The following is a 57,671-nucleotide window of genomic DNA, read 5'->3' on the forward strand; positions in this document are numbered from 1 at the left end:
CATGGCATCGGGTCCAGACCGTGGAGAGGGAAGACCGCGTTGCGGGTGGCCATGATGGCGCGGTCAATGGGATCCGCCGGGTCGAAACCCTGAGAAATATCGCGATATTCCGGGTTTCGGCCGTCGGTCATCGTGAGCGGCGGGACCTCGCCGGTCCGCCGCCGGACGTACGCCCGCCAGTCCTCCGGCGTCCGGGTCTCCGGCGGCACCGGCACCCCGGCGGCCTCCGCGATCAGGTGCGTCCAGGCCCTGGGCACCACCTGGACCAGCTCGTAGCCGCCGCCCCCTGTCGCCACCCACCGCCCGCCCGCGGTCTCGTGCGCCAGCTTGTGCAGCTCCTGGTACGCCGTGCGCTGCCCGTCCAGGCTCAGCATCAGATTGGCCAGCGGATCCAGCGCGTGACTGTCGCAGCCGTGCTGGCTCACCAGGATCTCCGCGTCGAACTCGCGCAGCAGCGGCGGCACGACCGCGTGGAAGGCCCGCAGCCAGCCCTGGTCGCCGCAGCCCGCGGGGAGCGCCACGTTCACCGAGGTCCCGTCCGCGCCGGTCTCGTCGGGGAAGCCGGTGCCGGGAAAGAGGGTGCGCGGCGACTCGTGCAGGCTGATCGTGAGCACCCGGGGGTCGTGATAGAACGCGGCCTGCACTCCGTCGCCGTGGTGCACGTCCACGTCCACGTACGCGACCCTGGACGCGCCCTCGGCCAGCAGCCAGGCGATGGCGACGGCCGGGTCGTTGTACACGCAGAAGCCGCTGGCGCGCGCGGCCATGGCGTGGTGCAGCCCGCCCGCCACGTTGATCGCGTGCTCGGCCTCCCCCGACCAGACCGCTCTGGCGGCCGTCAGGGTGGCCCCCGTGATGAGCGCGGACGCTTCGTGCACACCCGCGAAAGCCGGATTGTCCGGCGTGCCCAGCCCGGCGGACAGGTCGGCCCGGCCGGACTCGGAGACCCGCCTGACCGTCTCGATGTAGTGCCGCTCGTGCACCAGGGCGAGTTCGTCGTCGGTGGCGGGCAGGCAGCCGACCAGCTCCACCGCGTCCAGCACGCCGAGCTCGCGGGCCAGCGCCATGGTGAGCTCCACCCGGACCGGCGCGAGCGGATGGCTGGGCCCGAAATCGTAGGACGTCAGCGCGTCGTCCCAAACCACCCGCACGGCGTCGCTCATGCCCACGAAATTACCGTACGGCTGACGCATCGGATTATTCGGCCCGCAGCGCCACCACCGGATCCAGCTTGCCCGCCCGCCGCGCCGGCGCCACCCCGAAGAACACCCCGACCCCGACCGAGACGCCGAACGCCAGCGCGATCGACCACCAGGTGATCGCGGCCGGCACCGGCGACACGGCCGCGATCAGCAGCGCGCCGCCCACCCCCAGCAGGATGCCGATCAGGCCGCCGATCGTGGTGAGCAGCACGGCCTCGATCAGGAACTGGCCGAGGATGTCGCGCTGCCGCGCCCCGAGCGCCATCCGCAGGCCGATCTCCTTGGTCCGCTCGCGCACGCTGACCAGCATGATGTTGGACACGCCGACTCCGCCGACCAGCAGCGAGATGCCGGCGATGGCGGCCAGCACGCCGGTCAGCATGCCGAGCACGGTGCCGATGGTGCCGAGCAGCTGGGTCTGGGTGACGGCCGAGAACTTCTCGCCGGGGTAGCGCTGGATCAGCGCGGCCACCACCCGCTGCTGGAGCGGCTCGATCTCGTCGGGCCCGGACGCGCCGATCGCGATGCCGTTGATCCTGGCCACCCCGATCAGCCGCTGCGCGGTGGTGACCGGGACGTGCACCTCCTGGTCGCGGGCCACCCCGAAGGTGGCGCCGACCTTCTCGTAGACGCCGATGACCCGGAATCTGACCCCGGAGATGGTGGCCTGGCGGCCGACCGGGTCCACGTCGCCGAAGAGCTTGGCGGCCACCTCGGAGCCGAGGATGACGACCCGGCGGCGGGTGTCCACGTCGGTCTCGCTCAGGTACCTGCCGCGGCGCAGCGGCCGGTCGAAGATGTTGGGCAGGAACTGGTCGGTGCCGACCACGGTGACGAACGCCTCGTCCCGGCCGACCCTGATGGTCTCGCCGGACTGCACGGACACGGTCACCCGGGACTCGTCGCCGACCACCCGCCGCACGTACGCGACGTCGGTGAGGTCCAGGCGGCTCTGGGTGGGGGCGGCCTGGAAGTTCAGCTGGCCGGGCACCACCAGGATGATGTTGCTGCCCAGCCCGGCGATCTCCTGTTCCACGGCGTTCTTCGCGCCGGTGCCGATGGCGACCAGGATGACCACGGCGGAGACGCCGATGATCACCCCGAACATGGTCAGCGCGCTGCGCAGCCGGTTGACCCGGAGCGCCTCCAGCGCCATCCGGAGCGCTTCTGCGGTTCTCATGACGATCCCGTGTCGAGCTCGATCAGGCCGTCCCTGACGTGGATCTGGCGGCGGGCCCGGCCGGCCACCTCGGGTTCGTGGGTGACCAGGATGACGGCGACGCCGCTGTCGGCGTTGAGGCGGGTCAGCAGGTTCATCACCTCGACGCCGTTGCGTGAGTCCAGGTTGCCGGTCGGCTCGTCGGCGAGCACCACCTGCGGGTCGCCGACCAGGGCACGGGCGATGGCCACCCGCTGCTGCTCGCCCCCGGACATCTGGGCCGGGCGGTGGGTGAGCCGGTGTGCCAGGCCGACCGCCTCCAGGGCGGCGCGAGCCCTGGTCCTGCGTTCGGCCCTGGGCACCCCCCGGTAGACCAGCGGGAGGGCCACGTTGTCCAGGGCGGAGGTCCTGGCCAGCAGGTGGAAGGACTGGAAGACGAAGCCGATGGTCTGGTTGCGTAACTCGGCCAGCTGGGTGTCGGTCAGCGTGGCGACGTCGACGCCGCCCACCTTCAGCACACCGGAGGTGGGGCGGTCCAGGCAGCCGAGCAGGTGCATGAGGGTGGATTTTCCGGAGCCTGAGGGTCCGATGATGGCGGCGAACTCGCCGGGGCCGACGGTCAGGTCGACGCCTCTGAGCGCGTCCACAGAGACGCCTTCCAGCTGGTAGGAGCGGGTCAGGGCGACCGCTTCGAAGGCGGGGGCGGTCACCCGATCTCCTGGCCTTCGCGTACGGTGTCGGCGCCCTTGACCACGATCCGGTCGCCGACCTGGAGGCCGGTGAGGATCTCCACCATGGTGTCGCCCTGGGCGCCCAGTTTGACGGGTCTGCGTTCTGCCCTGTCCTGCCGTACCAGCCAGACCACGCTCTCCCGGCCGCTGGAGACGATCGCCGAGGCGGGCACGGCGATCACGTCGGAGGATTCGCGGACGGTCAGGCGGATGACGGCGCTCATGCCGGGTTTGGGGGCGGGGGCCTCGCCGCCGTCGTCGTAGAGGCCGTCGCCGAGGGAGAGGCGGACCGGGTAGCTGACGCCGCCGGTGGCGCCCTCCTTGGGGGTGACGCCGACGCCGGTGACCTCGGCCGCGTAGGAGGCGCCAGGGACGGCGTCGAACTCGACCGTGGCGGTGGTGCCGTCCTTGACCAGGAGCACGTCGGTCTCGTCCACGTCGGCGGCCAGGCTGAGCTCGGAGACGTCGGTGATCGTCATGATCGCGTCACCGGCGGCGATCGGGACGCCGACGGCGATGATCCCGGCCGAGCGGCCGGTGCTCCCGCCGGAAGGAAGGGCCAGGCCGGCGGGCAGCAGCGCGCTCAGGTCCGGCTGCGCACCGCCGGAACCGGCGCCGCCGAGGGTCACCACGCCGCTGAAGGGGGCCTTGATGGTGAGCGCGTCCACGGTTGATTTGGCGGATTTGACTGCCGCTTTGGTCTGGGTTCTGGAGGCGGCCTGGAGGGAGCTCATCGACGCTGTCAGGCCGCCGAGTCCCGCGCCGAGCTGGCCGGTGACCTGGGAGAGTGTGCGGTTGAGCGAGGTGCTGAGGCCGGTCACCAGCTCGCCGAGCGCGTCGTGCTGGGCTTCTGCGGCGTCCAAGGCGCTGAGCAGCTGGGCCCGGATCGCGGGGTCCTCGATCTTCTTGGCGGAGCTGCGGGCCTTGGCGAGGTTGCGCCGTACCTTGGCGTCGAGCTTGCCGGAGAGCTTCAGCTGCGGCAGCTGCACGGACGGGGCCGGGCCGCCCGAGGAGGCGCTCTTGGCGGCCTGTGCGTCGGCCTCGCGGGCCTGGTCCAGCTGGTCGCGGGCCTGCTTGGAGGTGATCTTGGCCAGCAGCTGGCCCTTCTTCACCGTGTCGCCGTCGCTCACGTAGAGCTTGCCGACCGTCCCGGCGGCCGGCGAGGTCAGGGTCGCGGTGGCCCGCGCGCCGACGGTTCCCGGCGCCTCCACCACTTCGCTGACCGACGCCCGGGTCACCTGGGCGAGCTGGACCGGTGGAGGCTCGTCGCCGGTGCAACCGGTGAGGACGAAGGTCAGGATGAGCAGCGGGGGGATACCGCGACGAATCGTCACTCGACCCATCGTAATGTCCCGCTTACTCGGTCTTTGGGACAGCTCTCAGATTGCGTACGGCCGGGGTCGCGAGCAGCGCGACGATGCCCAGCAAGCCCGTCACGAACCCGAACAGCAGCACGTTGTCGGCCCCCAGCCGCGCCCCCACCACCGGCGCCAGCGCCTGCCCGATCGGAATGCTCAGCACGGACCCCGCCACCTCGTACGCGGTGACCCGGTTGAGCACCTCCCCCGGCACCTGCGTCTGCACACTGGTCGCCCACATCACCGACCAGAACGCCCACGCGGCCCCCGCCAGCACCATCGCCGTCATGATGTACGGCAACGGCAGCCGCAACGCGATGACCAGCGGCATCCCCATGAACGCGATCATCGCGAGCGCCCCGGAGAACAGCGGCCTGGCCGGCCGATACCGCATCGCGACCAACCCTCCGACGATGCTGCCGACCCCCTCGGCGGTCACCCCCGCCACATAAGCGCCCTCACCGAGGCTCCCGGTCACCAACTCCGCGCCCAACGGCCAACTCGGCCCGAACAGGGTGATCCCGTACACCGACCAGACCAGGATCACCGACCACATCCAGGTCCTGGACCGGAACTCGCGCCAGCCCTCCCGCAGGTCCTGGACGAGCTTGCTGCCGGTGACCGCGACGAGCCGCACCCGCAGGGCCAGCAGGCAGAGCGCGCTGACCGCGAACGTGCCCGCGTTCACGGCGTACACCACGCCCGCGCCGCCGACCAGCACCATCGCGCCGGCCAGGCCGGGGCCGAGCAGGCGGGCGATCGCGTCGGCGACCCGCAGGACCGCGTTGGCCCGCTGCGGGTCCTCGGCGATCTGCGGGATCATGCTGTTCACGCCCGGCTGGAACAGCGCCGCGCCGACTCCGCTGAGCGCGGACATGACGATCAGCAGCCAGAGCGCGGGACGTCCGGCGAAGAACGCGAACGCGACGACGAGATGGGTGACGACCCGCAGCAGGTCCGCCCCGATCATCATTTTCCGGGCGGTGAACCAGTCCGCGAACACCCCACCGAACAGGACAAGACCGCCGAAAGAGGCCATCCACGCGGCCAGCACGACCCCCACGCCGACCGCGCCGTACAACCGCAGGACGCCCAGCGTCACCGCGATCGGAACCATCGCGTCGCCCATGAGCGCGACCGAACGACCTACGAAATATAGGGAAAAATCCCGTGACCACAGCGCACGACGCGCGACAACGACCGCCACCGACCCCGCCCCGAAATACTGGAAAGTTTCCTAATGATTATCTACATCAGGGCAGGTTGGCCAACTGATTACCCGGAGGCGAGCTGCCGGCTGCGGTCCCTGGCGGCCTCGATGGCGTCCAGGAACGCGGCCCGGACCTTGTGCCGTTCCAGCATCGCGATGGCCGAAATCGTGGTCCCGCCCGGGGAGGTCACGGCCTCCCGCAGGATCACCGGGTGCTCGCCGGAATCCCGCAGCATGATCGCCGCGCCCACGATCGACTGGGTCACCATGTCGAGCGCGGCGGCCCTGGGCATGCCCAGCAGGATGCCCGCGTCCACCATCGCCTCGACCAGATAGAAGAAGTACGCGGGGCCGCTGCCGGACAGCGCGGTCGCCGCGTCCTGCTGGGACTCCGGGATCCGCAGCACCTTGCCCACCGGGCGCAGCAGCGCCTCGGTGCTGCGCAGGTGCTCCTCGCCCGCGTGCGCGCCCGCCGAGATCACGCTCATCGCCTCGTCCACCAGGACCGGCGTGTTGGACATCACCCGGACCACCGGGACGGCCGCGCCCAAGCGGGCCTCCACGAACGCGGTCGTGATGCCGGCCGCCACCGAGATGACCAGCCGGTCCGCGGGGACGTAGGGGGCGATCTCGGCCAGCAGGGCGGCCATGTCCTGGGGTTTGACGGCCAGGATCAGGGTTTCGGCGGTCTTGGCGGCCTCGGCGTTGTCGACCACGCGCACGCCGTACCGGTCGCGCAGTGCGTCGGCGCGGTCCTGGCGGCGGGCGGTGGCCATGATCTCACCGGGCCGCCGCCCGGCGCGGACCAGGCCGGAGAGCAGGGCCTCGCCCATCTTCCCTGTTCCGAGAATCGCGATCATGCCGTACACCTCTGCTGTAGGGAACGGCGGCAGCTTATCTACTACGGGGTCCTGCGGCGCAGCGTGGCCGCGCCGAGGCCGAGCGCGAGCAGGATCGAACCGGCGACCACGGCGACGTCGCGCCAGAAGTCACCGTTCAGGTCGGCGCCCATCACGGCCAGCTTCATCGCCTCGATCGCGTACGACATGGGCAGCACGTTGGAGACCCATTCCAGCACGGTGGCCATCTGGTCGCGCGGGACCAGGATGCCGCCGAGCAGGATCTGCGGGATCATCACCACCGGCATGAACTGCACGGCCTGGAACTCGGTCCTGGCGAACGCGCTGCACAGCAGCCCCAGCGCGGTGCCCAGCAGGGCGTTGAGCAGCGACACCAGGACCAGCGGCCAGAGCGACCCGGCCAGCCGCATGTCCAGCCAGGTGAGCGAGACCGTGAGCGCCAGCGCCACCTGAAGGCAGGCCATCACACCGAAGGCCAGGCCGTACCCCAGCAGCAGGTCGAGCTGGGCCAGCGGGGAGGCCATCAGCCGTTCGAGGGTGCCCGAGGTGCGCTCCCTGAGCGTGCCGATCGAGGTGACCAGGAACATCACCAGGAACGGGAACACGCACAGCAGCACCGGCGCCCAGGCGGCGAAGGAGCGCTGGTCGTCCATCACGTAGTAGAGCAGCACGATGACCAGCGTCGGCACCAGCACCATCAACGCCACCGTCCGGCGGTCGTTGCGGAGCTGGCTCATGATCCGCCGCGCGGTGGCCAGGGTGATCGTCGCGTTCACGCCGCCAGCCTCTCCTCGATCAGGCGCAGGAACGCCTCTTCCAGATCCATGGTCCCGGTACGGCTGCGCAGCGCCTCGGGGCTGTCGTCAGCCAGGATGTCGCCGTCGCGCAGGATGAGCAGCCGCTGGCAGCGGGCCGCCTCGTCCATGACGTGGCTGGAGACGACCAGGGTGACCCCCCGGTCGGCCAGGCCGGAGAACAGCGTCCACAGCTCCTTGCGGAGCACCGGGTCGAGGCCGACGGTCGGCTCGTCCAGCAGCAGCAGTTCCGGGCTGCCCAGCAGGGAGACCGCCAGGCTGGCCCGGCTGAGCTGGCCGCCGGACAGGGTGCCGCCGAGCTGGCGGCGGTGCTCGGTCAGGCCGACCTCTTCCAGCACCCGGTCGACGTCCGATCTGGGGGCGCCGAGCACGGCGGCGAAGTAGCGCAGGTTCTCCTGCACGGACAGGTCCCGGTAGATGGCCGGGTTCTGGGTGGAGTAGCCGATCGTGCGGCGCAGGTCCGGACTGCCGGCGGGTTCGCCGAGGACGGTGACCTGGCCGCCGGCCACGATCTGGACGCCGACGATGGCGCGGATCAGCGTGGTCTTGCCGCAGCCGGAGGGCCCGAGCAGGCCGGTGATCTGGCCGCGCGGGACCTGGAAGGAGACCCCGTGCAGCACCTCGCGGGCGCCGCGGGTCACCCGCAGATCCCGTACCGAGATCGCGGGGTCATTCGAACTCATCATGTGTTGAATTTAACAATCGGGTCATACCAGAGTCAATGGATTGCTGAACCCGGGCCGGAACTGTGCCGTCATAGGGACATGAGACGGATCTGGCTGATCGCGCTCCTGCTGGCGGCCGCGGTCGCGTGTGGAGAGGGGAACTCTGTGACCACTGGCGTACCCGCCAATCCGGAAGAACCGGTCAGCGTGCCGGCGAGTTCGGGCGTGCCGAACCCCGGGCCCTCGATGGCCGTGGCGGTCGGGAACACGCTGAGCCCGCGCAAGATCCCGTGGACCGGGACGGAACCGGTGGCCGACGGGTTGAAGATCAACTGGGTGTCGGGGGTGGAGCCCTGCAACTCGCTGGACCGGGTGGACGTCAAGTACTCGGACACGGAGGTGACCGTGACGCTCTGGGAGGGCACCACCGACAAGGACGCGATCTGCATCGAGATCGCCATCGAGAAGGCGACGATCGTCAAGCTCACCGAGCCGGTCGGGGACCGCAAGATCGTGGACGGTGCGAAATGAGCGTGCGCCGGGTGGTGGTGGCCCTGGTCGCGGCGGTCGCGCTGGGGGTGGGCGGGCTGACGGTGCCGGCCGCCGCCGATCCGATCGTTAAGCCGCAGCGGGGCACGTTCGAGCCGCACAAGGTGCGGTGGACGTCGGCGAAGCCGTACAAGAAGGGGAAGTACCTCAAGGTGACCTGGTGGTCCGGGCCGCAGGAGTGCTGGGCGCTGGACCACGTCAAGGTGAAGGAGACCGGGAAGAAGGTCACCGTCACCCTGTACGAGGGGTCCGTGCACGAGAACGGGCCGTGCATCATGATCGCGATCAAGAAGACCACGCTGGTCAAGCTGAAGTCCCCGCTGGGGAAGCGCAAGGTGGTGGACGGCGCCAAGAGCTGATTCGCGCGCTGGGACGGCCCGCGTCGGTGTCGGCGCGGGCCGTCGGCATGTGTGGGTTTGGGGAACTTTTCGCACGGCCCGAGGGTTGAGCGCATTAGACTCAAGCTGTTTGACACTCCGTCGTTTGACAAGGGCGGGCGACCCATTCCAATATTGAGTCTGTCTGACTCAACTTTGACTACAAGGACGTACTCATGGCACGTGCGGTAGGTATCGACCTGGGGACGACCAACTCCGTCGTCTCGATTCTTGAGGGCGGTGAGCCCACCGTCATCGCCAACGCCCAAGGCTCGCGGACCACGCCGTCCGTGGTGGCGTTCGCCAAGAACGGTGAGGTGCTGGTCGGCGAGGTCGCCAAGCGCCAGGCCGTGACCAACGTCGACCGCACCATCCGGTCGGTCAAGCGCGAGATCGGCACCGACTGGTCCGTCGAGATCGACGGCAAGAAGTTCACCCCGCAGCAGATCAGCGCCTTCGTGCTGCAGAAGCTGAAGCAGGACGCGGAGGCCTACCTGGGCGAGAAGATCACCGACGCGGTGATCACCGTCCCGGCCTACTTCAACGACGCCCAGCGCCAGGCCACCAAGGAGGCCGGCACCATCGCGGGCCTCAACGTGCTCCGCATCATCAACGAGCCCACCTCGGCCGCGCTGGCCTACGGGCTCGACAAGGACCAGGACCAGACCATCCTCGTCTTCGACCTCGGCGGCGGCACCTTCGACGTGTCCCTGCTCGACGTCGGCTCCGAGGACGGGCACGGCTTCGTCGAGGTCAAGGCCACCAGCGGTGACAACCACCTGGGCGGCGACGACTGGGACCAGCGGGTCGTGGACGAGCTGGTGACCCGGTTCAAGAACGCGCACGGCGTGGACCTGTCCAAGGACAAGATGGCCACCCAGCGTCTCCGCGAGGCGGCCGAGAAGGCCAAGATCGAGCTGTCCAGCCAGACCGAGACCTCGATCAACCTGCCGTACATCACCGCGTCCGCCGAGGGTCCGCTGCACCTTGAGGAGAAGCTGACCCGCGCCGAGTTCCAGCGCATCACCGCCGACCTGCTCGAGCGCTGCAAGGGCCCGTTCCACCAGGTCATCAAGGACGCCAACATCAAGGTCGCCGACATCGCCCACGTGGTGCTGGTCGGCGGTTCGACCCGGATGCCGGCCGTCAGCGACCTGGTCAAGGAGCTGACCGGCGGCAAGGAGCCCAACAAGGGCGTCAACCCGGACGAGGTCGTCGCGATCGGCGCCGCGCTCCAGGCCGGCGTGCTCAAGGGCGAGGTCAAGGACGTCCTGCTGCTCGACGTGACCCCGCTGTCGCTGGGCATCGAGACCAAGGGCGGCATCTTCACCAAGATCATCGAGCGGAACACCACGATCCCGACCAAGCGCTCGGAGGTGTTCACCACCGCCGAGGACAACCAGCCGTCGGTGCAGATCCAGGTGTACCAGGGCGAGCGTGAGATCGCGGCGTACAACAAGAAGCTGGCCACCTTCGAGCTGACCGGCATCGCGCCGGCGCCGCGGGGCATCCCGCAGATCGAGGTCACCTTCGACATCGACGCGAACGGCATCGTCAACGTCGGCGCCAAGGACCTGGGCACCGGCAAGGAGCAGACGATGACCATCACCGGCGGCTCCGCGCTGGCCAAGGACGACATCGACCGCATGATGCGCGAGGCGGAGTCCTACGCCGAGGACGACAAGAACCGCCGGGAGGAGGCCGAGGTCCGCAACAACGCCGACTCGCTGGCCTACCAGACCGACAAGTTCCTGCGCGAGAACGACGACAAGGTCCCGGCCGACATCAAGACCGAGGTCAACGACGCGCTGGCGGAGCTGAAGAAGGCCCTGGAGGGCACCGACACGCCCGCCATCCGGGCCTCCGCCGAGAAGCTGGCCACGGTCAGCCAGAAGATGGGCACGGCCATCTACGCCCAGTCCCAGGCCGCGGGCGCCGAGGGCGCCAACCCCGGTGCCAACCCGGGCGCGGGCACGGGCGAGGGCCAGCAGGCCAAGGCCGACGACGACGTGGTCGACGCCGAGATCGTCGACGACGAGCCGAAGCGGGAGGGCGGCGACAAGTGACAGCGCGTGAGAACGGTTCCGAGCAGGAGCCGGTGATCCGCGACAACCGCAAGATCGACCCGGAGACCCTGGAGGCGCGGGAGACCCCGCCCGAGGAGTCCTCGCCTGCCGACACCTCCGCGTTCGGCGGGGTGGCTGCGGAGATGCTCGCGGAACGCACCGCCGACCTGCAGCGGCTGCAGGCCGAATACGCCAACTACCGCAAGCGCGTCGAGCGGGACCGGACCCTGGTCAAGGAGCACGCGGTCGCCGCGGCGCTGACCGAGCTGCTGCCGGTGCTCGACGACATCGGCCGGGCCCGCGACCACGGCGAGCTCACCGGCGGTTTCGCCAAGGTGAGCGAGTCGCTGGAGGCGGCGGTCGGCAAGCTCGGCCTGACCACCTTCGGGGTGAAGGGCGACCCGTTCGACCCGACCGTGCACGAGGCGCTGATCCACAGCTACTCGTCCGAGGTGACCGAGCCGACCTGCGTCGAGATCCTCCAGCCCGGATACCGGATCGGCGAGCGGATCCTGCGCCCCGCGCGGGTGGCCGTGGCCGAGCCGGAGGACGGCGGGGAGGCCCCGGCGCCCGCGCCGGAAGAAGAGGTCGGCAACGGCGGAGACGTGCTCGCCGACGAGCCGGAAAAAGACTGACAATTCCCCGGGAGCCCCCTCCCGCGCGCCGGGAGGGGACCCCGATCACATATGCGGCAGCACAACCGGAGGAAGCGGTAGATGAGCACCAAGGACTACCTGGAGAAGGACTACTACGCCGTCCTTGGTGTGCCCAAGACCGCGACCCCCGACGACATCAAGAAGGCCTACCGGAAGCTCGCCCGGCAGTACCACCCGGACGCGAACAAGGGCAACACCGAGACCGAGGAGAAGTTCAAGGAGGTCTCCGAGGCCTACGACGTGCTGTCCGACATCAAGCGCCGCAAGGAGTATGACGAGGCGCGCACCCTGTTCGGCTCCGGCCTGGGCGGCTACTCCCGCACCCCGGGGGGCGCCCGGGGCGGCTTCGACTTCGGCGACCTGTTCGGGGGCAGCGGCCAGCAGGGCACCGGCGAGCGCATCGGCGACCTGTTCGGCGGCATCTTCAACCGGGGCGGCAGCCAGCGCCCCAGCTCGGCCGGCCGGGCCAGGCGCGGCCAGGACATCGAGTCCGAGGTGACGCTGTCGTTCGCCGAGGCGGTGGACGGCGCGACCGTCTCGCTCCGGCTGACCAGTTCCTCGGCCTGCGCGGCCTGCGCGGGCACCGGGGCGAAGGCGGGCACCACGCCGCGAGTCTGCCCGACCTGTGAGGGCACCGGGGCGGCCAGCCGCAACCTGGGCAACTTCGCCTTCTCCGAGCCGTGCCGCGACTGCCGCGGCCGCGGCCTGCTGGTGGACGACCCGTGCCCGGTCTGCGAGGGCAGCGGGCGGGGCAAGAGCACCAGGAACATCCAGGCCCGCGTCCCCGCCGGGGTGGGCGACGGCCAGCGCATCAAACTCAAGGGCAAGGGCGCCCCCGGCGAGAACGGCGGCCCGGCCGGCGACCTCTACGTCCTGGTGCACGTGCAGCCGCACCCGGTGTTCGGCCGCAGCGGCGAGAACCTCACCGTGTCCGTCCCGGTGACGTTCCCTGAGGCCGCGCTGGGCGCCGAGATCAAGGTGCCGACCCTGCGCGGCATGCCGGTCACCCTCCGCATCCCCGAGGGCACCCCCAACGGGCGCACCTTCCGGGTCCGCGGCCGGGGCGCGGCCCGCAAGGACGGCACCAAGGGCGACCTGCTCGTCTCGGTCCAGGTGACCGTCCCGGAACACCTGGACGACAAGGCCAGAGCCGCGCTGGAGCAGTTCCGGGACGCGACCGAAGGTGTGGACCTACGCGAGGAACTGATCAAGCAGGCCAGAAGCGAGTTGTAGCCGATGGACGCCAATTTCTTCGACCTGTCCGATGAAACACCCGTCTACGTGATCTCCGTCGCGGCCCAGCTGTCCGGCCTGCACCCGCAGACCCTCCGGCAGTACGACCGCCTCGGCCTGGTCAGCCCCGGCCGCACCGCCGGCCGCGGCCGGCTCTACTCGACCCGCGACATCATCCTGCTCCGCGAGGTCCAGCGCCTCTCCCAGGAGGAGGGCATCAACCTCGCGGGGATCAAGCGCATCCTCGAACTCGAAACCGAGAACCTGCGCCAACGCGACGAACTATCCCGCCTGCGCGGCGAACTCACCATGATCAGAGCCTTGATCCGCTACCAACTTCCCCCCGCTTAGCCCTATTTCATTTGTCATTTGTAGGAACTGCCCGGCCGCGCCGGTGTCTGGACTGAGGAACGCAGGTCGCGGAGCGGCCGGAGTGACGAGGGAAGACACCGGCCGCCAAGCGGCCGGGCCGCCGAGCGAAGCGAGGCCGTGTAATGGATTACAAGCTCACGCAGAAGAGTCAGGAAGCGCTGGCGGGGGCCATGCGTCGGGCGGCGGCGGAGGGCAATCCCGAAATATCGCCTGCCCATTTGCTGACCACGTTGCTCGCCCAGACGGGGGGCACGGCCGTTCCGCTGCTTGAGGCCGTCGGGACGGACTGGAAGGTGCTGCGCACCCAGGCCGAGCATCTGCTGGCCGGGCTGCCCAAGGCGCAGGGTGCGACGGTGAGCGCGCCGGCGACCTCCCGTCAGCTGCTGACCGTGCTCAACACGGCCGCCCAGCGGGCCAAGCAGCTGCAGGACGACTACGTCTCGACCGAGCACCTGCTGGTCGGCCTGGCCACCGACGGCGGTCAGATCGCCGACCTGATGAAGGCCCAGGGCGCGACCCCGAACGCGCTGCTGGACGCGTTCGAGAAGGTGCGCGGCCACGCCCGGGTGACCAGCGAGACCCCCGAGGACACCTACCAGGCGCTGGCCAAGTACGGCGTGGACCTGACCGAGCGGGCCAGGAACGGCAAGCTCGACCCGGTGATCGGCCGGGACGCCGAGATCCGCCGGGTGGTGCAGGTGCTCAGCCGCCGGACCAAGAACAACCCGGTGCTGATCGGCGAGCCGGGCGTCGGCAAGACCGCCGTGGTGGAGGGCCTGGCCCAGCGCATGGTCGCCGGCGACGTGCCGGAGAGCCTGCGCAACAAGCGGCTGGTCTCGCTCGACCTGAGCGCGATGGTGGCGGGCGCGAAGTACCGGGGCGAGTTCGAGGAGCGGCTGAAGGCCGTACTCCACGAGATCAAGGAGAGCGACGGGCAGATCGTCACGTTCATCGACGAGCTGCACACCATGGTCGGCGCGGGCGCGGCCGAGGGCGCGATGGACGCCGGCCAGATGCTCAAGCCGATGCTGGCCCGCGGCGAGCTGCGGATGATCGGCGCGACCACCCTGGACGAGTATCGCGAGCGGATCGAGAAGGATCCGGCGCTGGAGCGCCGCTTCCAGCAGGTGTATGTGGGCGAGCCGAGCGCGGAGGACACCATCGCCATCCTGCGCGGGTTGAAGGGCCGCTACGAGGCCCACCACCAGGTGCAGATCTCCGACGGCGCGCTGGTCGCCGCCGCCACCCTCTCCGACCGTTACATCACCGCGCGGTTCCTGCCGGACAAGGCCATCGACCTGGTGGACGAGGCGGCCAGCCGGCTCCGGATGGAGATCGACTCCCGCCCGGTCGAGATCGACCAGCTGCAGCGCGTGGTGGACCGGATGAAGATGGAGGAGCTGGCGCTCGCCAAGGAGACCGACGAGGCCAGCCTGCAGCGGCTGGAGAAGCTGCGCGAGGAGCTGGCCAACCGCCAGGAGGACCTGAACGGCCTGGTCGGCCGGTGGGAGCAGGAGAAGGCCGGGCTGAACCGGGTCGGCGAGCTGAAGAAACAGCTCGACGACACCCGCAGCGCGGCCGAGCGGGCCCAGCGCGACGGCAAGTTCGAAGAGGCCGCCAGGTTCATGTACGGCGAGGTGCCCCGCCTGGAGAAGGAGCTGGCCGAGGCCACCCAGGCGGCCCAGCGCGAGCAGACCATGGTCAAGGAGGAGGTCGGCCCCGACGACATCGCCGAGGTCATCTCCGCCTGGACCGGCATTCCGGCCGGGCGGCTGCTGGAGGGCGAGACCGCCAAGCTGCTCAGGATGGAGGACGAACTGGGCAAACGTCTGATCGGGCAGCGGGCGGCCGTGCAGGCCGTCTCTGACGCGGTCCGGCGGGCCCGCGCGGGCGTCTCCGACCCGGACCGGCCGACCGGCTCGTTCCTGTTCCTGGGCCCGACCGGCGTCGGCAAGACCGAGCTGGCCAAGGCGCTGGCCGACTTCCTGTTCGACGACGAGCGGGCGATGACCCGGATCGACATGAGCGAGTACAGCGAGAAGCACAGCGTGGCCCGGCTGGTCGGCGCCCCGCCCGGATATGTCGGGTATGAGGAGGGTGGCCAGCTGACCGAGGCGGTCCGGCGGCGGCCGTACACGGTGGTGCTGCTGGACGAGGTGGAGAAGGCGCACCCGGAGGTCTTCGACATCCTGCTCCAGGTCCTCGACGACGGGCGGCTGACCGACGGGCAGGGCCGCACGGTCGACTTCCGGAACACGATCCTGATCCTGACCTCCAACATCGGGTCGCAGTTCCTGGTGGATCCGCAGCTGGAGAACGGGGCCAAGCGGGAGGCCGTGATGGCGGCGGTGCGGACCGCGTTCAAGCCGGAGTTCCTGAACCGGCTGGACGACGTGATCCTGTTCGACGCGCTCGGCTCCGAGGAGCTGTCCCAGATCGTGGACCTGCAGGTGGAGCACCTGGCCCGGCGGCTGTCGGCCCGGCGGCTGACGCTCACGGTGACCCGGGCCGCGCGGGACTGGCTCTCGCTGACCGGCTACGACCCGATGTACGGCGCGCGTCCGCTGCGGCGGCTGGTGCAGTCGGCGATCGGCGACCAGCTGGCCAAGGAGCTGCTGGCGGGCGAGATCCGGGACGGCGAGGAGGTCGTCGTCGACCTGGACGGCGGCACCGACAAGCTGATCGTGCGACCCGCCGAAGCCGCGTAAGGTCTTCGCCACGCTTGGGGCAAGCCCGCCCCGCCCCTTGGGGCCGCTGCTACGTTCGGCGCTTGTCGGACTACCGTCAGCAAACAGGGGGACATGCGTGTCAGGCATCAGTGAACGCCCAATCGCACGGTGCTGCGCCGTGCTGGCCGCGGTCACGTTCGGGGTGACGACCGGGTTCGGCTGGTTCGGCGCGACCGCCGGCCAGGCCCAGGCGGCGGACGGCTGCGCGCGGGCCGTGGTGACCGGCCTCGCCAACAAGGTCGCCAACCAGGTCACGGCGGCGACGGGCACGGTCGCCGGACGGAACGCCAGGTCCGCCGTCGGCACGGCCCTGGTGGCCGTGGGGCGGACCGGCGTGCTCACGGTGCTGCCGTGCGGCCGGGATCCGCAGCGGGCCTACCAGCTGGCCGCCATCGCGGGGCTGCCTGGGCTGTCGACGGCGTCGGGAGCGCTCGGCGTGGCCGACGCGGCGGGGCTCGCGGCCGGTTCCGGGCTGCCGGCGCTGCCGGGGGTGGACGGCCTGCCGGACACGGAGGACATGGCAGCAGTGCCCTCGGTGCCCGGCCTGGCGGACGCGAGCGCGCTGGGCAGTCTGCCGGATCTGCCGGGAGTGCCGCTGTTTCCGGGGACGCCGAAGTCACCCATGCCCAATCTGGTGATCGCCAAGGGGATGCCGGGTGAGCTGAGCGGTCTCGCCGCCGGGATCCCGGCCACCTCGGGACTGCCCGAGGCCCCGACGACGCCAGACGCGCCCGGCGTCGCGGACACCGCCGGGGAGAGCCCGTCGTTGACCTCGGTGCTGCCCAAGACGCCAGCCCTGGAAAAAGCGCCGGAAGCGGTCACCGAGATCGCCGAGAGTCTGCTGAGCGACACTCTGGTGCCGTGACGGAAAGCGTGCCGTGACGGAAAGCCAGTTCCGTGACGGAAAGCCAGGAGAGGGGTGCCCGAGCGGCTTCCCTCTCTTCGCGTTTCTAGCGCGACAGGTCCAGCAGCGCGTCGAGGTCGTCCTCCGGGAGGCCGAGGTCGATGCGGATGCGGTAGCGGGTCCGCAGCAGGGCCTCGCGGAGCAGTCCGGGCGGGCAGGCGTCGACGCCGTCGGTGGCCCAGATGTGGGCGCCGTTCAGGTCACCGTACGCGGCGAGGGTCTCGGCGATGGTGAGGGCCGTGGCGGGGGTCCAGCCGGCCTGGCCGATCGTGGCGATCATGTCGCGCGCCTCGTCGGGGCGTTCGAGTTCGAACAGCGTGTCGGCGATGCCCGCGCGCGGGTCCACCGGCACCTCGCCGCCGTCGTCGGCCGCCTGCTGGAATCGGTCGAGCGCGGCCGCCGGTTGGCCCGACTGCCGCCACTCCTCCGCCGCCAGGACGAGGATCGCCGCCCTCGACACCTCGCCGGTCTCGTACGCCTGGGCGAGCACGTCCAGCTGACGGGCGAGGGCACCGTGGTCGTCGAGAAGAAGGGCCTGTTCGAGCAGTCGATCAAGCTGCTCCCGCGTCACATGTGCCACAGGGATGAGGCTATCGAGAGCGGGCGGTCTTTGCCCGGACAACGGCAGGCATTCGTCTGACCACGATTCGCACATGATCTCCTACAGAGCGTGTGTCGGTGCCGGTCCCGGGCATATTGCTGTGAGGTTCGTCAGGGGAAGGGGCTGCGGTGTCCGGATCCAAGCAGACGACCTTCACGCTCGTGTGCGCGGCCGTGCTGTCGGCGGCGCTCCCGGGAATGGCGGGATACGCGTCCGCCCGGATGGAGGCATATGACCAGACGAAGCGGGAGCTGGCCCGATTGCGGGCACAGCTCGACGAGACGACTGACCAGACCGTGCCGGCGCCCAGAACTCCCGCCAATCCCCACGATCCCGCGGTAGCGGGTTATCTCAGGAGCGTTCCCGAAGCTGGCGGGAGAGGTAGCTGCGGATCAGCTCTTTGGCCTGGGCGATGATCTCGGGCGCGCCGCCGGGGTCCCGGCGGAACGCCAGTTTGAGCACCGCGTCCCCGGCTTCCACGGCGACCAGGACGGCCAGGTCGAGGCGGGCGCTGTCGGCCATGCCGTACTCGTCGAGGAGCATGGCGCGGAGGCGGCCGGCGATCACCGTGTTGTTGTCGGAGACCGAGTCGAGCAGGTTGAGGTCGACCGCGTCGCCGAAGTGCAGGGAGCGGAAGCCGGGCACGGTCCGGTGCATGTCGACGTATTCGTCGATGATGGTGTCGACCGCGCCCCACCAGCCGTCCAGGTCCTCCGACATGAACCGGCGGCCGACCCTGGACACGAAGAGTTCGACGTTACGCCGGGTGAGCGCCTGGCTGATGGCCCGTTTGTCGGGGAAGAACTGGTAGACGGAGCCGATCGCGACCCCGGCGCGCTCGGCGATGCGGGTGGTCGACAACGCTTCGTAGCCGACTTCGTCCAGGAGTGCGGCGCACGCGTCGAGCATGCGCTCGACCCGGCGGGCGCTGCGGCGCTGCGTGGGCTGCCGGCGTAAGGAGGAGGTTTCCGCATCGTCGGAGTCGTCAAGAGGCTGGCTGGACACGTTCCTATTTTGCCCGTTCTTCAGAGCAAGGGTCAGGTCTTACCGGCTAGTTGGCCATTTTGGGCGCTGTCCACGAAATCAGCGATCAATCCGGCGATCTCGGCGGGGTGGCTGCGCTGCGCCCAGTGCCCGGCGGCCAGCCGACGGTAGCGGAGCTCCGGTACCCATCCGTCGGCGGCCCGGACCAGCTTCGGCGACACGAACCTGTCGCGGGTGGTCTCGATCAGCTGGACCGGGATGGTGACAACGGGGTTCGCCCTGGGTGCCCGAAGTCGGGGGAACATGTTGGCCCGGTAGAGGTTGACCCCGTTCATCCCGTCGCGGACCAGACTGGCGGCGGGATGGCCGGGGCGTCCGGCCAGTCCCTCGGTGACGCGCAGGAACCGGGCCAGGGCGCGTGGCCCGAACGTCCGCCAGGCCAGTTCCGGCAGGTACGGCAGCTGGAACGCGCCGATGTACCACGATCGCAGCGCCTGCCCTAGCGCGCCGGGGCCGCGCATGAAGCGGGCCGCGTGGTCGAGCCCGGGGCCGCCGAAGCTGGTGAAGGAGGCCAGCCGGTCCGGGAACCGGAGGGCGGCCTCCCAGCCCTGGAGCGACCCCCAGTCGTGCCCGACCAGGTGCACCCTCGGCTTGCCGATCTCGTCCAGTACCGCGGTCAGGTCGGCCATCAGGTGGTCGAAGGCGTAGTGCCGGGTCCCGCGGGGGGCGGTGGAGTGGCCCGCGCCGCGGATGTCGTACCGGACGAGGTGGAAGCGGCTGGTCAGGAGGGGGACGATCTCGTCCCAGACGCGGTGGGTGTCGGGGTAGCCGTGCAGCAGGAGCAGGGTCGGGCGGCTCCGGTCGCCCTGCTCGACGAGCGCGAGCCGGACGCCGCCGGATTCGATCCATCGCATGCGGCCATCTAAAGCCCTGGGAAGCTCCCGTTGCGGAACAGATCCACAAAAAGCTGGTGGTCCTGGCGGGCCCGCGCGCCGTAGGTGTGCGCGAAATCCACCAGCATCGCGACAAATCCATCGTGATCGCCGTCCACCGCGGTCGCGATGGCCTCCTCGGTGGAGAAGTCGACCAGGTCGTGGCTGGACTCGTCGTCGGCGACCGAGTGCATCCGGGCCACCGCCCGCCCGAGGTCCCGCACCACCGAGGACAGGTCGCCCGGCTCGTTGACGTCGCTCCAGTCCAGATCCGCCGAGTACGGCGACACTTCGGCGACCATCTGCCCGACCCCGTTGAGCACCGTGTAGCCCAGCCACGGATCGGCGTAGGCCTGCAGGGCCCGCTGCGACTCCGCCGTGCGATGCCCCTGATGCCGGAAATATCCGTGCACCTTCTCGTCGGTGATATACCGCGCCACCGCCGGCACCTGCGCCTGCTTCATGTACAGGATCACGTCGTTCTCCAGCGCCTGCGTGTGCCCTTCGAGCAGCAGGTTGTAGGACGGCAGCCCGGCCGACCCGATCCCGATGCCCTTCCGCAGCGCCACATCCTTGATCACGTGCTCGACCGGGCTGAGCGGCGCGGGCAGCGTGCCCAGGTACTCGTGGAACGCCTCGATCACCGTCGCCCGGGTGATCGCGTCCACCGGCAACCGGCTCTCGGTGATCGTGAACCGCCGCTCGAAGCTGTCGATCGTGGTCTCCAGGTCGAGCATCGACACCCGGGTGTTCAGCCGCGCGGTCTGCAGCACCCGGTGCAGCACGCCGGTGGTCGTGTCCAGGGTCAGCGACCCGATCGCGTCGTCGCCGCCGTGCGCGATCCCGAGCAGCTCGCCCAGGTAGGAGTGCGCGAAATCCCCCACCAACCGGCTGATCACATCATCGGAGAGCGCCTTCGCGTACCCGATCAGCGCGACGCTCGCCGCGAACCGCTTCAGATCCCAGGTGTACGGCCCGACATACGCCTCGTCGAAGTCGTTGACGTTGAACACCAGCACCCCGGAGGCGTTCATGTAGGTGCCGAAGTTCTCCGCGTGCAGGTCGCCGTGGATCCAGACGCGGCGGGTGACGTCGTCCAGATAGGAGTCGTCGGCCAGTTCGCCGGACAGATCCGCGTAGAACAGGCACGCGCTACCCCGGTAGAACGCGAACGGCGTCGCCGCCATCTTCCGGAACTTGCGCCGGAACGCCGCCGGTTCCCGGCCGATCGAGTCCCCGAATTCGGCGAGGAGGACATCGAGAATGTACTGCGACCGCTGCGTCATGAGTGGACGGTAGTACCGGACCCGCGTCCGCCACCATGGCGGGCCGCTGAAATTCCGGTGACTCCAACTAGGCGGGTTTTGCCGTCAGGCCGGTGCAGCCGCGCAGCGCCCGCCAGTTGGCCGTCGCCTGCCGCCCCGCGGACCCGGTGACCTGCACCGGAATCCCGCCATTGATCCGCGCCGGAGTCCACTGGTCCTTCAGCACCCGGCGGCCGTTGATGGTCAGCGTGAGCACCCCAGTCTGCCCGGTGTCCGGCCCCCAGTTGTAGAACACGAAGTTGCCGAGCCCGTAACTCACGTAGCTCTTGCCGAGATATCCGGCGCCGAGCAGGATGTGCGCGTGCCCGCCCACGACCACGTCGGCGCCCGCCTCGACCAGCTTCGGGGCCAGTGACCGCTGCGCCTCGTTGGGGCATTTCTGCAGCTCAGTGCCCCAGTGCAGGTGCACGATCACAGTGTCGGAGTTCTTCCTGGCCTGCCGGACCGCCTGCAGCAGCCGCCCTTCCTCCTTGGCCGAGGCGAGCCCGCCCTTGCTGCTGGTGGCCGTCCAGGCCGAGATGAACTCGGCGTCCAGCACCTGGGTGGCCCCGATGATCGCGACCCGGTTCCCGTTCACCGTGGTCCGCCACGGCCGGTACGCCTCCGCCGCGTTCTTCCCGATCCCGACGATCGGATACTTGGTGCGCTTGATCGCGGCCAGCGTGTCCTGCAGCCCACTGTCCATGTAGTCCATGCCGTGGTTGTTCGCCATCGACGCGACGTCCACCCCGGCCGCCTTGAGCGCCGTGAACGCGGTGGCCGGCGCCCGGAACGTGTACTGCTTGCCGGGCGCGGGCGTGCCGCCCGTGGTCACCGCCGTCTCCAGATTGACCATGGCCAGGTCGGCCCGGCTGAGCACCTTGGCGATCGACCCGAGCGCGGTCCGCGGATTGGCGTCCAGCCGGGTCCGCAGCACTCCCTCGAAGTGCACGTCCCCGCCGAACGCGATCGTGTACGGCTCCCGCTCCGGTTTCGGCGACGCCGTGGCCGTGGGCTCGGACTCCCCCGACGACTCGGAAACCGGCTCCCCCTCGGCCGCGCTGCAGCCCAGGGCAAGGACCGCGAGCACGATCACGGTCACCAAATTGCTCTTCACGCCCCTGAGCATGCCATCTCGGACCCCTGTCCGGGCAGCACCACAGCGGAACCTCCCAGCACATCACCATAAGACTGGAATTATTCCTTTACTTGAGTGATTCAGATATATCTCCTAATTTGGGGCAGGTGGGAGAGACGGGACCGCTCAACGAGGAGCAAATCGGAGGACCCCACCATGACTGACCGGCCGATCACCACAACGGACGCGGGCATAGCCGCGCCCAGTGACGAATTCTCGCTGTCAGTGGGCGTCAACGGCCCGCTGCTGATGCAGGACCACTATCTGATCCAGAAACTTGCCGCCTTCGACCGCGAGCGCGTCCCCGAGCGGGTCGTGCACGCCAAGGGCGGCGGCGCCCACGGCTTCCTGAGGATCACCGAGGATGTCAGCCAGTTCACCAAGGCGGGGCTGTTCCAGCCGGGCATGGAGACCCCGATGTTCATCCGGTTCTCCACGGTGGCCGGTGAGCTGGGCAGCCCCGACACCCAGCGGGATCCGCGCGGCTTCGCGATGAAGTTCTACACCGACGAGGGCAACTACGACCTGGTCGGCAACAACACCCCGATCTTCTTCATCCGCGACCCGCAGAAGTTCTCCGACTTCATCCACAGCCAGAAGCGGCGCGCCGACAACCACCTGCGCGACAACAACATGCAGTGGGACTTCTGGACCCTGTCCCCAGAATCCGCCCACCAGGTCACCTTCCTGATGACCGACCGCGGCACCCCGCGCAGTTGGCGGCACATGCACGGCTTCGGCTCGCACACCTTCCTCTGGTACAACGCGGCCGGTGAGCGGTTCTGGGTGAAGTACCACTTCCGTACCAATCAGGGTGTGGCGAACTTCACCGACGCCGAGGCGGCCGCGGCCGTCGGGCAGGACCGCGACCTGCACATCCGCGATCTGTATAACGCGATCAAGTCAGGCGACCACCCGTCCTGGCGGGTGAACGTGCAGATCATGCCGTTCGACGCCGCCGCCGACTACCGGTTCAACCCGTTCGACGTGACCAAGGTGTGGCCGCACGCGGACTACCCCGAGATCACGATCGGCGAGTTCACCCTGAACCGGAACCCGGACAACTACTTCGCCGAGGTGGAGCAGGCCAGCTTCGAGCCGTCCAACTTCGTGCCGGGCATCGGGCCTTCGCCGGACAAGATGCTCCAGGGCCGCCTGTTCTCCTACCCCGACACGCATCGCTACCGGATCGGGCCGAACTACCTGCAACTCCCGATCAACGCGCCGAAGTCGCCCGTCAACAGCTACAACAAGGACGGCGCGATGCGGTACGCCAACTCCACCGACCCGGTCTACGCGCCCAACTCCATGGGCGGCCCGGTCGCCGACCCCGCGCTGTTCGAGGGCGAGAACTACTACGTGACCGGCGAGATCATGCGCGCCGCCAACGCCATCCACGCCGAGGACGACGACTTCACGCAGCCGCGCGCACTGTGGGAGAACGTGCTCTCCGACACCGACCGCGCCCACCTGGTCACCAACATCGTCGGCCACGCGTCGGCACCCGAGGTCACCGGCGACATGAAGAAGCGGGTCGTCGAGTACTGGACCAACGTCCACAAGGACCTGGGCGACAGCGTCGCGCAGGGGCTCGGCGTGCAGTGATTCTGTAGTCAGATACACATCGGGTTAAGACACGCGAAAGGCCTGCGTCCCCTCCGGAGAGCGCGGGCCTTTCACGCGTAAGGGCCCTCACAGGCCCTTAGAAATCGAACTCCCCATCCTTGATCCCGGCGGCGAGAACCCGCCAATCTTCGACCGTCACGATCAGAACCGCCCCGCTCAGATCGTTGCTGTCTCTGATGCCCACGTGGGTACCGCCCACCTGGGCGATCTCAACGCAGTTCCCGTTGGTGCTATGGCGGCTCTTGCGCCAGTCAGCCTCAGACACATCGATCGTCGGCACCGCCCACCCCTTTTCGTCGAAGGCACAGTAAGTATGAATGGATACGACCAATACCTCAAGGCCATGGAATCAGGGCTAATTCATATTATTTCACAACAAATCAGACACAAGGCATCGAGATGGGCGATGTAATAGACAATCACGCTGGCTTGGCAGGGCTTCGGATCATGAAATGATGCGGGCGAGGGAGTAGGTGGTCGGCCTGATCAGGCTCGGTCTGCCTGCCTGGTGCGCTGGCATGCCCTGGGACGGAAGGCCAGCGCCGAGGTCACCCGCACATGGCTCCGGTGTTAAGGCATCGGAGCCGTTTTCACGCTCGGCTACAGATCGAATTCTGAACCCTTCACGCCCTGGACGAATGCCACCCATTCGCTGGGCGTGAAGATCAAAGTAGGCCCGGCTTGATCCTTACTGTCCCGGACCGCCACATTCCCGCCATTCAGGCGGGCGACCTCCACGCAGTTGCCATTAGAACTCGCGGAACTCTTCTTCCACACAACATCGCTGGTGCCCATCGACTGCCTATCCATATCCGCGCCTTCGGCGGGCTTACGCCTGCCAGTACGCCATCGTGTCCCGAATGAAACGCCGCGAAGTGGGCTCGCTCAGCGCTACCTTCATGAGGTAGTCGAAGGCTCGTTCGTAGACGAAGACGGCTTCCGGATCCTCGATGAAACGTGTGCCCGTGAGGTCTTCCAGGCAGACGATGTCAGTGACGTCGGGAAACTTGAAGTGGACGAAGGGGCCTGTGGTCATCGGCAACTGGGTGGACTGGGTGATGATCCGTAACTCGACGTTCTCCTTCTCGGAGATGTCGTCCATGTGCTGGAGTTGCCTCCGCATCACGGCCGGATCACCCACCATGCGGCGGAGCACCGCCTCGTCGAAGATCGCCAGCAGAGTCAGGGGTTCCTCGGTGTACAGCAGGCGTTGCTGGCGCTGCATGCGCGCCTCGACCCGGCTGTGCAGCCACACCGGCGGAATCTGATTGATCGGCTGGATGACGTTCCCGAGGAGCGCCCGTGCATAGTCCTCAGTCTGGAGAAGGCCGGGAACCACGTGGGGCTCCCAGTTGCGCATCTCGCGTGCTTCAGCCTCAAGCCCCATATATGCGACGAAGCCCTGGTCAAGGGCCGCGCCGTGTTTCTCCCACCAGCCTTTTTGGGTGGCGTCCTTGCGGATTTTCAATATTTCCCCTAAGACCACACCATCGACCCCGTACAGGTTGAGCAGGGCGGTGATGTCGTCCTCGCTGGGGAGCGTCCTGGCGGTCTCGATACGACTCAACTTCGCGGCGGACCAGCTCAGCCGCCGCGCCGCTTCCTCACCGGTCATATCAGTGGTTTCGCGGAGCCGGCGTAACTCCCTGCCGAGCCGTCGGCGGCGCGGCGTGGATGCCTCGAAATCTGCCATCTCCGCCACCGTCCCCTACGAACTCGCACGCTGGGCTGGACGGTCCCTGTCGGAGGGACCTGCCCCCCATCGTATGCAAATTGCACGTGCCATTGCACGCATACGAGGGATTTTCTTACGTCACGTCTTGCAGACAATTGTCTTCTGAGCGACCATTTAAACAGGAAGGAACATTAAAGATCACCGAGCCCGCCGATGATCGTCCGGCCTGGGCGCGGAATCCGGCAAAGGCGCCGTTCCCCCAACCCCCGAAGACGTCCTTGCGATGAGGCAAGGAAAAGGCCGGGTCGAAGGCTGCCACCGACGACCCGGCCTGAGAGCTCCAGTCGAAGCCACCGAAAAGGAGTCTCCTATGCACATCCACGGTACCAACGCCCTCTTGCTATGCAAGGCCCAGCTCATACTGCTTCTTGACGGAGCGGACCGGGCGCTCTGCGCCGACCAGGACCGATGGGCCTACGAGCTGGAATGGACCATAAAGCGGGCCGGGTTCGGTGCCCGGCAGTACCGCGACCCACGCTTCGACCTCGTTCAGGAAGTAGAAGAGGCCGGCCGAATGGCCCTACTGAGCTGAACCCTTTCCCGCGCCTCCCCGCAGGAGACGGTTCAGAAGGGTGCCTTGGCGGTCCGCGGGGGCGTCAGGGCGCCAGGAGGCCCCAGAACAGAGCTATATTCGGTTCTGGGGCTTCCGTCTTCCACAGAGGAGCGCGCATGAGCGTCGTCCACCGAACCTGCCCGCTCTGTGAGGCCGTATGCGGCCTGAAGATCACGGTAGACGATGCCGGACATGTCACTGATGTGCGTGGCGATCGGGAAGATCCCTTCAGTAAGGGATACATCTGCCCCAAGGGGGCGTCGCTCGGGCGGCTCGACGAGGACCCTGACCGGCTGCGGGCGCCGCTCGTCCGGGACGGCGACGGGTGGCGCGAGGTCTCCTGGCCGGAGGCGTTCGCCGCGGTCGAGCGGGGGCTGGCCGCCGTACCCGGGCCGGCGCGGGCGATCTACCTGGGGAATCCGAGCGCGCACACGATGGCCGGGGCGCTCTACGGCGGCGCCGTCATCCGCAGCCTCGGCACCAGGAGCGTGTTCTCCGCCAGCACCGCCGACCAGATGCCCAAGCACGTCTCCTGCGGCCTGATGTTCGGTGATCCGCTGGCGATCCCGGTGCCCGACCTGGACAGGACCGACTATCTGCTCATGCTGGGCGCCAATCCGCTGGAGTCCAATGGCTCGCTCTGCACCGCGCCCGACTTTCCCGGGCGGCTGAAGGCGATCAGGAAGCGGGGCGGCCGGCTGGTCGTCGTCGATCCGCGCCGGACCCGGACCGCGGACCTGGCCGATGAGCATGTGTTCGTCCGGCCGGGGACGGATGCGTATCTGCTCGCCGGGATCGCGCACACGCTCTTCGCCGAACGGCTGGTGACGGTGAACGCGCCGGTCAACGGGCTGGCGGAGGTCGAGGGCGCGGTCGCGGACTTCACCGCCGAGGTCGCGGCGCGGGCCTGTGGGGTGCCCGCCGACGTGATCGTACGGCTGGCGCGTGAACTCGCCGCGGCGCCGAGTGCCGCGGTTTACGCCCGGATCGGGACGTGTACGGCGGAGTTCGGGACGATCACCCAGTGGCTGGTGGATGTGCTGAATGTGCTCACCGGGAATCTGGACCGGCCGGGTGGGGCCATGTTCGCGCGGCCGGCGACCGAGGGGGCGAAGCGGCGCAAGCCGTACCAGACGGGGCGGTGGCACAGTCGGGTGCGGGGGCTGCCGGAGGCCAACGGTGAGCTGCCGGTGGCGACGCTGGCCGATGAGATCGAGACGCCGGGCGAGGGCCAGGTCAGGGCGCTGATCACGATCGCGGGGAATCCGGTGCTGTCGGCGCCCAACGGCGCGCGGCTGGATCGGGCGTTCCGGGGGCTTGAGTTCATGGTGAGCGTCGATCCGTACCTGAACGAGACGACGCGGCATGCGGATGTGATCCTGCCGCCGCCGCGGATGCTCAACTCCGGGCATTTCGACTTCGCGTTGCTGGGGTTCGCGGTGCGGAACTACGTCAGGTATTCGCCTCCCGCGCTGCCGCTGGACGGCGCGCCGCCGGAGACCGAGATCCTGGCCCGGCTGGCGATGATCGCCTCCGGGCAGGGGGCGGACGCGGATCCGGCGCTGCTGGACGAGCTCATTCTGGACGGGATGCTGCGCAAGGCGGGCGACGCCGCCGAGTTGCGCGCCGCGCTGGACGGGTCTTCGGGCGCGGAGCTGCGCCTGGACGCGATGCTGCGGCTCGGTCCTTACGGCGAATGGGCCGGTGGTGAGCTGTCCCTGCGCAAGCTGCGCGAGAATCCGCACGGGATCGACCTCGGGGCGTTGGAGCCCCGGCTTCCGGGCAACCTGGCGACGGCGTCGGGCCGGGTCGAACTGGCCCCGGCGGGGATCGTGGCCGATCTGGTACGGCTCCGCGCCCGGCTGTCCGCGGAAATACCGGAGTTTCTGCTGATCGGGCGGCGTCACCTGCGGTCCAACAACAGCTGGCTGCACAATGTGGGGCCGCTGGTGGGCGGGACCAACCGGTGCACCCTGCAGATCAATCCGGCGGATGTGGCGCGGCTGGGGCTCGGGCAGGAAGCGGTAGTACGGTCGGCGAAGGGCGAATTGACCGTGCCGCTGGAGCCGACCGACACGATCATGCCGGGGGTCGTGAGCCTGCCGCACGGGTGGGGGCACGCGGGCAGTTCGCAGGCCGTCGCGGCCAAGAACGCGGGCGTCAACGCCAACGTGCTCACCGACGAGGACGTGATCGACCCGCTCTCCGGCAACGCCGTGTTCAACGGGGTTCCGGTGATCCTGACGACACGATGATCACGGCGGAATAGTCTTGCCCGCGTGACCACCGCGCACCACCAGGACCGCATGCAGGCCCAGATCACGTTCATTCTGGAGATCGACAAACTCAAGCGCGTCCTCCGGCGCAACACGCTCATCGACGGATCCCGGCGCGAGAACGACGCCGAACACTCCTGGCATCTCGGCATGCTGGCCATGGTCATGGGAGAACACGCCGAACCCGGCGTGAACCTGGACCGAGTGGTACGGATGCTGCTCGTGCACGACATCGTGGAAATCGACGCCGGCGACACGTTCATCTACGACGTGGTCGCGGTGGAGGCCCAGGAGGCGGCCGAACAGGCCGCGGCCGAGCGCATCTTCGGCTTGCTGCCGGCGGAGCAGGCGCGGGAGTTCCAGGAGCTCTGGGAAGAGTTCGAGGCACGGGCGACTCCGGAGGCGCGTTTCGCGAAGGCCCTTGACCGGCTCGCTCCGATCATGGCGAACCACCACAACGAGGGCGGCACCTGGGCGCTGTACAAGGTGACGGCGTCGCAGGTGCTGGAGAAGGTCGCGATCATCGTGGCGGGGTCGGCGACGCTGGGGGCGTTCGCGACGGAATTGGTGGAGATGTCCGTCGCCCGGGGACATCTCGCGCCTTGACGTGTCGGGCACCCCGCCGTCCGGGGCCTCCTATGCCTCGATGTTCGTGCCTCAAACGCGCGGGTACGTCGTGTCAGGGGGTGAAATCGATGGATAAATCGACCGAATCACGTCGGAATAGCCGGTTTCCGCGTATCACTCAGCCTGCGGAAACCCTCGACCGGCTGGAGCACAGCCGTCGGCTTGATCCGCCGATCCGGGTGCTGGCGAAGGCCGTACGGGCCAGGATTCGGCCGGGGCGGTTGCGTGATTTCCTGCATGGGGTGCCGATTGGGCATCCGATTCATCCGCCGTTGGCCATGGTCACGTTGGGGTCGATGGCGGCGACGGCGGTGCTTGACCTGACTTCGGCTGATCCGCGGGCGGCGCGGGTGTTGCTGGCGACCGGGTTGGCGGCGGCGTTGCCTGCTGCCGCCGCTGGGATCACGGACTGGTCGTCGTTGCATCGGGAGCAGCAGCGGGTGGGTTTCGTGCACGCGCTGGCGAATCTGACCGCGCTGGGGCTCTACGGCACCTCGCTGCTCATGCGACTCACCGGGCGCAACCGTACCGGGCGGACGGTTGCCTTCGCGGGGCTCGGGGCGGCCGGGCTGGCCGGGTATCTCGGCGGGCACCTGGCCTACCGCCAGGCCGCGGGAGCCAACCACGCCGAGTCGGTCGCGCACCTGGTCCCGACCGGCTGGCATGATCTCTGCTCCCTGCAGGGGCTGCCCAACGGGCGGCCGGTGGTCCGCCGTCTCGGGTACATCGACCTTTTCGTGCTCCGGCTCGGCACTACCGTCAGCGTTCTCGCCGATGGCTGCTCCCATCTGGCCGGGCCGCTGCACCAGGGGCGGCTCGCCTCCGACAACGGCACGCCCTGTGTGATCTGTCCCTGGCACGGGAGCGTCTTCCGGGTCGGCGACGGCTCGGTGGTGCATGGGCCCGCCACCGCACCCCAACCCTCGCTGCGAACTCGGCTCCGGGAGGATGGCATAGTCCAGGTCTGTGTCCAAGGGGGATAAAACGCGCACCTGGGCTCTATGACTCGGTTGGGCGTTAGGAGCTCTTGGTGACACCGCTGGAGACGATCGCGGTATTCACGGCTGGGATTGCGGCCGGGGGGATCAACGCCGTGGTCGGCTCGGGATCCTTGATCACGTTTCCGACGTTGCTGGCGGTGGGGCTGCCGCCGGTGGTGGCGAACGTGTCCAACAACATCGGGCTGGTTCCCGGCGGGGTCGCCAGTGTGCTCGGGTATCGGGCCGAGCTGAGCGGCCAGCGGGAGCGGATGCTGCGGCTGGGTGTGGCGTCGGTGGCGGGGTCGCTGGTGGGGGCGGTGCTGCTGCTGTGGTTGCCGGAGCAGGCGTTCAAGGTGATCGTGACGCTGCTGATCCTGGTGGCGTGTGTGCTGGTGGTGGCGCAGCCGAAGCTGAACATCTGGCTGGCCGAGCGGCGGACGTACGCGCATCCGCATGGCGGGCCGTGGCTGTGGGTGGGGGTGTTCGGGGCCGGCATGTACGGCGGCTACTTCGGGGCGGCGCAGGGGGTCGTGCTGATCGGGCTGCTGGGGGTGTTCCTCGATGAGGAGTTGCAGCGGGTCAACGCGGCCAAGAACCTGCTCACGCTGCTGGTCAACACGGCGGCGGCGCTGCTGTTCGTCCTGATCGCCGAGGTCGACTGGACGGCGGTGGTGTTGATCGCGGTCGGCTCGGCGGTGGGCGGGTTCTTCGGTGCCCGGCTGGGCCGGAAACTGCCTGCTCCGGTGCTCCGCGGCGTGATCGTGGTGGTCGGTCTGGCCGCGATCGCCAAACTCCTGACATCCTGAAAAATGCGTACAAATGCTCGAATGTGGGTATGACAAGGGTGTGAAAGGGGATCGAGTAGAAATCGTCATCGATACGGGCGGCACCCCGCGCACCTACGAGGTCGTCGCAACCAAAGCCGGCCGCCGCGTCGAAGTAACGACCGGCCGCAGCATCGTCGAGGTAAGCGAAGTAACCCGCAACGGCACCCCCGTCCGCACGGCCCGCTTCATGTCCAACCGCATCCTCGCCCTCGTCGAACACCCCGTAGACGGCGACCCCAAGTCCGCCTGAGTCGGGTTAATCACCGTTATCCGGCGCCGTTTACGCCCGACCCACGTCTCGCCGTACCGGCACCAAAGGGGTCAGCCCGGCAGGGCGGGTTCGCAGGCTCTGATCGTGGGCCCGCAGGCTCTGCCTGTTGTTCAACTTCCCGGGCCCGCAAGCGCAGCCTGTTGTCCGAATCCCGGGGCCTGGCAGGCAATGCCTGTTATGAGCCCTGGGGGGACGCGGGACCGGGGGCGCGGTTGATTTCGGCGTCGCGGGAGGACTCGACTGCGCGGGTGGGCTCGGTCGTGTCGCGTTGGGGGTTGAAGAAGCCGCCCAGGTTTTCGAGGGCTCGGCCCATTTCGGAAGGGACGATCCAGAGTTTGTTGGCGTCGCCCTTGGCGATTTCGGGGAGGGTTTTCAGGTACTGGTAGGCGAGGAGGCGGTCGTCGGGAGCGCCGTCGTGGATGGCTTTGAAGACCATGGAGATGGCGTCGGCTTCGCCTTTGGCGCGCATGGCCTTGGCTTCGGCTTCGGCCTGGGCGCGGAGGACGACGGCTTCGGCTTCGCCGCGGGCCCTGAGGACGGCGGCTTCGCGTTCGCCCTGGGCGGTGAGGATGGCGGACTGCTTGCTGCCTTCGGCAGTGAGGATGGCGGCGCGTTTGTCACGGTCTGCGCGCATCTGCTTCTCCATCGAGTCCTGGATGGAAGCAGGCGGGTCAATCGCCTTGAGTTCCACCCGGTTGACTCGAATACCCCATTTGCCGGTCGCGTCGTCGAGCACCCCGCGCAGTTCGTTGTTGATCTCCTCGCGCGAGGTGAGCGTGCGCTCCAAATCCATGCCGCCGACCACGTTCCGCAGCGTCGTCACGGTCAACTGCTCCACCGCCACGATGAAACTCGCGATCTCGTACGTCGCCGCCTTCGGATCGGTCACCTGGAAATAGATGACCGTGTCGATCGACACGACCAGGTTGTCCGACGTGATCACCGGCTGCGGCGGAAACGTGACGACCTGCTCGCGAAGATCGACTTCGACCTTGATCCGGTCGATGAACGGCACCACGATGTTGAGCCCAGCGTTGAGTGTGCGGTGATAACGACCGAAACGCTCCACGATTCTGGAGGTTGCCTGTGGCACAATTCTGATCGTTCTGGCCAGGGCAAATCCCGCGACACCAACCACGATCAGGGCGGCGATGAGCTCAACCATGCTCTCACTCCAGTCTTTGACCCCGGCTGGAATGCTATTTGGTTTTACTCATACGCGTGGATTAAGACGACATATCAGAAGGGCCGCGCGTACCACCGGCCGTTGTCGCCGCGATCCAGGCCGAGCGGCACCCCGAACGTCTTGGACAGGTTGTCGCTCGTCATCACCTGCTCCACCGGACCCTGCTCGACCACCGAACCATGCCGGAGCAGCATCATGTGGGTGAACCCGGCCGGCACCTCCTCGACGTGGTGGGTGACCAGCACCATGGTCGGCGACTTCGGGTCCAGGGCCAGCGCGGACAGCCGCCGGACCAGATCCTCGCGGGCGGCCACGTCCAGCCCGGCGGCGGGCTCGTCCAGCAGCAGCAGCTCCGGGTCGGGCATCAGCGCCCGCGCGATCTGCACCCGCTTGCGCTCACCCTCCGACAATGTCCCGAACCGCCGGCGGATCAGATGCGCGCAGCCGAGTTGATCGATTAATTCGACCGCGCGGGTCACGTCGTTGGAGTCGTACTCCTCCGTCCAACGGCCGAGAATCGCGTATGACGCGGTCAGCACCAGGTCGATGACCTTCTCCTCGGGCGGCACCCGTTCGGCCAGCGCCGAACTGGCCAGGCCGATCCTGGGCCTCAGCTCGAACACGTCGGTCTGGCCGAGACGCTCGCCGAGGATCTCCACCGAACCTTCGGTGGGAAACAACAATGCGGCCGCGACCTGCAACAACGTGGTCTTGCCAGCGCCGTTGGGACCGATCACGACCCACCGTTCGTCCTCGCGCACGGTCCAGTCGATGCCGCGCAAGAGCGAGGCGCCGTCCCTCCGGACGGCAACGTCCTGCAGCTGAAGCACCTGACCGCCCACGACAGTCCCCCTCCCGTTCGAACCCGCTCAGACAAAACCTATTGCAGGACGAGCGCATATCGTGGATCGGGTGCGCACCGATTCACCGATCTCCGCCACCCTCGTCGCCTGGGGCAACGCCTGGCTGACCGGGCACGTCGGGCTGGACGAGGCCGTGGACCGGGTCGAACGCGCCGCGGGCCCGCAGCTCGTGGCCGTGCCCCTGGACGCGTCCCCAGCCACCGAACCGCTCGTTCCCCCTCCTGTGGTCTCCGCTTCGGTCGTGGAGCTGTCTGACGTGCCGTTGCGCGGGTTCCTGGCGGAGCTGCGCGGCGAAGGGCTGACGTCGTTCCGGCTGGCGCTGCCCGCGCCGGGGGATCCGCTCGGCCTGTGCGGGCCGCCCGAGTTCACCCGTGCGGCGGTGGCGGCGGAGCAGGCGGCGATCGCCGTACTGGCCGGGCGGCGGTTGGGGCTGGTGCCCGCCGAGGATCGGCGCGGCTCGTCCTACGCGGGGGTGCGCTGGGCGACACTGCCGGCCACCGCCGCGGACGCGGACGTGCCGCAGCTGGCGGAAGCCGAGCGCGCGCTCATGCTGACCATGCGTTCCGCGACCGACGCGCTGGTCGGCATTGACGGCCCCACCCAGGGCTTCCCGTCACTGGACGGCGCCGACGACGCGCTCGCCCCCGGATATCCCGGCCGGGCGCACCGCCTGGGCGCGCTGGCCGCCCGGCTGGCCCTGGCCCTGCGCCTGGCCGACGAACGCGGCCTCACCTCCGTCCAACTGACCACCCGCAGCGAGGCCCTCCGCGACCTCGACCGCGCGGTACGCCGAGCCAGAATCGCCGCCCACCACGCGATCGTGGAGCTCAAAACGCCTTGATCTACCGCATCCTCAGCTGAGCGCCCTGACCACCACACGCCCTGGCCCGCCACGTTCGCTTGAGCGCGGAGCGCCCTGACCGCCACATCTTCTGCCCTGATCTGCCACATCTTCAGTGGAGCCCCCAAGGCCCTGACCGCCACGTCTTCCGTGGAGCTCAGGACATCTTGATCTGCCACATCTTCAGGCGTCGGTCTTTGCCTGCTGAGACGATCACTGGTTTGCGGTCGATCTCCACCAAGTCGACGGAGAAGACCCCGCCCTTGTGGGCTTTGACCGCTTTTCCGAGTGCCCGGTACGTCTCGAGGTCCCACAGCCGGATCGTGCCGTCGGTGCTTCCGGATACCAGCACGGGATGGTCGTTCACCTCGCCAAAGGCCAGTGAGTAGACATTGTTCTTGTGCCCGGTGAGCGTCTTGCCGACGGCCTTTCCGGTCTTCGGGTCCCAGATTCTGATCTTGTTGTCCTCGCCGCCGGAGGCGATGACGTCGCGGCCGTCGAGTACGCCGGTGGTGACCGAGTAGACCGGCTTCTTGTGTGCCCGGAACGTCGCGCCGACCCGCTTCCGGGTGGATGCGCTCCACATCCGGAGTGTGCGGTCCTCGCTCGCCGAGATGATGATGGTCTTGCCGTCCCGTTTGCCCAGGGCCAGCCAGTTGATCACGTTTCGGTGGGCGGCGATGGCGCGGCCGATCGGTTTGCGCTTCTCGAGGTCCCACATCCGGATCCGACCGTCCGCTCCGCCGGAGACGATGACCCATCTGTCGCCGACCTTGCCGACGGCGACCGCGTACACGGCGTTGGAGTGGCCGCGCATCGGGCCGCCGAGCGCCTTGCGCTTCTTCAGGTCCCAGACCCGGACTGTGCCGTCCCGGCTGCCGGTGACGGCCAGGGCGCGCCCGCTGACGGTGGCGGCGGCCACCGCGTACACCTCGTCGAAGTGGCCGGTCATCGGTTTGCCGATGGATTTGCGGCTGTCCGCGTTCCAGAGGCGTACCTGACGGTCCAGACCGGTGGAGATCAGGACCTGGGTGCCGCCGACGTTGGCGGCGGCGACCGAGTAGACCGCGCCCCGGTGACCGGACAGCGCCTTGCCGATCGGCTTGCCCACGGCCGGGGGCGCGCTGGGCGTGGCGACAGGGTCGGGGGTGAATGACGGAGTGGACGACGGGGTCGCGACGATAAGCGGCGGGATGGCGGAGGAGGTGATCTGGGCGACAACCGCGACCTTGGCCTCGTCGTCAGCGGCGAACATGCTGGGCACCACGAACAGCGCGGTGGCGGCGAGCGCCAGCACGACGGCGAGCGCGCCGGCGACCAGTTTGGCCCGTTGGCCAGCGCGCGGCTCGTCGGTCTCCGGGAAGAACACCGGGTCCGGCAACCGATGATTGACCGTGACCGAGTGCTCGTCTCTCCGCTCGTGCGACGGATCGGCCGGTCGCCGCTGGTACGACGGCGAAGCGAACGGATTGCCCGAATGCTCCTCTCTCGGCTCATACGACGGCGAAGCGAACGGATTGGCCGGGCGTTCCTCTCTCGGCTCGTACGACGGGGACGTGAACGGGTTGGCCGGTGCCGCGGCGACCTGGAGGCCGGCGGTCATCGACCGTTCGAGATCGTTCCTCTCGGCGCCCTGCTGGTCGAGCAGGACGAACAGCGCCTCGGCCGCCGTCGGCCGGTCCTCGGGCCGTTTGGCCAGGCAGGACTGGACGAGCGGGCGCAGCCGGTCGGGTAACTGGGAGACGTCCGGCTCCTCGTTGATCACCCGGTAGATCACGGCGGGCAGGCTGTCGAACCCGAACGCGGGCCCCCCGGTGGCCGCGTAGATCATCGTGACCGCCCAGCTGAACAGGTCGGACGGCGGCCCGACCCGCTGCCCGCCGATCTGCTCTGGCGACATGTACGCCGGCGTCCCCACCACCCCACTGGACAGCGTCACCGACGCGTCCAGCGCCCGCGAGATACCGAAATCGATCACCCGCGGCCCGTCCGGGCCGAGCAGCACGTTGCTCGGCTTGAAATCGCGGTGCACGATCCCGGCCCGGTGAATGGCGGCCAGCGCGGTGATCGTCCCCACCGCCAGCCGGTACAGCGCGCCGTCCCGGCGCGGGCCCTCGTCGTGCACGACACGCTGCAGCGAAACCCCGTCGACCAGCTCACTCACGATGTACGGATGCTCGCCGTCCATGAACGCGCCCAGCACCTGAGCCGTACAGAACTGGGCGACCCGGCGGGCGGCCGAGACCTCCCGCAGGAACCCGTCGGCGTCGTCCACGCCCGTCTCACCGAGCCGGGCCCGGAGCAGCTTGATCGCCACGTCCTCGCCGTCGGGTCCGGTGCCCGCGTACACCACGCCCTGCGCGCCCTCGCCCAGCAGCCCGACCAGGCGGTACTCCCCGAGCGAGACCGGATCATCGGGACGGAGTGGTTGTGTCTGCGCCACGTCGGGCTCCCCCATCATCCCGAATCACCAAATTTTACGACCCGGATTCTAGTGAGAGAAGATCGCTCTCTTCATTCCAAAGTGATAATCATCGGATATACGGGGATTACCATGACTCATCCAACGGAGACTCCCATGCGCCGCACCGCTGGCATGCTCGCAGGGCTAACCCTCTTAGTTCCGCTCGCACTCACCGCACCGCCCGCCGCCGCGACCACCGCCCCGGCCGTCACGGCCCCCGCGACCCCGCAGGCGAAGGCTCCCTATGCGAACTTCAAGATCCACCACGTGAGCTATCCGAAGAAGGTCAAAGCCGGAAGCAAGATCACCTACAGCTTCCAGATCACCAACATCGGACCACACAGCGCCGATTATTACTACATTGGCGGCATTCTCCCTAAAGGCATCGTGAGCACTCTCAAATGGGGCGGCCCGAAGGGCACGGACTGCCTCTGGGAAGGCCGCGAATTCTGGTGCTGGCCGCCACCGGTCCTTTACCCCAACCCCGCCGAGGGCGAGACCGACTCCACCTGGCTGACCATCCAGATCACCCTGCTCAAGGGCACCCGCGGCACCCTGTCCACCAAACTCGGCGCCATCACCTACGACGTCCCCACCGGCGCCGACAACCTGGACAAACGCCAACTCAAAGACCTGGGCATCAAGGGCTGGATCACCACCAGAACAGTAAAAACCAAGATCGTCTCCCCTGGCTCCCGCGTCTACGTCCCCCCGCCCCCGAAGCCCACCCCAAGCCGCACCCCCGACCGCAACCGCAAAAAGGGCACCTGACACCAGGCCCTACCAAGCACGGGCCTGGCCACACCTCACGCCAGGCCCGTCTCACCCCACAAGTGAGAGTCCGTCCGTCCTTGCTTGGGGCTGAGCTTGCGGGTAGCCATCTATCAGAACGTGTTCTGACTTACGATGGTGGCATGACCGCCAGCCATGCCGACGCCGTAACCTTCTCGGACCTGTCAAGGAATCCCCGAGCGGTGGCCGAACGTGCCGCCAGTCTGGGCAGGGTCCGTGTCACTCACCGCGACGCCCCGGACTTCTACCTGACGGCCGCCGACCGTGAAGATCAGCGGGAGCTGACGCTGGCCACGGCGTCCCGCCTGTTCCTCGCCTTGATCAAACATGATCCGACTGCCCGTGCGCTCGTCATCGCCATGCCCGAGGTTTTTCCTTGGGCACGCCACCTCACCTCGGACGAGTTGCGTTCCTTCACCCTCGAACTGGTCGAGGCGCTCTCGGACGCCGCGGAGCTGGACGTCGACGCCACCACACAGGAGGTCATCGCAGGCTGGCGGGCCACCGCCCGGATCAAGGCCGACCCATCGCAGCACGCCAAGGCACGCAAAGCCACCAAGGGCGATTTCGGCCCTGTCAAGGTCTCGGCGTGAGCCCCAAGCGGGGAGACCGGGTCACCGTTCCACCGCCGGATGGCCAATGGGATCTACGGTTCGGCACCAGCGACGCGGTCAAGGGCTGGGAAGAACTGTGCCGCCACGCCTTGGCCAATACCCGCCCGCTGCTTCGAGACACTACGCACCGATCCACGCTCACGAGGCGATCACGAACGACAGCATCGGCTGCGCGGTGACCTTGCTATCCATCGCCACAACGGCGAGGACCTGGAGCAATGGGAGTACGAGGTGACCAGTGGCGGGCGCGTCCGGTACGTAATCGATGACGCCAACCACACTGTCTGGATTGTCTACGCATCGCCTCGTCACCCCAAAGACACCGACGCCTAGAAGCGTGAGCCTGGCCGCAACTGGCGCACCGGTGAGCGCCAGTCTGGCCCTGTCTCACCCTCTTGGCCTACCTCACGCCAAGCCGTTTCGTACGGCGTAGAGGGCGGCCTGGGTGCGGTCTTGGACGCCTAGTTTCATCAGGACGTTGGAGACGTGGGTCTTCACGGTTTTCTCGGCGACCAGGAGTTCGCGGGCGATCTCCCGGTTGGAGCGACCGCCCGCGATGAGGGTGAGGACCTCGCGTTCGCGTTCGGTGAGCAGGATCGGCGTGGCGGGGGGAGTGGCCTGCGGGCTGTCGAGCATGGCGTCGGCGGCCTCGGCGGCGAGGAGGACCTGGCCGCCGTGGACCGCGCGGATGGCTCGGACCAGGGCCACCGGGTCCACGTCCTTGTAGAGGAAACCCGCCGCGCCGGCGCGCATGGCGGGAGCCACGTCGCCGCGTTCGGTGACCGAGGTCAGGATGATGGCGCGGACTTTCAGGTCCTTGGCGGCCAGTTCCTCCAGCGCGCCGAGACCGTCCAGGCTGGGCATCTTGAGGTCGAGCAGGAGCACGTCGGGATCGAGTGAGGCCGCCAGGGCCACCGCCTCGGAGCCGTCCCCGGCTTCGCCGACTACCTCGATGTCGCCTTGGACCTCCAGGAATGTCCGTAGTCCCTGCCGGACGATCGGATGGTCGTCGGCGATCAGGACTCTGATCATTTCGGTCATAGCGGGACCACCAGCCGCACCGCCGTACCTCCATGAGGGTTGGGGGTGATGTCGAGGGAGCCGCAGGCGGACTCGGCGCGGTCCCGCATGGAGGCGAGGCCGAGCCCGCGGGACTCCGCGTCGGTCAGGTCGAAGCCTTTGCCGTCGTCGGCGATCTCCAGGACGAGTCGCGGCCGGTCATGGGTGAGGGTGACGGTGATCTCGCAGGATTCGGCGTGCCTGAGGGCGTTGTGCAGTGCCTCCTGGGCGACCCGGAGCACGGCCACCTCGGCGGCCGGGGGCAGATCCGTCGGCGGTTCGCCCTCGAACGTGAACGACAGGCGCACCGGATGCAGCCGGTCCAGCAGCGCGACGTGTTTGCGCAGGGTTTCGATCAGGCCGTGCCGGTCCAGTTCGGCCGGTCGGAGTTCGACGATGACTGCGCGGAGTTCGGCCAGGGCTTCGCCGGCGAGGCGCTGCACCTGGTCGAGTTCGCGGGCGGCTCTGGCCGGATCGGATTCCAGCAGTGCGGACGCGGCGCGGGCGGTCAGGCGGAGCGAGAAGAGTTTCTGGGTGACGGCGTCGTGGAGTTCCCTGGCCATCCGGGTGCGTTCCTCGATGACGGTGAGTTCACGGCTGCGCTCGTACAGGCGGGCGTTGATCAGGGCGATGGCGGCGTGCGCGGCGAACAGCGTGAGCAGTTCCTCGTCGGCGGCGGTGAAGCCGCCGGGGGTGCGCTTGTTGGCCAGGAAGATGATCCCGAGGATCTGATCCCCGTCCAGAATCGGCACCCCGAGAAAGTCCTTCATCACCGGATGCGCCTTCGGCCACCATTCGAATCGCGGATCACGCCGGAGGTCGGGGAGCCGCACCGGAGCGCCGTCGCGGAGCATCGCGCCGAGCATGCCGTGCTGCCGCGGCGTCGGCCCGATCGCCTCCCACTGCTCGTCCGAGATCCCCTCCGCGACGAACTGCGCGAAAGCTCCTTGATCGTCGGGTACGCCAAGGGCCGCATACCGGGCGTCCAGCAACCGGCTGGCGGACCTGACGATGACCTGGAGCACTTCCCGGGCCGACAGGTGCCGGGTAACCGCGAGCACGGCGGAACTCACGGCATGCAGCACCGCGTCCCGCTCACCCGCATCCACTTCCGGCACGACTTCACCCTAACCGCGGATAGTCGCTCGGCTTCCCCGCGTACCCGTAGCGCCGATATGGCGTCGCTTCCGCCTTACGCGACGCTTGTCTAAGCTGCACGCTATGACGATCTCGCGGGGTGCGGACCTGTTGAGAGAGGTACTGGAATGGGAGCTCCTCCCCGCCCAATGGGCCGAGGTCGCCACCCTCCTCCCCGCCATCGCCGACGGCGACCAGGACGCCCTACAGGACCTGGAACTCCTCGCCCCCGTCCGCGTATTCGCCACTTTCGACAACGAACCCACCGGCCCGCCCGCCCGCGAACGCGACCGCATCAACCAGCTCATCGCATCCCTGGACGGCGGCACGCCAGACCCCGAGGATGAGCCCACGCGATGACGCTCACCCGTCATTCGCTGGTGGTTCACCTGTTCACCCAGCACACCGACTATCCCCGGTTACGCACCCTGTGGGCCGACTGCGTCCACACCTTCGCCCTCACCGAACCCCACCCTCGCCCCAACATCCCCACCGACCCCCTCGCCGACCAGAACACCCTCCCGGCCACCGGCCCGCTGGCCGCACGCCACAGCCCCCAGAACGAGACCCAGGCCGTCATCCGCTCCCACCACGACGTCCTCGTCCTCTCCCTGGCGTTCTCACCCCCCGAACCCCACTCCCCCGACGCCTGGGCAGACCTCGAAACCCAATGGACCCGCGTCGCCGGCAACACCACCGACTGGGCGATAGGCGAGACCCGCCTCCGTCTCGCTTACGAGACGACCGCGCCCTACGGCATAGACGTAGGCAAACCCTCCCGCGTGGGCGAAGACAATCCGCCCAGCGCGGGCGATAACGGGCCACGCAGTGTGGGCGAGGCCGCGTCATCCGCCTTGGATGAAAGCGGGGGCACGGACGAGCCGTCCGACGCCGCTGAAGCAGTGCTGGCCGCCGTAGAGGAGAACGAGTCGTCCGGCACAGATGCTGCCGCGCATGGTTTGTACGCCGTATATCGCGAGGTCGGGGAACCGAGTGATACGCGCCGCCTGCGGACCATCGAAGTGGTGGCTCCGGTGGCGTTCGGTGTCGAGTCTGATCATCGGACGTGGAGTCGTCGTGTCGAGGAGTTGCCGCCGTTTGCCGCGTATCTGCTTGCGGTGGCGAAAGTCGGCTATGAGTTGCGTGTGCACAAGCCGTTTGATCTGCGGGAGCTTCGCGGCCAGGCGGACAACGCCGTGGATCGGGGGCTGACGGCGCTGCGGGAGATAGATGAGGGCCCGGACGCGCAGGTCGATCCTGAGGTGTCGCTTCGGTTGTTGACCGGGGTGCTCGCGGGGCCGAAAGGGCTCACGCAGCGGCATACGAGGCTGACCGAGATGCGGCGAACTGTGGAGATCGCCATGTCCACGATGGCTCGGCATCGGGACAGCGAGGAAGGGCTGTTCGCGGACGACGCCGAGTTGGCGGCGTGGTTTCATCAACGGCTGGATGATGACCTGCTCTATCTCGGTGCGGCTCGTGAGCGCGTGCGCGAGGTGATGCCGCTGCTGCACGTGGCCGCCGAGCGTGCCCTGCTGGAAGGCAAGGAACGGCTTCGCGAAAAGGAAGCGCAATCGCAGAAGGAGCAGAACAACTTCAATCTCGCTCAGGCGGGATTCATCGGCGCCGTGGTCATGGTCCTGAGCGCGATCCAGGCGTTCTCGTACACGGTGGACGCCGTCCCGCCCTCGGTGCATCCGGCGATCATTTCGGCGCTGGGCGCGCTCGCCCTGCTGTCCACGCTGGCCGCCGCCCGAATCCTCAGCGCCCGGCGAGCGCTCGACCGGCTGGTCCAGGGCGCGGCCGGGCTGCTCGGCGCCGCGCTGGCCTGGGTCGCGCTCGCCTGGACACACAAGGCGGCGACCGGCCACCCTGCTCCCATCGTCTGGACTCTGGCCGTCTCCGTCGCCGGGTTCGTCATCGGGGCGACCGTGACCCTGCTCCGCCATCGCCGCCATCGCAAAGCAGCCTGAGGCTCCCGCAGCCGGTCAGCAGAACTGGCGTCACCAAGATCGAGGACTGAACCGTCGGTCCGGACCGCAGGCCTCGGCAGGCCGGAGGGTTGGATCAGGAGTTGGGCCCCGGTAGGCCGGAGGGCCTAGGCCGATGAGCCCGGCTCTGGCGAGCCTTCCGCCCGATGTGTACGGCCCCGCAGATTCCTAGCGTGGAAGTCGTCCCCGCGAACTTCCACGAGAGGTCTGACATGAAGCACGCACTGATCACCGGCGCGTCTCGCGGGCTTGGGCTCGCACTGGCCAGGGGGCTGGCCGCGGATGGCTGGGCGCTGACGCTGACCGCGCGCGGTGAGGCGGAGTTGCGCGCCGCCGCGGTGGAGCTGGGGGCGACCGCTGTCCCGGGCGATGTCACCGATCCGGCGCATCGGGAGCGGTTGGCGCGAGCCGTACCGGAGCTGGATTTGCTGGTCAACAACGCGAGTGGGCTGGGGCCGGTGCCGTTGCCCGCGCTGGCCGATTATCCCGTGGATGGGCTTCGGGGGCTGTTGGAGAGCAATGTGCTCGCGCCGCTGGCGTTGATTCAGGCCACGCTGCCGTCGCTCAGGAAGCAGCAGGGGGCGATCATCAATGTGTCTTCTGACGCGGCGGTCGAGGCGTACGAGGGGTGGGGTGGTTACGGGGCCACCAAGGCCGCGCTGGAGCAGTTGTCGCGGGTGCTGGCCGCCGAGGAGCCGGAGGTCGCGGTCTGGTGGGTGGATCCGGGTGAGATGCGGACCGGGATGCTCGCGGACGCGGTCGGCGCGGAGGAGGCGGCGCAGGCGGACGAGCCGGATGTGGTCGCGCCCGCGCTGCTCTCGCTGCTGGCCCGGCGTCCGGCCAGTGGCCGGTTCACCCGGGGGGAGCTGGCGTGAGCATCGATTTCGCGCTCCCGCCGATCCGGGAGGCGCACGAGCCGCCGGAGGCGCGGGGGCTGGCCAGGGACGCGGTCCGGCTGATGGTCTCCCGGCGGGACACCGGCGCGATCACCCACCACGGGTTCGCCGAGCTGCCGTCGATCCTCGCGCCCGGTGATCTCCTGGTGGTCAACAATTCTGCAACGCTTCCGGCCGCCGTCCGGCTGGACCGGCTGGCGGTGCATTTCTCCACCGAGCTCCCGTCCGGCGAGTGGCTGGTGGAACTGCGCCGCCGTACCCCGACGGCCACCGAGCCCTACCTGGGCGGCTCCGCCGGCGAGTGGCTACCGCTGCCCGGCAGGGCCACGCTGCGCCTGATCGCGCCCGAGACGCCCCGCCTGTGGCGCGCCCTCCTGGACCGTGACGTGCCCGCCTACCTGGCGAAACACGGGACTCCGATCCGCTACTCGTACGTCGAGCGGGACTGGCCATTGGCCGACTACCAGACCGTGTTCGCCGTCGAACCGGGCAGCGCCGAGATGCCGAGCGCGGGCCGCCCGTTCACCACGCCGCTGGTCACCGATCTGGTCGCCCGGGGGATCTCGGTCGCCCCGATCACCCTGCACACTGGGGTGGCCTCCCCCGAAAAGGACGAACCGCCCTACGCCGAGCGGTTCGCCGTCCCGGAGCAGACGGCTCGGCTGGTCACCATGACCCGCGCGGCGGGCGGCCGGGTGATCGCGGTCGGCACCACGGTGGTCCGCGCCCTGGAGACGGCCGCCCTGGACGGAACAGTCCGGGCGGTATCCGGCTGTACCTCCCACATCGTGACGCCCGCCGAAGGCGTACGAGCGGTGGACGGCCTGATCACCGGGTTGCACGAGCCGCGCAGCAGCCACCTGATGATGCTGTCCGCCGTCGCCGGGGCGGACCTGGTCGCGGCCTCCTACCGGGCGGCGCTGGCCGAGGGCTACCTGTGGCACGAGTTCGGGGACACCCACCTGCTGCTCTAGTGGGCGACAAGACCGCTCCAAGAGGCCGGAGGGACGATTAGGGCACGTAAAGCAAAACTTCTTTACGTATTGTCCCAAAAACTGGTAAAAATCTTTCCGGTTCATTTGGGGGCTTTTGAAAGTTGCTGCCCCCCTTCGTCCTCCTGGAGACATCCTCATGCCGCACCCGATCGTCAAGATCGCCAGCCTCGCGCTGGCCCCACTCGTGGGCGCCACCCTGTTCGTGGCCACCCCGGCCGCCGCGAAGGTCGACGAGCCCTTCTCGGTGTTCAAGATCTCGAACGTGAAGTACACCAAGAAGGCCAAGGCCGGCGGCTGGATCAAGTACTCGTTCACCGCCACCAACACCGGCCCGCACGCCGCGGACTACTACTGGATCGGCGGCACGCTCCCCAAGAGCGTCGACACCAAGAAGAAGCTCTACTGGACCGGTCCGAAGGGCACCCAGTGCGACTGGCTCGCCCGCGAGTTCTGGTGCTGGACGCCGCACATCCTTGAGGCGGACGAGAGCGACCGGCTCACCATCCAGTTCAAGACCAAGAAGAACACCCGCGGCTACCAGTACGCCGAGCTGGGCGCGATCGCCTACGACGTGCCCACCGGCGCCGGTGACCTGGACCGCCAGGCTCTGAAGGAGCTCGGCCTCAAGGGCTGGATCTACACCAAGAAGGTCCGGACGCTCGTCGTCAAGTAAGGCTCTCCGAGTCGCCCGCCCCGGCACCGGGCGGGCGATTTCGTGTTTTCTACACGTCATCCCAGCGGAACAGCGACACCGCGATCACCGCGATGACCACCCCGAACCCGAGAATGATGCCCAGCTCCGGCAGGATGCTGGCCGGTCCCTGCCCACGCACCATGACGTCCTGCATGCCCTGATTCAGATGCTTCATCGGGAAAATGTTGGACAACGTCTGCAGCCACTGCGGCGCCGTGTCCAGCGGGAAGAACGTGCCGGACAGGAACGCCATCGGCAGCACGATCAGGTTGGCCATGCCCGCGGCCGCCTCCGACGTCTTGGCCAGCCCGCCGACCAGCATACCGATCGCCATGAACACCAGCGTCCCGGCGATGACCAGCGGAATGCACATCCACCAGTAATCGGAGAGTTGCAGCCCGAACAGCGGCAGGCTGGCCACGCCCAGGAAGATCGCCGTCTGCACCAGCGCGATCGCGACGCTCGCGCCGACCCGGGCCGACACGACGGTGGTGGTGTTGACCGGGGCCAGCCGGAGCCGCCGCAGGATCTTCTTCTGCCGCCAGGTCACCAGCGTCATGGCCGCGCCGAAGGTGGCGCCCATCGAGATCGCCCAGCTCAGCAGGCCCGGCGTCACATATTGAATGATTTTTAGGGATTCGTCCTCGACCTGTTCGGCGGCGAGCGTGAACCGCTGCGGCACCCCGGCCGCGTTGGCCTGCCCGACCAGCTGGCCGAACACGCCGCGTACGGTGGCGGACCTGACCTGGTCGGCGGCCGAGTAGTAGAGCTCGTAGCGGTCGCCCTGCTGCCGCACGACGGCCTCGTAGTCGCCCTTGCGCACCTCTTCCTGGGCGGCGGCGAGATCGTTCTGCTTGGTGATCTCCAGGATCTCGCCGACCCCGGGCGCCTGGTCCAGGATCGCGACCTGGCCGATCTGGATGATCTTCGATTTGGAGACGCCCTGGTTGGTGAAGATCGCCCCGAACAGCACCAGGAACATGAGCGGGAACAGAATGGTGAAGAACAGGCTGGACTTGTCGCGGACGAAGCCGAGCAGCATGGCCCGGGAGAGCGACCTGAAAGGGGTCACGCGCGGTACTCCCGTCCGGTGAGCTGCAGGAAGACGTCTTCGAGGGTGGCGCCCCTGACCGAGATGCCAGTCAGCAGGTTGCGCTCGGCCAGCGCGGTCAGCAGCGGCGCGGGGGCGTGCGTGGCGAAGGTCAGCGACACGCCGTCGTCGACCACGCTCGCGTCCGGGCCGGCCAGCTCCTGGGCGGCGGGCACGGTGAGCGTGCCGGCGGCGAGGCTGATGTGGGTGGCGCTGTCCAGACCGCGGACCAGGGCGGCGGGCGGGCCGAGTTCCAGGATCTTGCCGTGGTCCATGATGGCGACCCGGTCGCAGAGCGACTCCGCCTCGTCCAGGTGGTGGGTGGTCAGCACCACCGTGCGGCCCGCGTCGTTGATCGCGCGCAGCAGGTCCCACAGGTTGCGGCGGGCCTGCGGGTCGAGAGAGGCGCTCGGCTCGTCCAGGAACAGCACTTCCGGCTCGTGCACCAGGGCGCAGGCGATCGACAGCCGTTGCGCCTGCCCGCCGGAGAGCTGCTCGGACCGGGTGCCGGCCTTGTCCTCCATGCCGACGACGGAGAGCATGTCGTCGGCCTTCTTGGCGGGGATGCCGTACAGGGAGGCGAACGTGCGGATCTGCTCACGCGCCGTCAGGCGCTCGAAGAACGAGGACGCCTGGAGCTGCACCCCGATCTTCGGGAGCAGGCGGGAGTTGCGGGGCCACGGTGACATGCCGAGGACCTCGACGGTGCCGGAGTCCGCCTCGCGGAGACCTTCGATGATCTCCAGGGTGGTGGTTTTTCCCGCGCCGTTCGGGCCGAGGATGCCGAAGAACTCGCCCTGTTCGACGGAGAAGGACACTCCATCGACGGCATGGACATCTCCATACCGTTTCTGTAGGTCCTGCACGATGATTGTTTGCCCCATGATGCCCAGATTAGGCGATCATGCGGCCTTGGTGCGCTCCCTCCGGCTTTCCGATCAATCCGGTACGGACCTGCGCTTCCGCGACCGACGCGAGCGCCTTCCTGGCCTCGTGGGGGCGTCCGGAGGGCGACAGCCGTACCGGGGGGAAGAGGGTGACGGTCACGGTCATGTCCTTGGTCGACGTCACCCGCAGGATCGACCCGACCAGCGTGTCACCGCCGACATAACAGGCGCGGGCCGAGGTGGTGGCCTGTTCCCGGTAGTGGATGGTGGCCGGGCGGACGGCGGCCTGCGCGTCCAGTGCGGCCTGGAACACCGCAGGACGGAACGGCCCCATCTCCCCGCCGCACCAGGTGGTGCCCTCCGGGAACGCGACCACGGTGTCGCCGGCGCGCAACGCCTCCGCGACTCCGTTGACGGCCTCGGGCAGCGCCATCAGCCGATCGCGGTGGATGAACAGCACTCCCGCGCCGCGCGCGAGCGTGCGAATCAGCGGCCACTCCCCGACTTCGCTCTTGGCCAGCGGCCGGCACGGGAAGGTCGCCGCCATGACCAGGGGATCCAGCCACGAAATGTGGTTGGCGACCAGCAGCGTGCCCTTCCCGGACGGCACGGCGCTCAGCACGGGCGCACCGGCCAGGAAGGCGAAGCCGCGGTTCGCGTGGACCTTGACGCCGAGCGCCCTGAGCAGGAGCCGGGCCCAGTTCTGGGTGATCCTGGCCCGGGTGTCCGGCCCGAAACGATGCGAAACCATGGCGATCGGAACGCCGCCGAGAAGCACCGCGGCGGCGCCCACGATCCTGGCCATCCGGCGCAGCGGCGAGGCCACCGCCAGCGCGGGGTTGACGCACGTGGACGGCTGGCACGGGGCCAGCGGCTGCCACGCGGTGACCGACGGCGGGATGAAGGTGATGGTCACGGCTCGCCCAGGAAGTGCCGAAGGTAACGGGTGTCCACGTTCGCGAGGGAGAGCAGCACGAAGAAGTCGGCCGTGCCGAACTCGGGGTCGTGCGCGGGCGGGCCGCACACCCAGCCGCCCAGCCGCAGGTAGCCGCGCAGCAGCGACGGCATCACGAACCGCTCCGGCGCGCTGCCACCGGCCCAGGGCCGATGCGGGAGCACCCGGTACTCCTCCGGCCCGAGTTCGATCCGCTCGACCACCCCGGCCGCGGCGACGCCCCCGTCGTCCAGCGCCACCGAGCAGCACCCGGCCAGCCACGAGTAGCCGCCGGCCACCATGTAGTGCGCGATCCCCGCCCACATCAGCGCCATGACCGCGCCGGCCCGGTGATCCTTGTGCACGCAGGTCCGGCCCACCTCGACCAGCCCGCTCCGGATGGCGGCCAGCTTGCCGAGATCGAACTCGGTGTCGGAGTAGAGCCGCTCGGTCCGTCCCGGCGGCAGCAGCCGGTAGGTCCCGACGACCTCGGATCCGCTCCGCACCAGCAGGTGATCGCAGTACGCGTCGAACCGGTCGACATCGAGCCCCGACACCGGCGAGTCCAGCCGGGCCCCCATCTCCGTGGCGAAAACCTGGTGCCGCAGCCGCTGCGCCGCCTGGACGTCGGCCGCGCTCCTGGCCAGGCTCACGGTGTACCGCCCGCGGGCGTCCGCGAGGTTGATCGTCAACTCTTTGGTTGACGTGATCACGGCTGGACTCACCCGAGCCGTTAGTGATGTGTTGTTTTGCATGGAGACATGACGACATGCGGACATGACGGTCAGTTCTCCGGTTGGCGTTGCGGATGCGTCCGGATGGTGAACCTGATGCGCGGGCGTGAAGCGAGGACCAGTAGCGTTGAGATGTCGTAAGTTCCCCGCTCCTTTTACAGAGATCCGGATGAACCAGCGCACCCTTCTCATCACGCTCACCGGCCCAGACCGGCCAGGCGTCACCTCACGACTTTTCACCGTACTCGCGGGATTCCCCGTCACCGTCGCCGACGTCGAACAGGTGGTGATCCGCAAGCGGCTCACCCTCGGCGTCCTGGTCTCGTACGCGGGCGGCCCCTCGACCGGAACCGGCGGCACCATCGGCGGCCTGTGGACGGCCGTCGAACAGGTCGCCGCCGACCTGGACATGGACCTGGAACTGACCACCGGCACCGAATCGAAGGAGAAGCGCCGCCGGGGCCGCCTGCACATCACCGTGCTCGGCTCACCGCTGCTGCCGTCCGCGATGGCCGGGATAGCCGGCCGGATCGCCGCCAGCGGCGCCAACATCGACCGCATCGAACGGCTCTCCAGCTACCCGGTGACCTGCATCGAGATGGCCGTCTCCGGCGCCGACCCGGTCTCGCTCCGGGTCGAACTGGCGGCTGAGGCCCACCTGCAGCAGGTGGACGTCGCCGTCCAGCGCTGGGGCATCCACCGGCGCGGAAAGCGCCTCATCGTCATGGACGTGGACTCCACCCTGATCCAGGGCGAGGTCATCGAACTGCTGGCCCGCCACGCGGGCAACCTGGAGGAGGTCGCCCGGGTCACCGAAGAGGCGATGCGCGGCGAACTGGACTTCACCGAATCCCTGACCCGCCGGGTCGCCCTCCTGGAGGGTCTCCCGGAGGAGGTCTTCGAGAAGGTCACCAAGGAGGTGCTTCTCACGCCCGGCGCGCGGACGCTGGTCCGGACGCTCAAACGGCTGGACTACCGTTTCGCGATCGTCAGCGGCGGCTTCACCCAGATCACCGACAGTCTGGTGGCCGATCTGGGCATCGACTACTCGGCCGCCAACACCCTGGAGGTCATCGACGGCCGGCTGACCGGCCGCGTCATCGGCGAGGTCATCGACCGCCCCGGCAAGGCCAGGGCGCTGGAACGTTTCGCCCTGCAGTCCGGCATCCCGCTCAGCCAGACGGTGGCCATCGGCGACGGCGCCAACGACCTCGACATGCTCGCCACCGCCGGCCTGGGTATCGCCTTCAACGCCAAGCCGGTGGTCCGCCGGGCCGCCGACACCGCGGTCACCGTCCCGTACCTGGACTCGATCCTCTACCTGCTCGGCATCTCCCGCGAGGAGGTGGAGGCCGCCGACGCCGAAGACGGCCTCACCGAGTCCTAAGCCGCCCTACCGGGATCCGCCCGAGCTCGCCGTGGTCACTAATCGGGCGGATCCCGCGTTCAGTTCTCGCAGGGCGTGGTCGGTGGCGGCGGCGTGCAGCAGGGCGCGGCGCACGTGCGTGCGGGAGTCGGCCGGATCGGCGGCGAGTTCGTCCAGCCGCCGGTCGGCGAGTCTGCCCAGCCAGCCGCCCAGCTCGGCCAGGCGGCTGTCCACCTCCCCGCCCGACTGATAGGGCTCGCCCGTTCTGACGGCCTCGGCCCCGGCTTCCAGGCGGTCCGCGACGGCGTCGAGCACGGTCGGCGCGGGCCCGACCTCGCCGGGGTCCTCGCGCAGCACGGTGGTCACGGTCATCAGGTCGTCCCGGATCCTTCGAGCGGTGTCCAAGACCTCGTCCACGTACGGCGGCGGCTCGGCGCCCGGTTCGTGCGCCATGTAATCGGCCGACAGTGCGACGGCCTCCGCCCCCCGCGCGGCCTGGTGAATCCGCTCAACGGCCTCGCGCTCCGGCCGTTCGCGGCGGCTCACCTCGGCCACCGCCCGGCTGGCCGCCGCGTGGGACTCCAGCAGCCGGGCCACCCGTTCGGCCACCCGGACCGCCTCGCCGCGCGGCCAGAGCAGCCGCGTGCACGCCAGCGCGACCAGCGCGCCGAGCACGGTGAGGACCACGCGTTCGGTGGCCGCGTCCGGCGACAGCGGCGTCTGGAAGTCGACCAGCAGAAGCACGCACGTGGTCATGAACGTCACCCAGTACGCGTAGTGCACGGCGACCAGCCCGAACGCGAGGGCGGCCACCACGGCGACCATCGCCACCCTGACCCATTCGCCGGGCGCGATCAGCAGGACCAGCGCCGCCGCCATGCCGCCGATCACGCTCCCCAGGATCCGCGCCCAGACCTTCGAGAGCGTCTCGCCATAGGTCGGTTGGATCGTCAGCAGGACGGTCAGGGCGAGCCACTGGGCGTGCGGCGGATGGAAGGCCACGATCGCGACGCAGGCGACCACGGTGCCGAGGGCGGCGCGCAGGCTGTGCCGGACCTCGGGATCGTCGAGAACCGCCCGAGGCGTGAGCCGGCCGTGCCATGCGAATCGCCGGGCGTGTTCACCCGCCGGATCAAGAGGCCGCATCTCCGGCTCGGCCCAGCCAGGCGGCGTGTCCGACGCGGCTCGACCAGGCGGCGATTCCGGTTCGTCGTCCTTTCGGATACCGCGCCATTCGGGCAGATTCGGCATCACGATCAGCGTGTGGGTGAGCGTTCGCGCGGCCGGGCGGGCGACGGCGACGGCCTCGCGGATGCGGTCGGCGACGTGGCCGATCTGGCGGAGCAGCACCAGGCCGAGCAGTTCCCGCTCGTCGCCGGGGCGCTCGCCGCGCAGCGAATCCACCCGGGCGCTGAAATCGACCGGCTCGGCCTCCTTGTCCGAGTGGAACGACTCTCTGACCGAGGCCGCCAGCGACTCCAGCAGGTCAGGCAGGCCCACCCGGTCGGGCGCTATCTCGCGGATGACCGCCTCGTGGAGGTCGTGCAGGGCCACGGCCTCGTAGAAGACGCGCCGCAGGGCGGCGGTGATCTGTTCGGCCTCGCGGGAGCGGCGTTCCCAGCGGTGGCGGGCGCACGCCGTACGAGCCTGGTGGAGGGTGGATGCGACGCGGACCCGCTGGGATTCCCAGGAGTCCGACCCGGTCCGCTCGATCAGGACGGCGAGCTCCTCGGTGGCCTCGCCGAGGGTGGTGGAGAGCGGGCGGGTGCGGCGCCACGGCCACGGCAACGTGATCATCGTGGCCGCCAGCAGGCCGCCCAGCAGCTCCAGCCCCAGATGCTCGAACGGCGCGACCGGCACCGGATTGGCGGCCGTGATCAGCAGGGCCATGGCCGCCGTCGGGCCGACCATCGGCACCAGGATCCCCAGCCCGGCGACCACCGGGGCGATCGGGATCAGCAGCCACGGCTGGTCGGTCACCACCATGCCGAGCACCGTACCCAAGGCCAACGACAAAACCCCGGCCAGCATCGACAGCGCCCGCACCCCCGGCGGGTCGGCGTTGGCCCGCACCGCGACCAGCCAGGCCCCGATCGCGACCACCCCCGCCGCCACAGGATGCCCGGCGGCCACCCCGATGACCAGCGGAATCACCACGGCGGTCGCGGTCACCAGGCCGTGGCCGACCGCCAGCCCGCTGTCGTCGAATCTGGCCACGATCGTCAGGGCCGGTGGGAGTCCACCAGTGTCCCGGTGCCGGAGTCGATCTCCGACCAGGGCCCGGGCAGCTCGATCACCGCGAACGCCCCGGGCGGGAAGGTGTCCACCTGGTCACCGGCCAGGCCGATCACCAGCTCGTGCACGCTCGGATTGTGGCCGACCAGCACCAGCGTGCCCACGTCCGGCCCGACCTGGCGGAGCAGGACGAGCAGCTCGTCGGCGTAGGCCTCGTAGATGTCCCGATCCAGTTCGAGTGGCGCGGCCAGCCCGAGCAGCTCGGCGGTCTCCTTGGTCCGCTTGGACGCGGAGGACAGGATGAGGTCGGGCTTGAGCGGGCCGATCAGCACACCGGCCTCGCGCGCGTTGCGCTGCCCCCGATTGGTCAGCCCGCGCTCGAAGTCCAGCACCCCGGGGATGTGCTCCGCCTTCGCGTGCCGCAGCACGATCAACGTCTTCATGGCACGCAACGCTCTTCCATGCCCAGATTCTATGAACATGGTGTGGATACGCGTGAGGGTCCCCCGCCTCGGCGGAGGACCCTCGGCGAACCACGGAATCAGCCGGCGACCGGCTCCAGCTCTTCCTTGCTGTTGTCGGACGCCTCCATGCCGCCGGAGCGGCGCTTCGACACCACGATCGCGCCGACCACGACGATCACCGCCAGCGCGGTGATCCCGAACCGGAGCAGCGTGTTGTCCGCGGTCACCACGACGGCGGGCGCGATCAGCAGCGCGACCAGGTTCATCACCTTGATCAGCGGGTTGATGGCCGGGCCCGCGGTGTCCTTGAACGGGTCACCCACGGTGTCGCCGATGATGGTCGCCTCGTGCGCCTGGGAGCCCTTGCCCCCGTGGTGCCCGTCCTCGACCAGCTTCTTGGCGTTGTCCCAGGCGCCGCCCGAGTTGGACAGGAACACCGCCATCAGCGTGCCGGACGCGATCGCGCCGGCCAGGTACGCGCCCAGCGGGGCGTAGCCCAGCGCGAAACCGACCGCGATCGGGGTCAGCACGGCGAGCAGGCCGGGAGTGGCCAGCTCGCGGAGCGAGTCCTTGGTGCAGATGTCCACGACCCGGCCGTAGTCGGGCAGTTCGGTGCCGTCCATGATGCCCGGCTTGGTACGGAACTGGTTCCGTACCTCGAACACCACCCGCATCGCCGCCCGGCCGACCGCGGAGATCGCCAGCCCGGAGAACAGGAACACCACCGCCGCGCCGATGATCAGACCGACCAGCACGTTGGGCGCGTCCACGCTCAGGCTGAAGCTCTGGAAACTGCCCAGAGCGGCCTTCACGCTGTCCGAAGCCGCGGCCAGCTGGGCCTCGACGGCGGTGCGGAACGAGCCGAACAGCGCCGTCGCGGCCAGCACCGCGGTCGCGATGGCGATGCCCTTGGTGATCGCCTTGGTGGTGTTGCCGACCGCGTCCAGCGAGGTCAGCACCTGCGCGCCCTCGCCCTCGACGTCGCCGGACATCTCCGCGATGCCCTGCGCGTTGTCGGAGACCGGGCCGAAAGTGTCCATCGACACGATCACGCCGACCGTGGTCAGCAGGCCGGTCCCGGCCAGCGCCACCGCGAACAGCGCCACGGTCACGTTGCCGAAGCCCAGCAGGAACGCGCCGTACACGGCCGCGCCGATCAGCAGCGCCGAGTACACGGCCGACTCCAGACCGACCGAGATACCCGCCAGGATGACGGTCGCCGGGCCGGTACGGGACGCCTCGCCGATGTCCTTCACCGGACGACGGTTGGTCTCGGTGAAGTAGCCGGTGAGGATCTGGATCGCACTGGCCAGCACCAGACCGATCAGCACCGCGCCGATCGCGATGATCCGCGGGTCGGCGGTGATCGCCTGGACGGCGGGCGCGGCCGAGGTCAGCTCGGCGAAGGAGGCGGGCAGGTACGCGTACGCGGCACCGGCCACCAGCACCGCGGAGATCCCGGCCGAGATGAAGAAGCCCCGGTTGATCGCGGCCATCGCGTTCCGGTCGCCCGGACGGGGCGAGGTGACGAAGATGCCGATGATCGCGGTGATCACACCGATCATCGGGACGATCAGCGGGAACACCAGGCCCTCGGTGCCGAACGCCGCCTTGCCCAGGATCAGCGAGGCGACCAGCATGACCGCGTACGACTCGAACAGGTCGGCCGCCATGCCGGCGCAGTCGCCAACGTTGTCGCCCACGTTGTCGGCGATGGTGGCGGCGTTGCGCGGGTCGTCCTCGGGGATGCCCTGCTCGACCTTGCCGACCAGGTCGGCGCCGACGTCGGCGGCCTTGGTGAAGATGCCGCCGCCGACTCGCATGAACATGGCGAGCAGCGCGGCGCCGAAGCCGAAGCCTTCGAGCACGCTCGGGGCGTCGCCCTTGTAGACGAACACCACGATCGCCGCGCCCAGCAGACCGAGCCCGACGGTGAACATACCGGCCACACCGCCGGTCCTGAACGCGATCCGCATCGCGGTCTTCTCGCCCGCTTCCCGGGCGGCGGCGGCGACGCGCACGTTGCCGCGCACCGCCAGCCACATCCCGATGAACCCGGTCAGCGCGGAAAAGACCGCGCCGACCACGAAGAAGACGCTGCGCCCGATCTGCACGCTCGTCGACTCCGCGGGGAGCAGCAGCAGCAGGAAGGGGATAAGAATCACAAAGACGGCAAGCGTCCGGAACTGCCGCGTCAGGTAAGCGGCAGCCCCTTCCTGTACGGCTTTCGCGATGTTCTGCATACGTTCTGTGCCCTGGGGCGCGGCCAGCACCTCGCGCACGAGGCCGCCGGCTACGGCCAGCGCGATCATAGCCACGGCGGCCACCACGATCACGATCGTGAGATGGGAACCGCTCAGGGATACCGCTGCGTCATTGCCAGCGGCGAGATAGGCAGACAATTCCGTCCTCCTCGGCCAGACGGGTAGTTTCTGCCCGGGAGGCGCAGCCTCACAGTGTCTTCAGCGTGCCCCATCGCGAGCGGGGGCTTCAGCGGCGCACTTCCGGGTGGTTGGCAGTGCCGCTTCCGGTTGCAATCCGCAATACCTTGGCCGGTGCGGGGAGTCTACGCAGCCTGTCGGCGGATATGAAGGCCCTGGGGCCCGCTAATTAGGGGCGCGTCCAGTAAGGACGGGTTGCACCCCCACCCAAACAGGCCGTTTGGCTGCCTGTCACCAGATGTCCATCCGGTTACGGACAGAACTTGTTCCGGGCTTCGGACGACCAGAATTGGGTGGAGGAGAGATTCGGCCAGTCCCAAACTAGGTTGTGGGACTCAGCGGATCATGGTCAGCGGGCCGGGACCCCGTTGGGAGTGGCGGCCGGCCAACTCATCCGGATCCGCACCCCCGTCGGACCGGGAGAGACCTCGACATCGTCGGCAAGGCCGGCGATGACCGCGATACCTAAACCCGGCATCTCGGGAACTATCCCGAACATCCAGTCGGCCGACGTGCCAGCGGCAACCAGGCCGTTGGCCGTACCGGTCGAAGATTGAATATCGTCGTTCGGGGCGGAGTCGGTGACCGTCACCTCGAAACGCCCCGAATCATCCCGGATCTCGATCCGGATCGGCTCCCCCGGGCAGTGGACGCGATGTGCCTCAACTGCCCGGGAGCACGCCTCTCCGACGGCGAGCCGCACTTCGTCCAGCAACGCCTCGGCCACCCCCGTACGGCGCGCGATGGCCGTAGCGACCAACCGCGCCGTGCGCACATGAGCCGGCAACGCGCTGAACGTCAGCTCGACGGTGGCCATGACTACTTGTCTCGGCCGTGGGCTTCCTTGGCCTCATCCACGGAGGCGTAGATCCCGAAGACCTTGGTAAGCCCGGTGATCCGGAAGATCTTCAGGATGCGCTCCTGCGTGCAGACGAGTTCCAGGGAGCCATCGTGCGCCCGCACCCGCTTGAGCCCGCCGACCAGGACACCGAGTCCGGTCGAGTCGAGGAAGTCCACTTTCTCCATGTTCACGAGAAGGTGGAAGTTGCCCTTGTTCACCAAGTCGATGAGCAGCTCACGCAATCTGGGCGCGGTGTAGACGTCGATCTCACCCTCGACCTCGACAATGGTGAGACGGTCCTCGGTACGGTGGTCCAACTTCAGATCCACAGATCCTCCAGCGCCTTGCCTGCGTAGGTCCGATGCAGATCGTGCATCCTAGGAAAACACGATCCTGACGCGCGGCATTCAACCACGCTACGCCTCAGTGTCTATACGAAATCCCGACTCCGGGCGACTCTCCCCGCAGATGCCATGGTGGAAACCAATGAATCGGTCCTCTTCACCCGCTCACCCGAACAGGCGTGCGTCAGGCCGGAGCGGACCACTCCTGGAGCGCTTGCTGATGACCTCGGCACGGCACGGGAGAGTCACTCATGTGGAGCATGTTCCAGCACGTCAGGCTGGTCAAGCCCAGTGGCCGGATTGGGTCCCCGACGCGGTGCGGGAGCGGCTGGAGGGACAGGGAGTGACCGGCCTCTGGCCGCACCAGTTCGCCGCCGCCGAGCATGTTTCCCGTGGCCAAAACGTGATCATTTCCACTGGGACCGCCTCAGGAAAATCTCTGGCCTATCTGGTCCCGGCGGTCACCGGCATCCTGTCCGGCGCCACCGTTCTCTACCTCACCCCGACCAAGGCGCTCGCCGCCGACCAGCTCCGCGCCCTCTCGGCGCTCTCCCTCGATCAGGTACGCCCCGCGACCTTCGACGGCGACACCCCGATGGAAGAACGCGCCTGGATCCGCCGCCACGCCAACTATGTCCTGACAAATCCGGACATGCTCCATCGGTCGATGTTGCCGCGGCATGCGGCTTGGACGTCGTTCTGGCGGCGGTTGTCGTTAGTGATCGTGGATGAGTGTCATGGGTATCGGGGGGTGTTCGGGTCGCATGTGGCGCAGATCTTGCGGCGGTTGCGGCGGGTGGCGGCGAAATATGGTGCCCGGCCGGTGTTTTTCCTCGCTTCGGCCACTGCCAGCGAGCCCGGGACGACGGGGATGCGCCTGACGGGCCTTGAGATGGCCGAGGTGACGCTTGATGCCTCTCCGCGAGGAGCAACTACCATCGCGCTCTGGGAGCCGCCTCTGACCGATCTGCGGGGCGAGGGGGGCGCACCGGTCCGGCGCACGGCCACCGCCGAAGCGGCTGACCTCCTCGCCGACCTCGTCCTCGATGGCGTACGGACTCTCGCGTTCGTACGCTCACGCCGAGCGGCTGAGACGGTGGCCCTATCCGCCCGAAGTCACCTCCACGACACCGAACTCGCGCTCGGCGTGCACGCGCGGCCGTCCCGGGCCGGGATGTCCACGCCCGTGTTGCCCGAGTTGCGGCTGGCGGACAAGGTGGCGGCCTACCGGGCCGGGTACCTGGCCGAGGACCGGCGGCTGCTGGAGAAGGCGCTGCGGTCGGGTGAGCTGCTCGGGGTGGCGACCACGAACGCGCTGGAGCTCGGGGTGGACGTGTCCGGGCTGGACGCGGTGCTGATCGCCGGGTGGCCCGGGACGCGGGCGTCGTTGTGGCAGCAGGCGGGGCGGGCGGGACGGGACGGCCAGGACGCGCTGGCGGTGCTGATCGCGCGGGACGATCCGCTGGACACGTATCTGGTGCACCATCCGGAGGCGCTGTTCGGGCATCCGGTGGAGGCGACCGTCCTCGATCCGGACAACCCGTATGTACTGGCTCCACACTTGTGCGCGGCCGCGTCCGAAATCCCCCTCTCGGAGGAGGACTACCTCATTTTCGGTCCTGCCGCATTGGGGGTTCTGGATGAGTTGGTGGCGCGGGGGTTGCTGCGGCGGCGGACGACGGGGTGGTTCTGGACGAGCCGGGATCGGGCCGTCGATCTGGCGGACATCCGGGGGTCGGGCGGGTCGCCGGTGCAGATCGTCGAATCCGGGACCGGGCGGCTGCTCGGGACCGTGGACGAGGCGTCCGCGCACGGGACCGTGCACACGGGGGCGGTGCACATCCATCGCGGGGACACGTACGTGGTGGATGAGTTCGACCTCGAAGCCGGCGTCGCCCTGGTGTCGGCCGCGCAGCCCGATTACTCGACGTTCGCCCGGGACATCACCGATATCCGCGTCATCGAGTCGCTGCGGTCGCGGGTGCTCGGGCCCGGCGAGCTCCATTTCGGGTCGGTGGAGGTGACCCGGCAGGTCGTCTCGTACCTCAAACGCCGCACCCAGA

At 68.7% G+C, this 57,671-nt stretch carries 55 protein-coding genes and 1 pseudogene (3 of these 56 only partly in view); 25 read left to right on the plus strand and 31 right to left on the minus strand.

The window, feature by feature from the left end:
- A protein-coding gene (locus Acor_RS21105; protein ID WP_155338426.1) for a phosphatase crosses the window boundary here: on the minus strand, nt 1-3 show its start. Its footprint begins 798 nt before the window's first position; 3 of the gene's 801 nt are visible here — the first part of the coding sequence; its start codon is at nt 1-3; its stop codon lies beyond the left edge, outside the window.
- On the minus strand, nt 1-1,163 hold the 5' portion of the coding sequence (locus Acor_RS21110; RefSeq protein ID WP_155338427.1) for an acetoin utilization protein AcuC. It extends 1 nt beyond the left edge of the window; the window shows 1,163 of its 1,164 coding nt (coding positions 1-1,163); its start codon is at nt 1,161-1,163; only part of the stop codon is in view: it crosses the left edge, with 2 bases visible at nt 1-2. The genes Acor_RS21105 and Acor_RS21110 overlap by 4 nt, the downstream gene beginning before the upstream one ends.
- 34 nt (nt 1,164-1,197) lie before the next feature.
- The gene (locus tag Acor_RS21115) at nt 1,198-2,382 is read right to left on the minus strand and encodes an ABC transporter permease (protein WP_155338428.1); all 1,185 of its coding nucleotides are present in this window, start codon (nt 2,380-2,382) and stop codon (nt 1,198-1,200) included.
- Entirely contained in the window at nt 2,379-3,071 is a 693-nt protein-coding gene (locus tag Acor_RS21120; protein WP_155338429.1) for an ABC transporter ATP-binding protein, read from the minus strand. Before Acor_RS21120 ends, Acor_RS21115 begins: the two co-directional genes overlap by 4 nt.
- Nucleotides 3,068-4,426: an efflux RND transporter periplasmic adaptor subunit gene (locus tag Acor_RS21125; RefSeq protein WP_170317020.1), complete on the minus strand. Its 1,359-nt coding sequence runs from the start codon at nt 4,424-4,426 to the stop codon at nt 3,068-3,070. Before Acor_RS21125 ends, Acor_RS21120 begins: the two co-directional genes overlap by 4 nt.
- A 22-nt stretch (nt 4,427-4,448) precedes the next feature.
- On the minus strand, nt 4,449-5,657 hold the full coding sequence (locus Acor_RS21130; protein WP_340163127.1) for an MFS transporter: 1,209 nt from the start codon (nt 5,655-5,657) through the stop codon (nt 4,449-4,451).
- A 68-nt stretch (nt 5,658-5,725) separates the two neighbouring features.
- On the minus strand, nt 5,726-6,520 hold the full coding sequence (proC, locus tag Acor_RS21135) for a pyrroline-5-carboxylate reductase (RefSeq protein ID WP_174876176.1): 795 nt from the start codon (nt 6,518-6,520) through the stop codon (nt 5,726-5,728).
- A gap of 41 nt (nt 6,521-6,561) precedes the next feature.
- A complete protein-coding gene (locus Acor_RS21140) occupies nt 6,562-7,296 on the minus strand; it encodes an ABC transporter permease (RefSeq protein WP_155338433.1) in 735 nt (244 codons plus the stop codon).
- Nucleotides 7,293-8,021: an ABC transporter ATP-binding protein gene (locus Acor_RS21145; protein ID WP_155338434.1), complete on the minus strand. Its 729-nt coding sequence runs from the start codon at nt 8,019-8,021 to the stop codon at nt 7,293-7,295. The genes Acor_RS21140 and Acor_RS21145 overlap by 4 nt, the downstream gene beginning before the upstream one ends.
- 78 nt (nt 8,022-8,099) lie before the next feature.
- On the opposite strand from Acor_RS21145, the gene Acor_RS21150 reads away from it, so the two are divergent.
- The 8 genes and pseudogenes from Acor_RS21150 (at nt 8,100) to Acor_RS21185 (ending at nt 16,847) form a co-directional block, all read left to right on the plus strand.
- The gene (locus Acor_RS21150) at nt 8,100-8,531 is read left to right on the plus strand and encodes a hypothetical protein (protein ID WP_155338435.1); all 432 of its coding nucleotides are present in this window, start codon (nt 8,100-8,102) and stop codon (nt 8,529-8,531) included.
- Nucleotides 8,528-8,908: a hypothetical protein gene (locus Acor_RS21155; RefSeq protein WP_155338436.1), complete on the plus strand. Its 381-nt coding sequence runs from the start codon at nt 8,528-8,530 to the stop codon at nt 8,906-8,908. The genes Acor_RS21150 and Acor_RS21155 overlap by 4 nt, the downstream gene beginning before the upstream one ends.
- A 194-nt stretch (nt 8,909-9,102) precedes the next feature.
- Nucleotides 9,103-10,992, plus strand: coding sequence for a molecular chaperone DnaK (dnaK, locus tag Acor_RS21160; RefSeq protein WP_155338437.1), 1,890 nt, complete (start codon nt 9,103-9,105; stop codon nt 10,990-10,992).
- A complete protein-coding gene (grpE, locus tag Acor_RS21165) occupies nt 10,989-11,627 on the plus strand; it encodes a nucleotide exchange factor GrpE (protein ID WP_155338438.1) in 639 nt (212 codons plus the stop codon). Before dnaK ends, grpE begins: the two co-directional genes overlap by 4 nt.
- Before the next feature lie 81 nt (nt 11,628-11,708).
- On the plus strand, nt 11,709-12,881 hold the full coding sequence (gene dnaJ, locus Acor_RS21170; RefSeq protein ID WP_155338439.1) for a molecular chaperone DnaJ: 1,173 nt from the start codon (nt 11,709-11,711) through the stop codon (nt 12,879-12,881).
- A 3-nt stretch (nt 12,882-12,884) separates the two neighbouring features.
- A pseudogene (locus tag Acor_RS21175) lies at nt 12,885-13,143 on the plus strand (heat shock protein transcriptional repressor HspR); the annotation flags it as partial.
- A 232-nt stretch (nt 13,144-13,375) separates the two neighbouring features.
- A complete protein-coding gene (gene clpB, locus Acor_RS21180; RefSeq protein ID WP_155338441.1) occupies nt 13,376-15,961 on the plus strand; it encodes an ATP-dependent chaperone ClpB in 2,586 nt (861 codons plus the stop codon).
- 97 nt (nt 15,962-16,058) lie between these two features.
- A complete protein-coding gene (locus Acor_RS21185) occupies nt 16,059-16,847 on the plus strand; it encodes a hypothetical protein (RefSeq protein WP_155338442.1) in 789 nt (262 codons plus the stop codon).
- 85 nt (nt 16,848-16,932) lie between these two features.
- Here Acor_RS21185 and Acor_RS21190 read toward each other — a convergent pair whose 3' ends face one another.
- The 5 genes from Acor_RS21190 to Acor_RS21210 form a co-directional block, all read right to left on the minus strand.
- Nucleotides 16,933-17,466, minus strand: coding sequence for a YfgM family protein (locus Acor_RS21190; RefSeq protein ID WP_246238862.1), 534 nt, complete (start codon nt 17,464-17,466; stop codon nt 16,933-16,935).
- A 372-nt stretch (nt 17,467-17,838) separates the two neighbouring features.
- Complete coding sequence (locus Acor_RS21195) at nt 17,839-18,492, minus strand: TetR/AcrR family transcriptional regulator (protein ID WP_246238864.1); 654 nt, start codon at nt 18,490-18,492, stop codon at nt 17,839-17,841.
- 32 nt (nt 18,493-18,524) lie between these two features.
- Nucleotides 18,525-19,385 (minus strand): alpha/beta fold hydrolase, encoded by an 861-nt coding sequence (locus tag Acor_RS21200; RefSeq protein ID WP_155338443.1) that lies wholly within the window; start codon nt 19,383-19,385, stop codon nt 18,525-18,527.
- 8 nt (nt 19,386-19,393) lie between these two features.
- On the minus strand, nt 19,394-20,689 hold the full coding sequence (locus tag Acor_RS21205; protein WP_155338444.1) for a DUF2252 domain-containing protein: 1,296 nt from the start codon (nt 20,687-20,689) through the stop codon (nt 19,394-19,396).
- A gap of 67 nt (nt 20,690-20,756) precedes the next feature.
- Complete coding sequence (locus tag Acor_RS21210) at nt 20,757-21,824, minus strand: CapA family protein (RefSeq protein WP_246238866.1); 1,068 nt, start codon at nt 21,822-21,824, stop codon at nt 20,757-20,759.
- Between the two features lie 177 nt (nt 21,825-22,001).
- Between Acor_RS21210 and Acor_RS21215 the strand changes: the two genes are divergently transcribed.
- Nucleotides 22,002-23,450, plus strand: coding sequence for a catalase (locus Acor_RS21215; RefSeq protein ID WP_155338446.1), 1,449 nt, complete (start codon nt 22,002-22,004; stop codon nt 23,448-23,450).
- Nucleotides 23,451-23,547: 97 nt separating this feature from the next.
- Here Acor_RS21215 and Acor_RS21220 read toward each other — a convergent pair whose 3' ends face one another.
- The 3 genes from Acor_RS21220 to Acor_RS21230 form a co-directional block, all read right to left on the minus strand.
- Complete coding sequence (locus Acor_RS21220) at nt 23,548-23,751, minus strand: DUF397 domain-containing protein (RefSeq protein ID WP_218034401.1); 204 nt, start codon at nt 23,749-23,751, stop codon at nt 23,548-23,550.
- A 320-nt stretch (nt 23,752-24,071) separates the two neighbouring features.
- Entirely contained in the window at nt 24,072-24,266 is a 195-nt protein-coding gene (locus Acor_RS21225; protein WP_308805675.1) for a DUF397 domain-containing protein, read from the minus strand.
- 34 nt (nt 24,267-24,300) lie between these two features.
- A complete protein-coding gene (locus Acor_RS21230) occupies nt 24,301-25,164 on the minus strand; it encodes a helix-turn-helix domain-containing protein (RefSeq protein WP_155338448.1) in 864 nt (287 codons plus the stop codon).
- A 352-nt stretch (nt 25,165-25,516) separates the two neighbouring features.
- Between Acor_RS21230 and Acor_RS21235 the strand changes: the two genes are divergently transcribed.
- The 6 genes from Acor_RS21235 to Acor_RS21260 all read left to right on the plus strand — a co-directional run bounded on the left by Acor_RS21235 (nt 25,517) and on the right by Acor_RS21260 (nt 30,719).
- On the plus strand, nt 25,517-25,738 hold the full coding sequence (locus Acor_RS21235; RefSeq protein ID WP_155338449.1) for a hypothetical protein: 222 nt from the start codon (nt 25,517-25,519) through the stop codon (nt 25,736-25,738).
- Nucleotides 25,739-25,875: 137 nt separating this feature from the next.
- Nucleotides 25,876-28,014: a molybdopterin-dependent oxidoreductase gene (locus Acor_RS21240; RefSeq protein ID WP_155338450.1), complete on the plus strand. Its 2,139-nt coding sequence runs from the start codon at nt 25,876-25,878 to the stop codon at nt 28,012-28,014.
- Between the two features lie 51 nt (nt 28,015-28,065).
- Nucleotides 28,066-28,641: an HD domain-containing protein gene (locus Acor_RS21245; protein ID WP_155338490.1), complete on the plus strand. Its 576-nt coding sequence runs from the start codon at nt 28,066-28,068 to the stop codon at nt 28,639-28,641.
- 89 nt (nt 28,642-28,730) lie between these two features.
- A complete protein-coding gene (locus Acor_RS21250) occupies nt 28,731-29,645 on the plus strand; it encodes a Rieske (2Fe-2S) protein (protein ID WP_155338451.1) in 915 nt (304 codons plus the stop codon).
- A gap of 47 nt (nt 29,646-29,692) precedes the next feature.
- Nucleotides 29,693-30,448 (plus strand): sulfite exporter TauE/SafE family protein, encoded by a 756-nt coding sequence (locus Acor_RS21255; protein ID WP_155338452.1) that lies wholly within the window; start codon nt 29,693-29,695, stop codon nt 30,446-30,448.
- A 40-nt stretch (nt 30,449-30,488) separates the two neighbouring features.
- The gene (locus Acor_RS21260; RefSeq protein WP_155338453.1) at nt 30,489-30,719 is read left to right on the plus strand and encodes a hypothetical protein; all 231 of its coding nucleotides are present in this window, start codon (nt 30,489-30,491) and stop codon (nt 30,717-30,719) included.
- A gap of 196 nt (nt 30,720-30,915) precedes the next feature.
- Here Acor_RS21260 and Acor_RS21265 read toward each other — a convergent pair whose 3' ends face one another.
- Complete coding sequence (locus tag Acor_RS21265; RefSeq protein WP_155338454.1) at nt 30,916-31,905, minus strand: SPFH domain-containing protein; 990 nt, start codon at nt 31,903-31,905, stop codon at nt 30,916-30,918.
- Between the two features lie 74 nt (nt 31,906-31,979).
- A complete protein-coding gene (locus Acor_RS21270) occupies nt 31,980-32,768 on the minus strand; it encodes an ABC transporter ATP-binding protein (RefSeq protein WP_155338455.1) in 789 nt (262 codons plus the stop codon).
- Between the two features lie 70 nt (nt 32,769-32,838).
- Here Acor_RS21270 and Acor_RS21275 point away from each other — a divergent pair, with 70 nt between their 5' ends.
- Nucleotides 32,839-33,630, plus strand: coding sequence for a hypothetical protein (locus tag Acor_RS21275; RefSeq protein ID WP_155338456.1), 792 nt, complete (start codon nt 32,839-32,841; stop codon nt 33,628-33,630).
- 157 nt (nt 33,631-33,787) lie between these two features.
- On the opposite strand, the gene Acor_RS21280 is transcribed toward Acor_RS21275, so the two are convergent.
- Complete coding sequence (locus Acor_RS21280) at nt 33,788-36,073, minus strand: serine/threonine-protein kinase (protein WP_170317021.1); 2,286 nt, start codon at nt 36,071-36,073, stop codon at nt 33,788-33,790.
- A 135-nt stretch (nt 36,074-36,208) separates the two neighbouring features.
- Here Acor_RS21280 and Acor_RS21285 point away from each other — a divergent pair, with 135 nt between their 5' ends.
- Both Acor_RS21285 and Acor_RS21290 read left to right on the plus strand, forming a co-directional pair.
- The gene (locus Acor_RS21285; RefSeq protein ID WP_155338458.1) at nt 36,209-36,865 is read left to right on the plus strand and encodes a hypothetical protein; all 657 of its coding nucleotides are present in this window, start codon (nt 36,209-36,211) and stop codon (nt 36,863-36,865) included.
- 143 nt (nt 36,866-37,008) lie between these two features.
- Complete coding sequence (locus Acor_RS21290; RefSeq protein ID WP_155338459.1) at nt 37,009-37,479, plus strand: hypothetical protein; 471 nt, start codon at nt 37,009-37,011, stop codon at nt 37,477-37,479.
- A gap of 426 nt (nt 37,480-37,905) precedes the next feature.
- Here the strand turns inward: Acor_RS21290 and Acor_RS21295 are convergent, their stop codons facing one another.
- The gene (locus tag Acor_RS21295; protein WP_218034405.1) at nt 37,906-38,532 is read right to left on the minus strand and encodes a response regulator; all 627 of its coding nucleotides are present in this window, start codon (nt 38,530-38,532) and stop codon (nt 37,906-37,908) included.
- Nucleotides 38,533-38,537: 5 nt separating this feature from the next.
- Entirely contained in the window at nt 38,538-39,677 is a 1,140-nt protein-coding gene (locus Acor_RS21300) for a GAF domain-containing sensor histidine kinase (RefSeq protein ID WP_246238869.1), read from the minus strand.
- Between the two features lie 103 nt (nt 39,678-39,780).
- On the opposite strand from Acor_RS21300, the gene Acor_RS21305 reads away from it, so the two are divergent.
- The 5 genes from Acor_RS21305 to Acor_RS21325 all read left to right on the plus strand — a co-directional run bounded on the left by Acor_RS21305 (nt 39,781) and on the right by Acor_RS21325 (nt 44,251).
- On the plus strand, nt 39,781-40,056 hold the full coding sequence (locus Acor_RS21305) for a CATRA system-associated protein (RefSeq protein WP_155338461.1): 276 nt from the start codon (nt 39,781-39,783) through the stop codon (nt 40,054-40,056).
- Nucleotides 40,053-41,669 carry a CATRA conflict system CASPASE/TPR repeat-associated protein gene (locus Acor_RS21310; protein ID WP_155338462.1) on the plus strand — a complete coding sequence of 539 codons (1,617 nt, stop codon included), beginning with the start codon at nt 40,053-40,055 and terminating at the stop codon, nt 41,667-41,669. Before Acor_RS21305 ends, Acor_RS21310 begins: the two co-directional genes overlap by 4 nt.
- Before the next feature lie 230 nt (nt 41,670-41,899).
- Entirely contained in the window at nt 41,900-42,562 is a 663-nt protein-coding gene (locus tag Acor_RS21315) for an SDR family NAD(P)-dependent oxidoreductase (protein ID WP_155338463.1), read from the plus strand.
- Nucleotides 42,559-43,557, plus strand: a complete 999-nt coding sequence (locus tag Acor_RS21320) for an S-adenosylmethionine:tRNA ribosyltransferase-isomerase (RefSeq protein WP_155338464.1) — start codon at nt 42,559-42,561, stop codon at nt 43,555-43,557. The genes Acor_RS21315 and Acor_RS21320 overlap by 4 nt, the downstream gene beginning before the upstream one ends.
- A 157-nt stretch (nt 43,558-43,714) precedes the next feature.
- Entirely contained in the window at nt 43,715-44,251 is a 537-nt protein-coding gene (locus Acor_RS21325) for a DUF11 domain-containing protein (RefSeq protein WP_155338465.1), read from the plus strand.
- 49 nt (nt 44,252-44,300) lie between these two features.
- On the opposite strand, the gene Acor_RS21330 is transcribed toward Acor_RS21325, so the two are convergent.
- Genes Acor_RS21330 through Acor_RS21345 form a run of 4 tightly spaced genes read right to left on the minus strand, consistent with a single transcriptional unit; the run spans nt 44,301 to nt 47,896 of the window.
- Complete coding sequence (locus tag Acor_RS21330; RefSeq protein WP_155338466.1) at nt 44,301-45,344, minus strand: ABC transporter permease; 1,044 nt, start codon at nt 45,342-45,344, stop codon at nt 44,301-44,303.
- Entirely contained in the window at nt 45,341-46,246 is a 906-nt protein-coding gene (locus tag Acor_RS21335) for an ABC transporter ATP-binding protein (RefSeq protein WP_155338467.1), read from the minus strand. Before Acor_RS21335 ends, Acor_RS21330 begins: the two co-directional genes overlap by 4 nt.
- Nucleotides 46,247-46,256: 10 nt before the next feature.
- Nucleotides 46,257-47,165: a lysophospholipid acyltransferase family protein gene (locus Acor_RS21340; protein WP_155338468.1), complete on the minus strand. Its 909-nt coding sequence runs from the start codon at nt 47,163-47,165 to the stop codon at nt 46,257-46,259.
- Entirely contained in the window at nt 47,162-47,896 is a 735-nt protein-coding gene (locus Acor_RS21345; protein WP_218034402.1) for a GNAT family N-acetyltransferase, read from the minus strand. Before Acor_RS21345 ends, Acor_RS21340 begins: the two co-directional genes overlap by 4 nt.
- 190 nt (nt 47,897-48,086) lie before the next feature.
- On the opposite strand from Acor_RS21345, the gene serB reads away from it, so the two are divergent.
- Nucleotides 48,087-49,304 (plus strand): phosphoserine phosphatase SerB, encoded by a 1,218-nt coding sequence (gene serB / locus Acor_RS21350; protein ID WP_155338470.1) that lies wholly within the window; start codon nt 48,087-48,089, stop codon nt 49,302-49,304.
- Between the two features lie 6 nt (nt 49,305-49,310).
- Here serB and Acor_RS21355 read toward each other — a convergent pair whose 3' ends face one another.
- The 5 genes from Acor_RS21355 to Acor_RS21375 form a co-directional block, all read right to left on the minus strand.
- Nucleotides 49,311-51,500: an FUSC family protein gene (locus Acor_RS21355; RefSeq protein ID WP_155338471.1), complete on the minus strand. Its 2,190-nt coding sequence runs from the start codon at nt 51,498-51,500 to the stop codon at nt 49,311-49,313.
- Nucleotides 51,501-51,505: 5 nt separating this feature from the next.
- Complete coding sequence (locus Acor_RS21360) at nt 51,506-51,961, minus strand: SixA phosphatase family protein (protein ID WP_155338472.1); 456 nt, start codon at nt 51,959-51,961, stop codon at nt 51,506-51,508.
- A 98-nt stretch (nt 51,962-52,059) separates the two neighbouring features.
- Nucleotides 52,060-54,315, minus strand: coding sequence for a sodium-translocating pyrophosphatase (locus tag Acor_RS21365; protein ID WP_422664826.1), 2,256 nt, complete (start codon nt 54,313-54,315; stop codon nt 52,060-52,062).
- Between the two features lie 457 nt (nt 54,316-54,772).
- Entirely contained in the window at nt 54,773-55,240 is a 468-nt protein-coding gene (locus tag Acor_RS21370; RefSeq protein ID WP_155338474.1) for an ATP-binding protein, read from the minus strand.
- A 2-nt stretch (nt 55,241-55,242) separates the two neighbouring features.
- A complete protein-coding gene (locus Acor_RS21375; RefSeq protein ID WP_111171502.1) occupies nt 55,243-55,593 on the minus strand; it encodes an STAS domain-containing protein in 351 nt (116 codons plus the stop codon).
- 157 nt (nt 55,594-55,750) lie between these two features.
- On the opposite strand from Acor_RS21375, the gene Acor_RS21380 reads away from it, so the two are divergent.
- Nucleotides 55,751-57,671 carry the 5' portion of a DEAD/DEAH box helicase gene (locus Acor_RS21380; protein ID WP_155338475.1) on the plus strand. It continues 548 nt past the right edge of the window, so 1,921 of the gene's 2,469 nt are visible here — the first part of the coding sequence; the start codon lies at nt 55,751-55,753; the stop codon falls past the right edge of the window.

Source organism: Acrocarpospora corrugata (assembly GCF_009687845.1).
GTDB lineage: Bacteria > Actinomycetota > Actinomycetes > Streptosporangiales > Streptosporangiaceae > Acrocarpospora > Acrocarpospora corrugata.

Bases quoted from the DNA above. Each gene is read 5' to 3' on its own strand.
- Acor_RS21115 (WP_155338428.1), bottom strand. From the start codon at position 2,382: ATGAGAACCGCAGAAGCGCTCCGGATGGCGCTGGAGGCGCTCCGGGTC.
- proC (WP_174876176.1), bottom strand. From the start codon at position 6,520: ATGATCGCGATTCTCGGAACAGGGAAGATGGGCGAGGCCCTGCTCTCC.
- Acor_RS21145 (WP_155338434.1), bottom strand. From the start codon at position 8,021: ATGATGAGTTCGAATGACCCCGCGATCTCGGTACGGGATCTGCGGGTG.
- Acor_RS21150 (WP_155338435.1), top strand. From the start codon at position 8,100: ATGAGACGGATCTGGCTGATCGCGCTCCTGCTGGCGGCCGCGGTCGCG.
- Acor_RS21155 (WP_155338436.1), top strand. From the start codon at position 8,528: ATGAGCGTGCGCCGGGTGGTGGTGGCCCTGGTCGCGGCGGTCGCGCTG.
- dnaK (WP_155338437.1), top strand. From the start codon at position 9,103: ATGGCACGTGCGGTAGGTATCGACCTGGGGACGACCAACTCCGTCGTC.
- dnaJ (WP_155338439.1), top strand. From the start codon at position 11,709: ATGAGCACCAAGGACTACCTGGAGAAGGACTACTACGCCGTCCTTGGT.
- clpB (WP_155338441.1), top strand. From the start codon at position 13,376: ATGGATTACAAGCTCACGCAGAAGAGTCAGGAAGCGCTGGCGGGGGCC.
- Acor_RS21200 (WP_155338443.1), bottom strand. From the start codon at position 19,385: ATGCGATGGATCGAATCCGGCGGCGTCCGGCTCGCGCTCGTCGAGCAG.
- Acor_RS21205 (WP_155338444.1), bottom strand. From the start codon at position 20,689: ATGACGCAGCGGTCGCAGTACATTCTCGATGTCCTCCTCGCCGAATTC.
- Acor_RS21215 (WP_155338446.1), top strand. From the start codon at position 22,002: ATGACTGACCGGCCGATCACCACAACGGACGCGGGCATAGCCGCGCCC.
- Acor_RS21225 (WP_308805675.1), bottom strand. From the start codon at position 24,266: ATGGGCACCAGCGATGTTGTGTGGAAGAAGAGTTCCGCGAGTTCTAAT.
- Acor_RS21230 (WP_155338448.1), bottom strand. From the start codon at position 25,164: ATGGCAGATTTCGAGGCATCCACGCCGCGCCGCCGACGGCTCGGCAGG.
- Acor_RS21235 (WP_155338449.1), top strand. From the start codon at position 25,517: ATGCACATCCACGGTACCAACGCCCTCTTGCTATGCAAGGCCCAGCTC.
- Acor_RS21240 (WP_155338450.1), top strand. From the start codon at position 25,876: ATGAGCGTCGTCCACCGAACCTGCCCGCTCTGTGAGGCCGTATGCGGC.
- Acor_RS21245 (WP_155338490.1), top strand. From the start codon at position 28,066: ATGCAGGCCCAGATCACGTTCATTCTGGAGATCGACAAACTCAAGCGC.
- Acor_RS21250 (WP_155338451.1), top strand. From the start codon at position 28,731: ATGGATAAATCGACCGAATCACGTCGGAATAGCCGGTTTCCGCGTATC.
- Acor_RS21265 (WP_155338454.1), bottom strand. From the start codon at position 31,905: ATGGTTGAGCTCATCGCCGCCCTGATCGTGGTTGGTGTCGCGGGATTT.
- Acor_RS21285 (WP_155338458.1), top strand. From the start codon at position 36,209: ATGCGCCGCACCGCTGGCATGCTCGCAGGGCTAACCCTCTTAGTTCCG.
- Acor_RS21290 (WP_155338459.1), top strand. From the start codon at position 37,009: ATGACCGCCAGCCATGCCGACGCCGTAACCTTCTCGGACCTGTCAAGG.
- Acor_RS21295 (WP_218034405.1), bottom strand. From the start codon at position 38,532: ATGATCAGAGTCCTGATCGCCGACGACCATCCGATCGTCCGGCAGGGA.
- Acor_RS21305 (WP_155338461.1), top strand. From the start codon at position 39,781: ATGACGATCTCGCGGGGTGCGGACCTGTTGAGAGAGGTACTGGAATGG.
- Acor_RS21310 (WP_155338462.1), top strand. From the start codon at position 40,053: ATGACGCTCACCCGTCATTCGCTGGTGGTTCACCTGTTCACCCAGCAC.
- Acor_RS21315 (WP_155338463.1), top strand. From the start codon at position 41,900: ATGAAGCACGCACTGATCACCGGCGCGTCTCGCGGGCTTGGGCTCGCA.
- Acor_RS21325 (WP_155338465.1), top strand. From the start codon at position 43,715: ATGCCGCACCCGATCGTCAAGATCGCCAGCCTCGCGCTGGCCCCACTC.
- Acor_RS21335 (WP_155338467.1), bottom strand. From the start codon at position 46,246: ATGGGGCAAACAATCATCGTGCAGGACCTACAGAAACGGTATGGAGAT.
- serB (WP_155338470.1), top strand. From the start codon at position 48,087: ATGAACCAGCGCACCCTTCTCATCACGCTCACCGGCCCAGACCGGCCA.
- Acor_RS21360 (WP_155338472.1), bottom strand. From the start codon at position 51,961: ATGAAGACGTTGATCGTGCTGCGGCACGCGAAGGCGGAGCACATCCCC.
- Acor_RS21370 (WP_155338474.1), bottom strand. From the start codon at position 55,240: ATGGCCACCGTCGAGCTGACGTTCAGCGCGTTGCCGGCTCATGTGCGC.